This window comes from Rhodococcus sp. NPDC003382 (genome assembly GCF_053589135.1).
Window position 1 is genome coordinate 6,493 of the sequence record NZ_JBSFRH010000028.1, and the last position, 57,671, is coordinate 64,163.

A 57,671-nucleotide genomic window follows, 5' to 3' on the forward strand; every position below is an offset into this window, starting at 1 on the left:
ACCGGGGTGCCGTCCGCGGCGCCGCCCTGGGCGGGTGCGGGTGCGGCAGCGGCGGGGGCCTCGGCGGCCGGAGCCGGAGCGGCAGGTTCGGCCGCGGCCGGAGCCGGGGCGGCGGCAGGAGCAGAGGCCTCGCCGGCCTCACCGATGACGGCGAGCTCGCCACCGATCTCGACGGTGTCGTCCTCCTGGGCGACGATCCTCACCAGGACACCGGCAGCGGGGGACGGGATTTCGGTGTCGACCTTGTCCGTGGAGACTTCGAGCAGGGGCTCGTCGACTTCGACCGTGTCTCCTTCCTGCTTGAGCCATCGCGTGACAGTTCCCTCGGTGACGCTCTCACCAAGCGCTGGCATCTGGACGGAGAAGGCCATGTCTGTTGACTCCTCGACGGTTGTTTCGTGTGTGTTGAGTTGTACCGACTCGTGGTCGTCCGACCATTGTGTGGTCGTTGACTATTGTGCTCGAGCCCGAAGACTCGCGCGGGTACTTCGTTGGTGCGTACGGTCCACACCCGGCAGGCATGGCCTCGACCATCCTTGCACTGATCACTTCCGGGTGTACGGCGAGGGGCACGTCACGTTGCACCGGGCGCGCCTCCCGGGCACCCGAAGGCACCCGGAAGGCACGCCTGAGATCAGCCGTTGGCTGCGATGTCCTCGATGACCGCGAACATCGTGCGCACCGGCACACCGGTCCCGCCCTTGCCGATGTAGCCGAACGGACCGCCGGTGTTGAACGCCGGACCCGCCACGTCCAGATGCGCCCACTGCACACCCTCGGCGACGAATTCCTTCAGGAAGATCGCGGCCGCCAGCATCCCGCCCCACCGGTGCGGGGTGACGTTCGCCAGGTCCGCGACCCGCGAGTTGAGGTCGGCGCGCAGCTCCGCCGGCAGCGGCATGGCCCAGCCGTTCTCCCCGACGGACCGCGACAGCTCCGCGACCCGGTCACGGAACTCGTCGGTGCCCATCACACCCGGGGTGCGGGTGCCCAGCGCGACCATCTGCGCGCCGGTCAGCGTGGCGGTGTCGATCAGGTAATCGGGCTCGTCCTCGCAGGCACGCACGATCGCGTCGGCCAGGATCAGGCGGCCTTCCGCGTCGGTGTTGATCACCTCGACCGTCGTTCCGCCGTACTGGGTGAGCACGTCCCCGGGACGCTGCGCCGTCGACGACGGCATGTTCTCGGCCATCGGGACGGTCGCGGTGACGTCCGCGGCCACACCGAGCTTCGCGGCGAGCACGACGGTCGCGATCACCGCGGCCGCACCGCCCATGTCGGAGGTCATGTTCTCCATGCCCGCGGCGGGCTTGATGGAGATGCCACCTGTGTCGAACGTGATGCCCTTGCCGACCAGCGCGACCTTCGGGGCCTTGCGCTTCTTCGACGAGTAGCTCAGCCGCACCAGCCGTGGCGGACGCGACGAACCCTGCCCGACACCGACGATGCCGCCGAAGCCCTGCTTGGCCAGGGCCTTCTCGTCGAGCACCTCGACCTTCAGGCCCGCCGCAGTGCCGAGCGCCTTCGCGCGGTCGGCGAACTCCGCCGGGTACAGGTGACTCGGTGGGGTGTTGACGAATTCGCGGGCGGTGGCGACGGCCTCGGCGATCGCGGCCGACCGGGTCAGCGCGGCCTTGGTCTCGCGGGCACGGGGCGAGGCCACCAGGAACTCGATGCGGGCCGGCGGGCGCGCGTCGTCGCCCGGCGCGGACTTCGCGGAGCGGAACTCGGTGAACGTGTACGCGCCGAGGGCGAAGCCTTCGACGGCCGCACCGAGATCCACCTCGGACAGCGTCGTCGCGACGACCGCGGCACCGTTCAGGGCCCGCGCCGCGGAGCCGGCGGCGCGACGCACCTGCTCGGCGTCGATCTTGTCGGCGGCACCGAGACCGACTGCAAGCACGCTCGTCACCGAAAGCGCCGCCGGGGCGGGGACCCGGGTCAGTTCCTCGGACTTGCCGGTCGCGCCGACCGCGGTCACGGCGTCGAGCACCTCGCCGAGCACGGCTTCGTCGACGACGCCGCCGAGCAGCGCCTCGGGACCGTCGTCTCCGGACGTGAGTCCGATCACGAGAACATCGGCTCGTTTCGAGAGGGACCCGGCGAGAACGAGTTCCGGGAGGGTGGGAGCGGGGGCACTCACGGGCATCTCCTATGCAGAGGGTGGCGTTGTGTCGATGCTAGTGATCGTCGGGTTCGAAGCCGTGGAGGCGGTCCCGGCCCGGCACGTGGGATACCGTCATGCGACATGAGCGACCAGCAACTTCAGCAGGGCCCGATCCACGCCGTCCACGTCGAACTCGGTGCCACCTTCGCCCCGTTCGGCGGGTGGGAGATGCCCGTCTCCTATGCCGGCACGGTCGCCGAGCACACCGCGGTCCGGGAGAACGTCGGCCTGTTCGACGTCAGCCACCTCGGCAAGGCGCTGGTCGCCGGTCCGGATGCCGCGAAGTTCGTGAACTCGACGCTGACCAACGACCTGTCGAAGATCGGGCCGGGCAAGGCCCAGTACACGCTGTGCTGCACCGAATCCGGGGGAGTCGTCGACGACCTCATCGTGTACTACGTGTCGGACGACGAGCTGTTCCTCGTGCCGAACGCCGCGAACACCGCCGCGGTCGTGGCCGCGCTCGCGAAGGTCGCGCCGGCCGGTGTCACCGTGACGGATCAGCACCGCGACCACGCCGTCTTCGCCGTGCAGGGACCGAGGGCCGCCGACATCCTCACCGGTCTGGGACTGCCCACCGACATCGAGTACATGGCGTTCGTCGACGCCGAGTGGAACGGTGTGCCGGTTCGGGTGTGCCGCAGCGGCTACAGCGGTGAACGCGGCTTCGAGCTGCTGCCGCGCTGGGCCGACGCCGAGCCGCTGTTCCGCGCGCTCGTGTCCGCGGTGCAGGCCGCCGGCGGCCAGGTCGCCGGGCTCGGTGCCCGCGACACCCTGCGCACCGAGATGGGTTACCCGCTGCACGGACACGAACTGTCGACGTCGATCTCGCCACTGCAGGCCCGCTGCGGCTGGGCCGTCGGCTGGAAGAAGCCGGAGTTCTGGGGCCGGGAGGCGTTGCTCGCCGAGAAGGAGGCCGGACCCGCACGCCGGCTGTGGGGTCTGCGCGCTCTCGACCGCGGTGTCCTGCGCCAGGACCAGACGGTCCTGCGCGACGGCGAGCGTGTCGGCGTGACGACCTCCGGAACGTTCTCACCGACCCTCAAGGTCGGTATCGCGCTCGCGCTGATCGACAGCGCTGCCGGTCTGTCCGCCGGTGACGAGGTCGCCGTGGACGTCCGGGGCCGGTCGTTGCGCGCCGAGCTGGTCGTTCCACCGTTCGTCGAGGACCACACGAAGTAGGGGAGCAGGGGCGTTCGATAGGATCGGCTTTCATGACCGGTGTCCTGGAATTCGCCCACATCCCGCATCCTTCGCCGACGACCCCCGAGCGTCGGCAGGAGATTCTGTCGAATCCGGGCTTCGGGAACTTCTTCACCGACCACATGGTGACGATCACCTACACCGAGGGAACCGGCTGGCACGACGCGACGGTCGAGCCGTACGGACCGATCCAGCTCGATCCCGCGGCGATGGTGCTGCACTACGGGCAGGCCATCTTCGAGGGACTGAAGGCCTACCGGCAGGCGGACGGGTCCATCTCGTCGTTCCGCGCGAACGCGAACGCGGCACGGCTCAACCGGTCCGCGGAGCGGATCGCGATGCCGGCGTTGCCGGAGGAGTTGTTCCACCGCGCCATCGTCGAACTGCTCGAGGTCGACCACGAGTGGGTGCCCAAGGCCGGTGGTGAGGAGTCGCTGTACCTGCGGCCGTTCGTGTTCGCGACCGAACCGGCCCTCGGGGTGCGCCCGGCCCACGAGTACAAGTTCCTGCTCATCGCATCCCCGGCGGGCGCGTACTTCCCGCGCGGTGTCAAGCCGGTGAGCGTGTGGCTCTCGCGCGAATACGTGCGCGCCGCGCCGGGTGGCACCGGTGCCGCGAAGTTCGCCGGCAACTACGCCGCGTCCCTGGTCGCGCAGGCCCACGCCGCGGAGCAGGGCTGCGATCAGGTGGTGTGGCTCGACGCGATCGAACGCAAGTACGTCGAGGAAATGGGCGGCATGAACCTGTACTTCGTGTTCGGGTCCGGTGCCGATGCCCGGCTGGTCACCCCCGAACTGTCCGGCTCGTTGCTGCCCGGTATCACCCGCGAGTCGCTGCTGACCCTCGCGAAGGACTCCGGTCTGGTCGTCGAGGAGCGTCGTATCAGCACGGACGAGTGGCGCGAGAAGGCCGCATCCGGCGAGATCACCGAGGTGTTCGCGTGCGGTACCGCGGCGGTCATCACCCCGGTCGGCAGTGTGAAGGACGCCGACGGGGAGTTCTCGATCGCCGGCGGCGAGCCGGGCCCGATCACGATGGCGCTGCGCGACACGCTGACCGGTATCCAGCGTGGCACCTTCGCCGACACCCACGGCTGGATGACCACGCTGCGCGCCGCTCAGTAGCCGACACTGTACGAAGACGCCACGGGCGCGACCGTCACCGACGGTCGCGCCCGTTCCGTGTTCGTGGGTCTGCCGGGGAAGGTCGTCGGATCCGGGAGTCAGAGTCCGGCGCCGAGGGCGATCGCGACGGCGGCGACGGTGCCCTCGAGTGCCGCGCCGAGCACGTCGCCGTTCACCCCCTCGAAGCGGGCGACGCAGTGCCGCACGAAGAGTGCGGACAGCGCCAGCGCGACGAGAACCACGATCGGGCCGAGCCACGCGGTCCCCGGCACGCACCACACCGCGGCGACCGCGGCGAGCAGCGGCCAGCCGAACACGCTCGCCCACGACTGGGTTCCGGCGACGAGCGCACCGAACCCGCTCCCGGGGGACGCGACGATCCCGTTCCGGCACGCGAGGACCACTGCGATCCGTCCCGCCGCGACCGCGAGCACCACCGCCGGCCACGCGCGGGCCTCGGCGAGGATCCCGAACGACCACGCCTGCGCCCCGAGCACCACCACCAGGGTGGCGACGCCGAACGGTCCCGCACCCCCCGAGTGCATGACCTCACGGGCCCGCTCGGGCGGGCCGTAGCAACCCAGCCCGTCGGCGGTGTCGCTGAGACCGTCGATGTGCATGCCGCGCGTGGCGACCGCGAGGAACCCGACGCACAGCAATCCCGCGAGCGGGGGAGCGCACCCGGCGGCGAGCAGGAACCACAGCACCCCGGCCGCCGCGGCGCCGAGCAGTATCCCGGTGACCGGGGCGGCGCGGATCGCGCGAGCCGCCGCCGCCCGGTCGATGTCGGCGGGACCGCGCACCGGCAGCACCGTCAGCCACGACAGTGCGAGCGGCAGCCCGCCCATCACTCGTCGCGCGGATCGGGAACGGTGGCCTCGTCGGAAGCCGTGTCGCGTCCGCTGATGCCGGCCTCGTCGAACGTGGCCATCTGTGCGAGCACCGTCACTGCGCCCTGCAGCACCGGCAGCGCCGCGACCGCGCCGGATCCTTCCCCGAGCCGCATGCCCAGGTCGACGATCGGTTCGAGATTCAGGTGACGCAGTGCGATCGCGTGCGAGGGTTCCGCGGACCGGTGCCCGGCCGCCCACCAGTCGCGAGCTCCGGGGGCGAGTTCCTCGGCGACCATCGCAGCCGCGGTGACCACGACACCGTCGAGCAGCACGGGGGTGCGGCGCACCGACGCCTGCGCGAGATACCCGGCCATCGCAGCGAAGTCCGCGCCGCCGGCCGTGCGCAGCAGCGCGATCGGATTGCGGGTGTGCGGGCGGGCGCGGCGCATGGCGTCGCGGATCGCGGTCACCTTGCGCATCCAGCCGGCGTCGTCGATGCCGGTGCCGCGGCCGACCGCGGCGACCGGCTCGGTGTTGGTGAGCGTCGCGATGAGCACGGTCGCGGGAGTGGTGTTGCCGATGCCCATGTCACCGGCGATGAGCAGGTCGGCACCCTCGTCGATCTCCCGGTCCGCGATCGCCCGGCCCGCGGCGATCGCCCGGAGCGTCTCGTCCTCGGTGAGCGCGTCCTCGCGGTCGATGGAGCCGCTGGACCGGCGGATCTTGAACTCCGACACCGACGGGTCCGTGTCGGAGTCGACGGCGATGTCGACGACCCGCACCCCGGCCCCGGCGACGGTCGCGAGGATGTTCACGGCAGCGCCACCGGCCACGAAGTTCGCGACCATCTGCGCGGTGACCTCCGCCGGATACGCCGAGACGCCGTGGCGGGTGATGCCGTGGTCCCCGGCGAACACCACCACGCGCGGTCGCCGGAACGGGTGCGGCGGGACTTCACCCTGGCAGGAGGCGATCCAGCAGCCGAGGTCCTCGAGTCGGCCGAGCGAGCCGGCGGGCTTGGTGAGTGCGAGCTGGCGGGCGTCGGCGCGCCGACGGACCTCCCGGTCGGGGCTGACGACGGGAGGGAAGGTGGCGTCGAGGCCGGGAGAGTTCGGCGCGGGTTCGCTGCTCACAGTGCACCTTTCGAGAAGTGATCGGGGTAGACGCTACCAACAGCAGAATTGGCAGGAATTCGACGGGAGATGTCGTATCTGCCACTGTCGGCGGCAGTGGCGCGAGCGCAGGATCGGACCATGTTCGAATTCGCCGTGATCGTCGTGTTCATGCTCGTCGTGGCGTTCGGAACCGAACCGGCCGCCCGCAGCAACGGAGCCGCCCGATGGGCGCGCAAGGCCTGGTTGCGCCTCAACCACTTCCGGCCACAGGACCCCCGGAAATCGGAGGAACCTGTGGCCGGAGAAGAACGGTTCGTGATGGCGGCGCGCGGTGCGCCCCACCACTGAATCCCGAACGTCGGACCGTGTCGCCCGTCAGACCGCGTCGCCGGGCTTGACCCGCGGCAGGGGTGCACGCAGCTTGCGGATCTGCGAGGCGCGCACGAACGCGTACCACCCGAGACCGAAACCGCCCTCGGTCGCGTCGGGGAAGCGGGCCCGCACCTTCTTGTTGATCATCCGGCCGAGGTAGATGCCCTCGATGACCATCAGCAGCATCATTACGAACATCGCGAGCGTGACGTACTGCTGGATGACCGGGCCCAGGAACATTGTGGCGATGAGCACCAGCGCCAGCGGCATGAACATGCCCACGAGGTTGCGGCGGCTGTCGACGAGGTCGCGCACGTACGCGCGGACGGGACCGCGGTCGCGGGGGAGCAGGTACTTCTCCTCACCCGCAAGCATCCGGCTCCGTCGCTCGGAGGCGGCGGCGCGACGTTCGGCGGCCTGGGCCTTGCGCTCGTCCTTCGACATGGACTTGCGCGCGGCCTTCTTGCGTTCGCGCGCCTCCTTCGCCGTCAGCGGTGCGGGCGCCACCGGGCCGCGGCGACGGCCCTCGGCTTCGCGGCGCTTGGGCGTCGGCCGTCCCTTGCCCGCGGTCTCCTTGCCACCGGACACCGGGGTGCCGGACTGTGCAGGCGTGACCTCGGACGCGGCGACGTCGGCGCTGCCGGACGACGAAGAGTCGTGGCTGTCGGATTCGTCGGAACTCCCGCGGCGTAGCAACTTCACCTCTCCAGGCTATGGGATATCCGGACACGTGGGGAAATCACCCCAGGTCTCGATCGGTGGAGAGACCGGTGGCGAGACGGAGACAACGCCCGCAGTGGGTGAGGAATAGATGTACGCGCGGTACCGTTGACTCATCGGGGTCGTCTCGACACGACCTCCAGCAACGACTGCTTGACACGAACCACCAGGGAGCGCCCATGACTGTGCAGGACGAGACCGCCACTCACGGCGTCATCATGACCGAGGCCGCCTCCGCCAAGGCGAAGGCTCTTCTCGATCAGGAGGGCCGCGACGACCTCGCGCTGCGGATCGCAGTGCAGCCCGGCGGCTGCGCCGGACTCCGGTACCAGCTGTTCTTCGACGACCGGACTCTCGACGGTGATCTCACTGTGGACTTCGGCGGCGTCACGCTCGCAGTCGACCGCATGAGCGCCCCCTACGTCGAAGGTGCGTCGATCGACTTCGTCGACACCATCGAGAAGCAGGGCTTCACCATCGACAACCCGAACGCCACCGGCTCGTGCGCGTGCGGCGATTCGTTCAACTGAGTCCGCTCGACAGGGCCCCGGCACCATGAGGTGTCGGGGCCCTGTCGTCTGCGGGTAGCGTGTGAGCCCGGCTTTCCCGACCTCGCCGTGACCCCCGTGCCCTGGTGAGGCCCGCACTTCTGCACCCGTCGAAAGGCACAGCACCGTGACCATTGCCGTGACCGGCTCCATCGCCACCGACCACCTCATGCGATTCCCCGGTCGATTCGCCGAGCAACTCCTCGCAGACCAGCTCAACCACATCTCGCTGAGCTTCCTCGTCGACGATCTCGTCGTCCGCAGGGGCGGTGTCGGCGGGAACATCGCGTACGCCATGGGCGTGTTCGGCGGTGACCCGGTGCTCGTCGGCGCGGTCGGCGCGGATTTCGCCGAGTACCGGGCCTGGCTCGAGTCCAACGGCGTGAACTGCGACTCGGTGCTGGTGTCGACCACCGCGCACACCGCCCGTTTCGTGTGCACCACGGACGAGGACATGGCGCAGATCGCCTCGTTCTACCCGGGCGCGATGTCCGAAGCCCGCAACATCTCCCTCGCCGAGGTCGTCGAGACGCACGGCGTCGACCTGGTGCTGATCGGCGCCAACGATCCCGAGGCGATGGCCCGTCACACCGACGAGTGCCGGGAACTGGGCGTGGCGTTCGCGGCCGATCCCTCCCAGCAGCTCGCCCGCCTCAGCGGTGACGAGGCCGCCCGGCTGATCGACGGCGCGGCGTACCTGTTCACCAACCAGTACGAGTGGGGTCTGCTGCAGCAGAAGACCGGCCTCACCGAGGACGAGATCCGCGCACAGGTCGGGCTGCGGGTGACCACTCTCGGCGGCGACGGCGTCGAGATCGTCGATTCGGACGGCAACTGGGTCCGCGTGAGCGTCGTGCCCGAGCGTGCGAAGGTCGACCCCACCGGTGTCGGCGACGCCTTCCGCGCCGGCTTCCTGCTCGGTCACCGCGGCGGCCTGAGCCTCGAACGCGCCGCCCAGCTCGGCTGCCTCGTCGCCGTCTACGTGCTCGAGACCACCGGCACCCAGGAGTGGACGTTCGACCGCGCCGACGCCCTCAAGCGCCTGACCGACGCGTACGGCGAGGTCGCTGCCGAGGAGATCGGCGCGCTGCTGCCGTAGCGGTGCGGCTTCGTCGCCCGTGTGCCTTTCCGGCGGCTCCCACCGCCAGAAAGGCACACGGGCGCGTCAGCGCCTACAGGCTGACCGGGTAGACCGGCTCCTGGATCTCCGGCACGATCCGCTTCTCGACGAAGATGCCGTGCCACATCATGAAGCACAGGATCGTCCACAGTCGACGGCTGTGATCGGACACCCCGTCGCGGTGCTCGTTCAGCATCCGCGCGACCGCGGCCTTGTCGAAGATGTGGTCGGTGCCGGACTCGGCGATCTGCTGGTGCGCCCAGTCGAACAGCTCGGTGCCGGCCAGCCAGTGCCGCAGCGGCACCGGGAAGCCCAGCTTCGCGCGGTGCAGCACGTGCGGCGGAACGATTCCCTCGAGCGCCTGCCGCAGCGCGTACTTGCTCGTCTGCAGCGAAATTCCCCGTCGCTTCGCTCGCCTCGTCGTGATCTTCTGCTCGAGCGGAATCTGCGAGGCCACCCGGAACACCTCGGGATCGAGGAACGGGACGCGCAGCTCCAGCGAATTCGCCATCGTCATCTTGTCGGCCTTGACGAGGATGTCGCCGCGCAGCCATGTGAACAGGTCCAGGTGCTGCATGCGGGCCACAGGATCCCACCCGGCCGACCGCGCATAGATCGGTGCCGTGACGTCCTGATGGGTCCACTCGGGGCGGAAATCGCGCAGCACCGACCGCAGCTGCGCGTCGTTGAAGCTGCGTGCATTGCCGTAGTACCGCTCCTCGAGCGGCATCGAGCCGCGATGCAGCAGCGACTTGCCGCGCGTGCCCTCCGGGATCCGCTCGGACAGCTTGCCGACGGCACGCCGCAGTCCTGCCGGAAGGTACTCGAACGGCTCGAGCGAGATGGGCTCGCGGTAGATCGTGTAGCCGCCGAACAACTCGTCGGCGCCCTCACCGGACAGCACCACCTTGACGTGCTTGCGGGCCTCCTTGGCGATGAACCACAGCGGCACCAGCGCCGGATCGGCGACCGGGTCGTCGAGGTACCAGATGATCTCCGGGATCGCCGCGGCGAACTCGGCGGGGGAGACCACCCGCACGATGTGGCGTGCCCCGATCGCGGCGGCCGACTCGGCGGCCACGTCCACCTCGGAATAGCCCTCCCGCTCGAAACCGGCGGTGAACGTGATGAGGTCGGGGTTGTGCCGCTTGGCCAGCGCCGCGATCGCCGTCGAGTCGATGCCGCCGGACAGGAACGACCCGACGGTCACGTCGGCACGCATGTGCTTGGCGACCGAATCCTCGAGCGCCTCGGCGATCTCGCGGTACCGATCCTGTTCGCGGCCGGCGGCGAACGGCCGAACCGGGAAGCGCGGCTCGAAGTACCGGGTGATCTCCGGTTCGCTACCGGGCCGGACCCGCGCGTAGCAGCCGGACTCGAGGCGACGGATCTGCCGGTGCAGCGTCTCCGGTTCGGGAACGTACTGCAACACGGTGTAGTGCTCGATCGCCCGCGGATCGAGGTCGGTGCCGATGCCGATCGCGCCGGCCAGCTCGAGCAGGCTCTTCTTCTCGCTGCCGAACGCGGTCCCTCCCGAACCGGTCGCCAGGAACAGCGGCTTGATGCCGAACGGGTCGCGGGCCAGGAACAGCTCCCGTGTGTGGGTGTCCCAGACGGCGAACGCGAACATGCCGCGCAAGCGACGCACCGCGTCCGCACCCCAGTGATGGAACGCCGCGACGATCGTCTCGCTGTCACCCTCCGTCGCGAAGACGGCGCCGTGTTCCTCGGTGAGTTCCTTGCGCAGCTCCAGGTAGTTGTAGATCTCGCCGTTGAAGGTCAGGGCGTACCGGTCGGGCTGGTCCTGCGGCCCCCAGCGCAGCGGCTGATGCGAATGCGCGATGTCGATGATCGACAGGCGGTTGAATCCGAAGATCAGGTCGTCGTCGTGCCAGGTGCCGTGCTCGTCCGGTCCGCGATGCCGCAGACAGTGCATGGCGGAGTCGACCAGTGCGACGGCGTCGTCGCTGGTGCCGTCAGTGGTCAATAGCCCGAGCAATCCGCACACGGCGTCCGTTACCTCGATTCCAGTAGGGGAGTGCCGGACCCATCGGGAACTTTCCCTCGAGGGCCGACGTTCGTCATGTGGAGTATGCCGCAGTGCGGGAAATCGAGCGGAGCGCGCATACCCGGAAAGTCGCTGTGACGTCGCCTGTCACCCGGCGACACGGCGTCCTGCGACGAGGCAATGTCTCAGGATCGACACGTTGTGCGCGCCCCGAGGGTGGATAGCGCGCCGGTTTGGTCTACGCTGCGTAGTAATTGGGCCTGCCCTCCGGGGTTGCCCTAATGGAATTGCGGCGATCAGGAAGGCGTGAACGTGGCGCAAGGTCGGATCCTTCGGCGGTTCGGACTCGCAGCATCTCTTGGCATTGCAGCCATGATGTTGACCGGGTGCTCCAGCGAAGAAGTCCTTCGTTTCGGCTGGCCGGAGGGCGTGACTCCCGAGGCCGAGCGTATGCGTGAGCTGTGGACGTGGTCGGTTATCGCCGCCCTCGTCATGGGCATTTTGGTGTGGGGTCTGACCTTCTGGGTGGTCCTCTTCCACCGCAAGAAGAAGAACTCCCCCGAGTTCCCGCGGCAGACCGCGTACAACGTGCCCCTCGAGCTGGTCTACACGGCAGCTCCGTTCGTGGCCGTGTGTGTGCTCTTCTACTTCACCGTCGTGGTCCAGAACTACGTCCTGGAGAAGGAAGACAACCCGAACGTCGTGGTCGACGTGACCGGCTACCAGTGGAACTGGAAGTTCGGTTACCGCACCGTCGATCTCGGTGACGGCACCGCCAAGTACGACGGCACCGATTACGAGGCGCAGGAGGCCGTGGCTCAGCCCGAGCACGTTGCCGCCGAGGGTGACGAGCACGCGGTGGTTCCGCCGATCCACGGAAAGCCGGTCGAGGACCTCTCGTACCTGCACTACGACAAGATCGAGACGGTCGGCACCAGCAACGAGATCCCGGTCCTGGTTCTCCCGACCGGCAAGCGCATCGAGTTCGAGCTCGCCTCGTCCGACGTCATCCACGCCTTCTGGGTCCCCGAGTTCCTCTTCAAGCGCGACGTGAACCCGAACCCGCGCGAGAACAACTCCGATCCGGTCTTCCAGATCACCGAGATCGAGCGTGAAGGCGCGTTCGTCGGCCGCTGCGCCGAGATGTGCGGTACGTACCACGCGATGATGAACTTCGAGGTCCGCGCGGTGTCGCCGGAGAAGTTCGCGCAGTACATCGAGCTTCGCAAGCCGGCTGCCGAGGGCGGTCAGGGCCTGAGCAACGCCGAGGCCCTCGAAGCCATCGGCGAGTCGCCCGTCGCGACCACCACGTCCCCGTTCAAGACCGACCGCACCGACCGTTCGGCCAGCGGCGTCGCCGGCGAGTGACCGAACCCACCATCGACAAGGACAAGTGCTGATATGAAGATCGAAGCCAAGCTCTTCGAGGTCGTGACGGTGTTCTTCGTGCTCGTCGCCATCGTGTACGGAACATTCACCGGCCTGTCCCGCACGGGCATCGAGTGGGCGGGCCTCACCGCGATCGTGCTCTCGGCAGGCCTGACCCTGATCGTTGGCACCTACTTCCGGTTCGTGGCGCGTCGCCTCGACACCCGCCCGGAGGACTACGAGGACGCCGAGATCAGTGACGGTGCCGGCGACCTCGGCTTCTTCAGCGCCGGTAGCTACTGGCCGATCCTGCTCGCGGGTGCCGCGGCCTTCGCCGCCATCGCCTTGGCGTTCTTCCACCCGTGGATGATCGTCGTGGCGGTCTTCCTGATCCTCGCGGCAGCGGCGGGCCTGGTGTTCGAGTACCACATCGGACCCGAGAAGCACTGACGCAGAACGATTCCGCGCGACGGGCGCCGCACCTTCGGGTGCGGCGCCCGTCGCCGTTTCGGGTGTTCCTGCGCTCTGTCCGTCCACCCGGGGAATCGATGCGAGTGTGATCGGCAGCGGTTCCGGAAAGATCCGTTCCACCGCGTCACCGGGCCTCCGACCGGTGAGGGCAGGACGGTCGCCAGGAACTCTTCGGCGCAACCGGGCCCCGTCGTGTGCCAACCCCGCTCCAGGACGCCCTCAGCGGGCCCGTGCGGCCCGTTCTCCTCGTCGTCGTGGTGGGGTCGGGGTGCCGCCCGCTGAAACCCTCGGGCATGCCGGCGTCGCGCGGTGATCGCGTCCCGAACGGCCTCGCCGCCATCTCCGCGGGTGCGACACTGGACGAACACATCCGGTGCAGCCCTCAAGAGGAGTCCTGCGATGAGCAGCCACCCGGAACACACCGATCACGGCCACGTCCACGGTGAAGGCTGTGGGCACGTTGCGGTCCCGCACGGCGACCACGTCGACTACGTGCACGACGGACACCTGCATCGCGAACACGACGGGCATTTCGACGAGTGCGAAAACCCCGGGCACGTCCCACACGAGGGTCACGATCACGTTCACGGACAGGGATGCGGACACGTTGCGGTCCCGCACGGCGATCACGTGGATTATCTGCACGACGGGCACCGCCACGCCGCGCACGGGGATCACTACGACGATCACTGACCTGTGCCGGAATCCGGACGGGGGAGGACCCGATCCGCCGAGCTGGCAGACAACCGCGCGCTGCCGACAACGCGCGGCTGTCTGCTGGCTCTGCGGGAGCGGATCAGCGCGGCTGCTACGGGGAGAAGGGGCCTACAGAAACGGGTGTGGCCCCGAACCTCGTCGGTTCGGGGCCACACCCGTGTGTCTCGGAACTGCTGGCGTCAGTGCGCCTGGCCGTCGCCGTCGCCGCTGCCCGCCTCGAGGCTGTGCACGCGGTTCTGGTAGTCCCGCAGGACCGTCCGCTGCTCGATCTCGGCCTCGTGGTGGGCCGCTTCGAGCGCTGCCGCCTCGTCCGCCGGGTCGGGGGAGAGGAAGCTGCCGGCGCCGGGCTTGCCGGCGAGGCCGAGGCGGTTCATGCGCTTCGGCACCGGGGCACCCTGGTATTCCAGCGGAATCGGGTGGCCGTGCTCGTCCACCGGGCCGAGCGGCTGGTGGATCTCGATGTACTCACCGTGCGGCAGGCGACGGACGATGCCCGTCTCGATGCCGTGCTCGAGCACCTGGCGGTCGCTGCGCTGCAGGCCCAGGCAGAACCGGTACGCGATGTAGTAGGCGAGCGGCGGCAGGATCACCATGCCGATGCGGCCCATCCACGTCGTCGCGTTGATCGAGATGTCGAACTTGTACGCGATGAGGTCGTTGATGCACATCAGGGTGAGCACCAGGTAGAACGTGATCGCCATTGCGCCGATACCGGTACGAACCGGAACGTCGCGCGGACGCTGCAGCAGGTTGTGGTGCGCGTCGTCCTTGGTGAGACGCTTCTCGATCCACGGGTAGACCGTCATCAGGACGAAGACCAGACCCATGATCACCGCGACCCAGAACACGGCAGGAATCGTGTAGCGGCCGAACAGGTAGATCTCCCAGGCCGGCCACGTACGGGCCAGACCGTCGGTCCACATCATGTAGAAGTCGGGCTGCGAACCTGCCGACACCTGCGACGGGTTGTACGGGCCGATGTTCCAGATCGGGTTGATCTGGAAGAGACCACTCATCAGAGCCAGCACCGCGAACGTCATCGCGAAGAACGCACCGGACTTGACCGCGAAGACGGGCAGGATGCGAACGCCGACGACGTTCTGCTCGGTGCGGGCCGGGCCGGGGAACTGCGTGTGCTTCTGGTACCAGACCAGCGCGAGGTGCGCTGCGATCAGGGCCAGGATGACGGCCGGGATGAGCAGCACGTGCAGGACGTAGAAGCGCGGGATGATCAGGTCGCCGGGGAAGTCACCGCCGAAGATCGCCCAGTGCATCCACGTACCGATGATCGGGATGCTCAGCGTGATGCCGGAGAACGCGGCGCGGAGGCCGGTGCCGGACAGCAGGTCGTCGGGCAGGGAGTACCCGAAGAAGCCTTCGAACATCGCCAGGATGAGCAGCAGCGAGCCGATCACCCAGTTCGCCTCACGCGGGCGACGGAACGCACCGGTGAAGAAGATGCGCGCCATGTGGACGATGATCGACGCCGCGAACATCAGCGCTGCCCAGTGATGGACCTGCCGGACGAACAGACCGCCGCGCACCTCGAAGGAGATGTTCAGGGCAGTCTCGTAGGCCCGGGACATGCCCACGCCACGCAACGGGGTGTACGCGCCGTCGTAGGTCACGTGGGCCATCGACGGGTCGAAGAACAGGGTGAGGAAGACACCCGAGATCAACAGGATGACGAAGCTGTACAGCGCGATCTCGCCCAGCAGGAAGGACCAATGCGTGGGGAAGACCTTGTTGATCTGGCGACGGATACCGGCCGACAGGTGGTAGCGAGAGTCGAGATTCTCGCCGATCTCTGCGGCGCGGGTCGGGGTTGCGGTACTCACGGGCGACGCTCCCAAAATGCCGGGCCGAGGGCTTCGATGAAGTCACCGTTGGCGACGAGAAAACCCTCTTCGTTCACTGTAATGGGCAGCTGCGGCAGAGCGCGAGCGGCAGGTCCGAACACCGGCTTTCCGTACTCCAGGGCATTGAACTGCGACTGGTGGCACGGGCACAGAATGCGGTTGGTCTGCTGCTCGTAGAGCGACGTCGGGCAGCCGAGGTGGGTGCAGATCTTCGAGAAGGCGAAGTAGTCGCCGTAGTTGAAGCTCTCCTGACCCTTGCGCTTGATGGCGCGCTCGGCGTCCTCCGTGCGCAGACGGATCAGCATGACGGCGTTGCGGATGCCGCGCAGGCCGTCGAGCAGCGCGTGCTCGTCGCCACGATCCGACTCACGGAACGGGAAGACCGTCTCCATGCCGCCGGCGTCGAGGTCCTCGGGACGCACCAGCACGATGTCGTTGGGGCGACCGGTGTCGCGACGCAGGTAGATGGTCTCGCCCTCGTAGCGGGGGGTCCAACCCGACACCCACAGCGGGGACTCGTCACCCTGCGCCCACGGGTTCTTGATCAGGCCACCGAGCGGCATGATCAGGCCCACGCCCAGGGCGCCACCACCGAAGATCGCCGTGCGCTTGATCAGCTTGCGGCGGGGCAGCGTCGACGTATCCAGGGAGTCGGCCAGCTCGGCGACGATCGTCTTGCGATCGACCTCCTTCGACGGGCCGTCGTGCCGATCCTGGATCGATACCTCCTCGGGGATGAACTTCTTGGTGAACTGCACCGCGCCCACGCCCACACCGAGGATCGCCAGACCGAGGGTCAGGCCGAGCAGCGGCGTGTACAGGTTGAAGAAGGTGTAGTTCTCCTCGCCCGGGCTCTGGTACTCCCACGGCCAGAAGAGGTAGATGGCGATGAACGCGAGGGCCGACAGGCCGGCGAGGGCGAACCAGAACGCGACGTTGCGCTCGGCGCGCTTCTCCGCGCGGGTGCCTTCGACGGGCCACCGCTCCTTGCGGAACGCGACATCGACACCGTCGAGGTTCGTTCCCAGTGCGACGAGGTCGTCGCGGCTCATCTGATCGAGGTTCTCGATCGAGTGCTTGTTGGGCGTTTCGTCGCCACTCATGACCTTGCTCCGATCCACAGTGCAGCGCCGACGACCGCGACGATGCCGACAATCCACATGGCCGGGCCCTCGGTACCGGGGCCGAACCCGCCCAGTCCGTAGCCGCCGGGGCTCGCCGTCTCGGAGGACGCCTTGACGTACGCGATGATGTCCTGCTTCTCGTCGAGCGTGAGCTGACGATCCGAGAACTTCGGCATGTTCTGCGGGCCGGTGAGCATCGCGGTGTAGATCTGCTGCTCGCTCGCCGGATCGAGCGGCGGCGCGAACTTGCCGGACGACAGTGCGCCACCGCGACCGGTGAAGTTGTGGCACGAAGCGCAGTTCTGGCGGAACAGCTCACTACCGCGGGCCACGTCGTCGCCGCGCAGCGAGGACTGGGCGATCTCGCCGTTCTCGTCGCGGATGACGGTCGGGCCGCCGCCGTTGGCCTGAATGTACGCACCGATCGCGTCGGTCTGCGCGGCGTCGAACTTCGGTTCCTTGCGCAGGACCTGGGCCTCGTTACGCGATGCCGGCATGCGGCCGGAGGAAACCTGGAAGTAGACGGCGGCCTCACCGACGCCGATCAGCGACGGACCGCGGTCCTCGACACCCTGCAGGTTGACGCCGTGGCATGTGACGCAGGAGGTCTCGTAGAGCTGCTGGCCCTTGCGGATCAACGCGACCTGGTCCTCGTTCGCCGTCGCCACCTGCGGGGCAGGGGTCAGCGCGGAGGCGATGAAGCCGGCGCTGAGCAGGCCGAGCGCGAGCACCAGCGCGCCTGTGAGGCGACGACGGAACTTCCGCTGACGACGGGACCGGGCAGCGGACGCTGCCTCGGACTGACCGGGCATGTCACCCTCGGGTGTGAGAGGTGGGGATGAACTCATCTGTATCCCTTTTTGTATGTCGGGACGGACTGGACGTCAGGGGGCTGCCTGGGCGTACAGCTGGCTAACGGATGAAATAAATCGTGGCAAACAGGGCGATCCACACGATGTCGACGAAGTGCCAGTAGTAGGACACGACGATCGCCGCGGTGGCCTGCGCCGGAGTGAACTTGCTGACCCGGGTGCGGACCAGGAGGAACACGAAGGCCACCAGGCCGCCGATCACGTGCAGGCCGTGGAAACCGGTGGTCATGTAGAACACCGAGCCGTACACGCTGCTCGAGATGGAGGTGCCTTCGCGAACCAGGTTGATGTACTCGTAGCCCTGGCCGAGCACGAAGAACGTGCCCATCGCGAGGGTCACGACGTACCACCGGCGGAGCCCGAACACGTCACCGCGCTCGGCGGCGAACACACCCAGCTGACACGTGAAGGAAGACGCGATCAGCACCAGCGTCACCGGCACCGCCAGCAACAGGTTCAAGTGGGTGGGGGCCGGCGGCCAATCACCGTGGGCCTGAGCCCGTGCCACGAAGTACATGGCGAAGAGCCCTGCGAAAAACATGAGCTCACTGGACAACCACACAATGGTGCCGACGCTGACCAGGTTGGGCCGGTTCAGCGAGTGCACGCGCTGGGTGATTGCAGTTCCTGAAGTCCCTACTGCGCTCGTCACGCTGGCTAGTATGACCCGTCGTAGTAAGTCTTGGGCAATCGGGGCGGAATTCGGCGCGTCTTTGCAGGTAATCGCCTGGTCCTGGCCGTGCAGCGACCGGGATGTGCCCCCGGCCACCGACCGTGCGATCGTGGTGTGCATGAGCGGTGTCACAGGGATCTGGGAACGTCTCCGGCAAGCGCTGAGAGGGGGCCGCCGACCGCCCCTGGATCCGGCGCGGACGGACCTGGTCGTGGTGGTGTCGTCCTTCGACGACGCCGAGTCGTGTTCCGGTGCCCTCGAGCGAGGAGCCGCGACCGCGCCGCGCTGGGTCGATGGCGACGAAGCCGTGCTCCGGCACCATCTCGAACTCCCCGCCGACGCCGTGGACCGTGCCGTCGAGCTCGCCGGCCAGGAGGGGTACGTGAAGGCAGCCCCCGTGCACACCCCCACGAACGGCCGTACCGGGTTCGTCCTGCAGCGGGTGCAGATCCTCGACGCGATGCACTGCGCCCAGGAGAAGTCGCGGATGGCGGGGCTGGCACAGCGCCTCGGCGGAACGGCCACGGGATGGGACGCACTGCAGCCCGATTCCGCAGCTGACTAAGCTCCCAGCGGAAGGGGCGCGGACGGTGCCCGGTAACGGAGCGAGGTGCGGCGAAGGTGGGTGCGATGAACGCGGGACGACCGGCGGACGAGGTGGCGCAGAGCTGGCCCGCGGTGCTCGGCGCATTGACCTCCGGCCGTGACCTGACCAGGTCCGAGGCGCAGTGGGCGATGGACGAGATCATGTCCGACAATGCGACCTCCGCGCAGATCGCCGCGTTCGGTGTCGCTCTGAAGATGAAGGGGGAGACACCCGAGGAAGTTCTCGGGCTCTCCGACTCGATGCTCGGGCACGCGCGACTCGTGCCGGTCGACGACGACGCCGTCGACATCGTCGGCACAGGCGGCGACCGGGCGAACACGGTGAACATCTCGACGATGGCGTCGCTGGTCGTCGCGGCGACCGGTATCCGCGTGGTGAAGCACGGCAACCGCGCGGCATCGTCGAAGAGCGGTGGCGCCGATGTGCTCGAGGCGCTCGGTGTGCACATCACGCTCGGCCCGGAGCAGGTCGCGCAGTCGCTCGCCGAGGCGGGGATCGGGTTCTGCTTCGCGCCGGTGTTCCACCCCGCGCTGCGTTTCGCCGGTCCGACCCGCAAGGAGATCGGTATTCCGACGGTGTTCAACGTCCTCGGCCCGCTGACCAATCCGGCGCGGCCCCGGGCAGGGCTGATCGGGTGCGCGTTCCCGGGCCTGCTCGACACGATCGCCGGGGTGCTCGCGGCACGCGGGAATTCGGCGCTCGTGGTGCGCGGCGACGACGGGCTCGACGAACTGACCCTCTCGACGACCTCGACCGTGCGGATCGTGCACGAGGGCGCGGTACGCACGCAGACCTTCGATCCGACGGTGCTGGGCATCGCCCGGGTTCCCCTCGAGGCGTTGCGCGGTGGCGACGCCGTCGAGAACGCGGCGATCGCCCGTGCGATGCTCGCCGGGAAGACCGGGCCGGTCCGCGACGCGGTCCTGCTCAACGCGGCGGGGGCGATCGCGGCCTACCGCGGAGTGGAAGGTTCGCTCGAGGATGCGCTCGCGGCAGGCCTCGAAGAGGCCGCTGCCGCCGTCGACAGCGGCGGTGCCGAGCGCGTGCTGGCGACGTGGGCGGAAACCACGACCCGGCTCGGCGCCGCCGGCTGATCCGCGGCTATTCGCCGATCGAGAATCCGGCTTCGACGTCGGAACTCGAGTACGACCGGAACGCGATGTGCGTGACGGTCCGGGAGACGCCCTCGACCTTGTTGATACGGCCGGTGACGACCTCCGCGATCTGCTCGTGGTCGCGGACCCGCACCATGGCGATCAGATCGACGTCGCCGGCGCAGGAATACACCTTGTCGACCCCGTCCAGGTCGGCGACCGCCTGCGCGGCTTCCTGGATCCGGTCGGCCTCGGCGTCGATCAGGACGATGGCGTTGATCATGAGCGCTCCTCACTCTTGCTCGCGGGTGTGCTCAGCCTAGAAGGTGCCGCACCCCGGCGGCGGTGGCCCTGTCGGCGGTGTCCGACCGGGCGACTACGTCGACCGAGTCCGACCGGGCCTCCCGCGCCTTGTCCACCCAGTGCATCCATGCCCCCGCCCCGCGGGCCGGTTCCGTCCAGCCGTGCGTGGCCCGGACGATCCGGATGCCGTCCTCGTCGAGCCAGCGGGCCACCAGCCCGATCTCTTCCACCGGAGCGCCACGCAGCGGCGCCGCGGTCGGTCGCACCGTTTCGGCCGCGGCCGCGATCGCCTCGACCACCGGCATCGGTGGCACGTGCCGCGCCGCGACCCCGGCCGACGCGAGTCTTCCGGAGCGGATCACGGCGAACTCCCACCCGCCCTCCGGACGCGGTTTCGCCGCGATCAACTCGTCGACGGCGGCGAGCGCGGCCAGTCGCTGCGTTCTCCGCAGTGCCCGCACGACGTCGGCGGCGCGGTCGCGCAGCCGGGCGGCGTTCTCGAACAGTTCGGCGCCGGCGAGGTCGGTGATGCGGTCGCGCAGCCGGACCAGGGCGGTGTCGTCGCTGCCGCGCAGCAGCTCGCGTGCCACCGCGACCTGCGCGGCGTACTGCTCGGCGCTCTGGAGGCCGTACGGGGCGGCACTGCAGGCTCCCACGGCCTCGGGCGGGCACCGGTCGCCGTGCCGGCCGCTGCGCGCGATCCGGCGCGTGCACGTGCGCAGTCCGCACACCTCGGCGAGTGTCGCCGCGACCTCGGCGGCGGACGCGCGCGCGGAGAACGGTCCGAGCGCGTCGACGCCGGGCGTGCGGCCCACCACGAGCCGGGGGAACGCGTCGTCGGACAGGTTGATCCACCAGCCGCGGGTCGGGTACTTCGACCGGCGGTTGTACGGGGGAGTGTGAGCGGCGAGCAGCCGCAGTTCCCGGACCCCGGCCTCGAGCCCGTGTGCGCATTCGACGTGGTCGATGCGTGTGGTCAGTGCGACCATCTCGCGCATCCTCGGGCGCGTCTCGGACCCGGTGAAGTAGTTGCGGACGCGGCGGTGCAGGTTCACCGCCGTGCCGACGTAGAGCACTTCGTCGGACGGTCCGCGGAACATGTAGACGCCCGGCCGGTGGGGCAGGTGGGCGGCGAGCGTCCGTTTGGCCCGCTGTTCCGCACTGATCGCGGGGATGTAGTCGCGCAGCTCGGTGAGACTGTGCACGCCCTGGTTCCCGACGCGTTCGATCAATGCGTGCAGGACGTCGACGGTCGCGCGGGCGTCGTCGAGGGCGCGGTGCGTCGGGCGGGTCGAGACGTGGAAGAGGTCGGCGAGTGCGGACAGACGCACCGACGGTGCCTCGTCGCGCCCGAGGACCCGGCGCGCGAGTTTCACGGTGCACACCACCGGGAACCGCGGCCAGGCCGTGTCGTTGCGCGCGGCGGCCGCGCGGAGGAAGCCGACGTCGAATCCCGCGTTGTGCGCCACCAGCACGGAACCCGCGGCGAATTCGAGGAAGGACGGCAGCACCTGTTCCATCCGCGGCGCGGCCCGCACCATCGCCGTGGTGATCCCGGTCAGTTCGACGATCGCCGGCGGAATGTCGCGACCGGGATCGACGAGGGTGGCGAATTCGCCGAGGACCTCGCCGCCGCGGACCTTGACCGCCCCGATCTCGGTGACGGCGTCGTTCTCGGCGCTGCCGCCGGTGGTCTCGAGGTCCACGACGACGAACGTGGTGCCCCGCAGCGGGGTGTCCAGTTCGTCGAAGGCGAGTTGGACGCCGGTCGGAGGTATGGGACCGGACCGGAGCGGGGACGTCATGGACGTCAGGTTAAGAAGCGGCACCGACAGCCTCGGGAACCGGGCTGTGAGCGCTGCCGAAAGCACTGAGTGGCGAGGATCACACCGGTTTTTCGCACGGGGATTCGACGGTCCTCTGCGGGTCGTCGAATCCGGCTCCGTTGTTCCGTCTCGCGAAGCCCCTGGAGGTTCGGGGTGGAGGGCGGCTCGCGGTCGGCGGCCTCGCTGCGAAAATGCGTCCCGGCCTGCGGAGACGGCGTCGCGGCGGCGGGTGCGACCGTGCTGTGGGCCCCGAGCCGGGGTGGCGTGCCGCGGGCCCTACGACAGCCCGTCGTTATCGGTTCGTGATCAAGCGTGACCCGGTGTGACTTCCGGTCCGCGCCGAGCGGGCCCAACGGTCAATTCGGACGCGGGCCGGTCGACATCCGTCGATGCCGTTTCGTAATCTTCTCGAGACCAAGCGGAGAGTTTGCCGGCCCACCGGACCGGAGCCGCTAGGCCACCGCCTAATCGGCGCACCCGAGATCGGGTGCCCGTGCCGGGGACCCACTTGTTACTTGGGGTGAATCTCCTCCGGTCGCGTCAGCGGCCGAGGGGTAGGGCTGATCTTCCCGGCCCGAACCCGTCAGCTAACTCGGTCGGCGGATGACGGAAGAAGGAGCAACACCCCCGTGGCGTCTCACAAGTCCACGCGCAACATTCGTCGCGCTGTCGTCGCCGGAGCCCTCGCGCTCGGCTCTCTGACCCTCTCGGCCGCCCCCGCTATGGCCGCCCCGATCAACATCCCCGGCATCGGCGACGTCGAACTGCCCGCAAACCTGCCGCCGGAGGTCACGAACCTCATCCCGCCGGCCCCCGCGGCTCCCGCGGCCCCGCAGGCTGCCCCGGCTCAGTTCACCGCGCCCTACACCTCGGTCGGCCAGCGTGCCGCCGACGCCGCGCAGTCCAAGCTGGGTGCGCCCTACGTCTACGGCGCTGCCGGCCCGAACTCGTTCGACTGCTCCGGTCTGGTGCAGTGGGCCTACAAGCAGGCCGGTCTGAACGTGCCGCGTACCAGCTACGAGCAGGCCGGTGCGGGTCGCGCCGTGTCCATCGCCGAGCTGCTGCCCGGTGACGTCGTCTCCTTCTACGGCGGCAGCCACACCGGCCTCTACATCGGTGGCGGCAACATCGTGCACGCCTCCACCTCGGGTCAGCCGGTGAAGATCGCGCCGCTGAACTCGATGCCTGTGGACGGCGCTCGCCGCTTCTGATCACACAGGGAATCCGCCCGCGAGGGTGGTATCGGCCCACGAGCCGATACCACCCTCGCGGCGTTTCTGCACTCGGGTGACGGCGGCTACTGCCGGGTAGACACAAACCTATGCCATTCCGTAACCTTATCGAGATCTTTGGGGAAAGGACGTCGCTCTCGTGGTTTTCGACAGGACGAAGCGGACGCTGCGTGCCGGGCTCGTGGCCGGGGTGCTCCTGGCGGCGGGTCTGACCGTTCCCGCGGTCGCCGATCCCGCCGCCGACAATCCGACGGCCGCGCTCGAACACCTCGCCGACCTGTCCCGCAGGTCCGAGCAGACCAACGAGGCACTCCACAACGCCGTCATCGACCTCGAGGCCAAGCAGAACGCCCAGCGCGACGCCGAGGCTCGCCTCGCTGCCGACCGCGGCGTCCTGGCGCAGGCGCAGGCCGAGGTGGACCGCTTCCGCCCCACGATCGACAAGCTCGCCGCCGCGAACTACCGCGGTGCCCGCACCAACCGCCTGTACTCGGTGCTCGTCAGCGATTCCCCGCAGCAGCTGCTCGATCAGATGTCCACGCTCGGCGTGATCGCCCAGCAGACCGCCGACGACGTCGAGGGCTACCGCGTTGCGAACAATGCGGCGGCCGAGGCGGCCGCGGCCTCCGAACGTTCCGCCGACGCCGCCCGGGTCGCCGCCGAGCAGGCCGAGACGCTGCGCGACGACCTCGAGCGGCAGCAGACCGACCTCCGGAATCAGATCGAAGGGGTGTACGACGCGTTCTCGAAACTGAGCGACGACGAGAAGGCCGTGCTTGCGGGCACCCCGTTCCCACCCGGCCTGGACGCCGCGACGATCCTGTCCAAGCTCGCGCCCGGCACCGGATCCGCAGCTCTTCGGGCCGCGATGACCCGCATCGGCGACCCCTACGTGTGGGGCGCCACCGGCCCCGACCAGTTCGACTGCTCCGGGCTCATGGTGTGGGCGTACAAGCAGGTCGGAAAGACCCTGCCGCGGTCGAGCCAGGCCCAGGCGCAGGGCGGCACCCCGGTCTCGCGCGACCAGCTGCAGCCCGGCGACCTGGTGATCTTCTACGACGACGCGTCCCACGTCGGCATGTATGCCGGTGACGGCAACATCGTGCACGCGTCGACGTTCGGTGTTCCGGTGAAGGTCCAATCGATGGACAGCTTCCCGTTCCACAGCGCCCGCCGCTACTGACCCTGCTGCCGGACCGAGGCCCGGCCCACCATTCCGGTGCTCGGTGGGGCGCGGTCTTAGACTGTCCGCCGTGCCCGATTCCTCGCCCTCTCCGCGACCGCGCGCGCCGCGACGCTGGGAGCGGTTCGCGGTCGTCGGGCTCGCCGCTGTGGTGGCCGCCGTCGCGCTGCTGGTGTTGTTCACCCCGGACGACACGAGCCCCCGATCCGGGCCCGTCGACAGGGCGCCTGAGGAGATCCAGGCGTCGGAGGAGATCCAGGCGCTGCTCGACACCTGGGCGGCCGCGGTCCGGGCCGCCGACGCGGACACGTTGCGCACGCTCGTCGACGACCGGGCCCGGCCCGGTTTCCTCGACGCGGAACTGCGCAGGGCCGCCGCGGTGGCGCAGGTCCCGCTCTCGGACTGGGGATACGAGCTCGGCAACGCGGAACCCGCCCCGGTGCCCGCCGACGTCGCCGCTCGGCTCGGCGACGCGAAGGCGCAGACACGCACCGTGTACCTGCGCTACGCGATCGAGGGAATCGACGCCGAACCCACCCGCAAGCCCGTCACCGTCGTCGTCGTGCGGCGCGACGACGGCTGGCGTCTCGTCGACGACGAACCCGGACCCGGCCGGGTCACGTGGCGTGGCCCGTGGGACTTCGGGCCGCTCGTCGTCGAACCCGTGCCGCAACGCTCCGGCGGGAGGTCGCTGGTGATCGGCCACCCGGAGCAGGAAGAGCTCGTGGATGCGATCGCCCGGGAGATGGAGCCCGCCGTCGGCGCCGTCGACCGGATCTGGGGAACGGACTGGTCGCGCCGGGCCGTGGTCCTCGTCACCTCGTCCCACGACGAGTTCACCCATCAGGTCGGCGACCGGCACAACGGCGCCGGGATCGCCGCGGTCGCGGTGTCCGATGCCGTGGATCCCCGCGCGGGCAGCGCCACCGGACAGCGCATCGTGTTCAGCCCGGCCGCCGCCGACAGGCTCGACGCCGAGGGCCTGCGGACCGTGCTGCGGCACGAACTCACCCACATCGCCGCCCGCGCTGACACCGTCGACGGCTCCCCGCTGTGGATGCTCGAGGGCTACGCCGACTACATCGGATATCTCGGTGCGGACGAGGAGTTCGACGCGACGGCGCCGACGCTCACCGCGGCCGTCACCCGGAACGGCACCCCGGCCGCGCTGCCCGAGGACGCCGAGTTCACCGACGAACGGTCGCTGCTCGCCTACGAGACGGCATGGTCGCTCGCCGCCTACACCGCCGACGACTACGGGCCCGCGCGGCTGACCGAACTGTATCGGCGGCTCGCCCGCGGGCCGATCGACGGAGCGCAGCTCGATGCCGTGCTGACCGACGTGCTCGGCACCGACACCGGCACGTTCGTCGCGGCGTGGGGGAGCTGGGTCGACGACCGCCTGGCCGCGTCCACCCGGTGACCCGCCCACCCGGCGGTCGAACCCGCACCGATACGGTGAACGTCATGCCTCGAACACTGTTGGTGACGAACGATTTTCCGCCTCGCCCGGGCGGCATACAGTCGTACCTGCAGTCGTTCGCGGCGCAATTGCCGGCCGAGGACCTCGTCGTCTACGCACCCCGGTGGCGCGGCGACAGTCACACGAAGTTCGACGCCCGGCAGCCGTTCGAGGTGGTCCGCCACCCCACGACCCTGATGCTGCCCACCCCGGTGGTGGCGCGCCGCGCGACCCGGTTGCTCACCGAGCACGACTGCGAAACCGTCTGGTTCGGGGCGGCCGCACCGCTGGCGCTGCTGGCCCCGGTGCTCCGGCGCGCGGGGGCGCGGAAGATCGTCGCCAGCACACACGGGCACGAGGTCGGCTGGTCGATGCTGCCGGGAGCACGCGGTGCGCTGCGGCGCATCGGCGACGGCACCGACACCGTCACCTTCGTCAGCCGCTACACCCGTGGCCGGTTCGCCTCCGCCTTCGGGCCGAACGCCGGTCTCGAGCACCTGCCCTCGGGTGTGGACACGGAGGTGTTCCGGCCCGATCCGGCCGCACGCGCCGAATTGCGCGCCCGGTACGGGCTGGGGGACCGGCCCACGGTGCTGTGCCTGTCGCGGCTGGTACCCCGCAAGGGCCAGGACATGCTGATCCGCGCGCTGCCGCAGATCCGGCGCCGCATCGACGGGGCGGTGCTCGTGATCGTCGGTGGAGGCCCCTACGAGGGACGGCTGCGCGAGCTGGTCCGGCAGGTCGGCGTCGAGGAACACGTCGTGATCACCGGAGGGGTCCCCGCCGCGGAACTCGCCGCGCACCACACGATCGCCGACGTCTTCGCGATGCCCTGCCGGACCCGCGGTGCCGGTCTCGACGTCGAAGGCCTCGGCATCGTCTACCTCGAGGCGTCCGCGACCGGCGTCCCGGTCGTGGCCGGACGATCCGGCGGCGCACCCGAGACCGTGCAGGAGGGAAAGACCGGGCGGGTCGTCGACGGCACGAACGTCGCGCAGATCGCGGACACCATCGCCGATGTGCTCGCCGACCGTGACCGCGCCGCCGCGATGGGCGCCGCGGGCCGCGCCTGGGTCGGCGCCGAATGGCGCTGGGACACCCTCGGCGCGAAGCTGCGCAAGATCCTGAGCTGACCCCGCATCGAGCCGACCACCGCCGTATGTGAAGCTGTCCCCCGTGAGCAGCATTCAGGTGTCGGACCAGACCTTCATCGCCGCGCCGCCCGAGCGCATCGCCGCGGCCGTCGCGCGGCGCGACCGATGGCGTGTGTGGTGGCCCGATCTGGCCCTCACGGTCCGGGAAGACCGCGGCGAGAAGGGAATTCGCTGGGCGGTCACCGGTCCGCTGAACGGGACCATGGAGGTGTGGCTCGAGGAGATGCTCGACGGCGCCGTCGTCCACTACTTCCTGCACTGCGAACCGACCGGTGTCGCGCCGGAACGGGTCGGCATGCTCGACCTCGCGAAGCTGAACCGGGAACGGCGGGTTGCGGGAAAGAAGATGACCTTCGAGATCAAGCAGCAGCTCGAGACCGGCCGGCCCGCGGGGGAGCCTCCGCAGTACTGACGATCGGCCGGTGACGGCAGCGACCGTTACGGTGTGGGGACAGACAACCGTCCCGGGGGATGTGGCCGGGCGGAACAGACGGAAAGGAAGCGTCATCGCATGGCCGAGAAGACCAAGCGGTCGATCACCATCGCTGCTCCGGCCGATCGGGTGATGTCCGTGATCGCGGATTTCGACGAGTACCCGACCTGGGTGGAGGCGGCGAAGTCGGTGGAGGTGCTCGACAGGTTTCCGGACGGTCGTGCCGAGCGTGTCCGGTTCGTGCTCGACGCGGGCATCGTGAAGGACACCTACGTGCTGCGCTACGTGTGGGCGGCGGACGGCCGTTCGGTCAGCTGGGAACTCGAATCCGGTGAGATCCAGAAGGCGCAGTCCGGGACGTACGCGCTGTCCGACGCTCCGGGCGGCGGCACCACCGTCGACTACGAACTGACCGTGGATCTGACGATCCCGATGATCGGCCTGTTCAAGCGCAAGGCCGAGAAGGTGATCACCGACACCGCGCTCAAGGAACTCAAGAAGCAGGTCGAGGGCTGAGCGAGAACGAGGGCACCGCCGAGACCCGCCTGCGGCTGTTCGTCGGCAAGGGCGGCGCCGGAACCAGCACGGTGGCCGCCGCCACCGCAGTCGCGGCCGCGAGCCCGCAGCACCCGGTGCTGCTGGTGTCGCTGGATCAGGCGTCGTCGCTGTCCGACCTGTTCGGTCTCGACCGTGCGCCCGGCGTCGTCCGGTCCGTCGCCGACGGACTCGACATCCTCGAGATCGACTCGCTCGCCCTGCTCGAACAGCGCTTCGCGGCGTTGGCGAGGCTCCTCGCGGCCGCAGGAGGCGGACACGAGCACGCCGCGGGGTTCGCGCTGCCCGCGCCGGGGGAGATCACCGGTGTGCCCGGCCTGCAGGAGGTTTTCGCCCTCCACGAGATCGCCCGCCTGACCTCGGACGGCCGACGGCACGCGGTCGTCGTCGACTGCCCGTCGGGGGCCGCGGCGTTCGGCACGCTGGCCGCGCCCCGCACGGCCGCCGACTACGTCGAACGGATCTGGCCGCGGCACAGCCGGATCGAGGCCGCCACCGGACCGGACCTGCGGCTCGGATTCGTCGTGGCGCTGTTCGACCGGATGCTGGACCGGCTCGGGGAGATCGCGGATCTGCTCGCGGACCGGCGGCGCACGTCGGTGACCCTCGTCGGCACCGCCGACCGTGTCTCGGCCGCCGAACTGCGCCGGCTCCGCTCGTGGACGGCGCTGTCCGGGCTGCGCCTCGACGGTGTGATCGTCAACGGCCTCGTGCCCGACTTCGGTGCCGGCACCGGACCGGCCGCGGACTGGCTCGCCGCGCAGCGCAGGACGCAACGGTCGGTGCTCGACGACATCGTCTCCTCGGTCGGTGACGTGCCGGTCCTCGAATGTGAGCGGCAGGCCTCGGAACCGGTAGGGTTGGCGTCTCTGGGGGCGTTTGCCCGGGCGCTCTACCGGGACGATCGGGATGTTCGGGAGCCGGCGGCCGCCGACACGACCCCGATCCGGGTCCAACACGAATCGGGGACAGGGGTGGATTCGGTGTACACGATGCGGATGCATCTGCCGCTGGCAGATCCGGCGACCTTGACCCTGGGCCGGGTCGACGACGACCTCGTGGTCGGCGCGGACGGGATCCGCCGCCGCGTCCGGCTGGCGTCGGGTCTGCGGCGCTGCACGGTCTCCGGTGCCGAGTTCGACGGCGGCGACCTGGTGGTGCGATTCGTTCCGGATCCGGCGGTGTGGCCGCAGTGAGCTCCGAACACGACGCCCTCGTCGCCGAACTGCGGCTGCTCGCCGAGGCCGTTCTCGACCGTGTCGACCGTGCCGTCCAGCAGTACGCGGCCGCGCAGCCTCCCGCACCGGCGGATGCCGGGCCGGGGGACACACCGGCCGATGCCGCCCCTTCCGGCATGCCGACCCCCGCACCCTCCGCCGGCTGCTCGTGGTGCCCGGTGTGTGCCGCCGCCGCCCTGCTGCGCGGCGAACCCCACGAACTGCTCACCCGGCTGGCCACCCAGATCGCCGCGCTCATCGCGCTGATCCGCGAACTGCTCGCCCGCTACCTCCCGCCGCCGACCGGCCCCGCGGGTTCCGGCGGTCCGGAGCCGACTCCGCCGCCGGAACCGACCGACCGGAACGGTGGGTTCGTGTCCATTCCGGTCACGATCCGGCCCTGATCCGCGCGGGAACCGACATGGCTGACCCGGAAGGGCTGACGATCGGCATCGACGTCGGCGGCACCAGCATCCGCGCCGCGGTAGTCGACGGCACGGGAACGATCGTCGATTCGGTGCGCGCGGCGACCCCGGCGTCGGCCGGCGCCCTCGAAGACGCGCTCGAGGAGACCGTCCGGTACCTGTCCGAACGCAACGATGTCGCCGCGGTGGGCCTGGCCGTCGCCGGATTCCTCGCGGTCGACCGTCGCACCGTGCTGTTCGCGCCCCACCTGGCCTGGGTGGACGCGCCGGTCGCGCAGCGGCTCACCGACCGGTTCGCGATGCCCGTCGTCCTCGAACACGACGCGAACGCCGCAGCGTGGGCCGAATATCGGTTCGGGGCCGCCGCCGGTGCGCACACCGTGGTCCTCGTCGCGCTGGGCACCGGCATCGGCGCAGCGTTGCTGCTCGACGGCCGCATCTACCGGGGCGCTCACGGTGTCGCCCCGGAACTCGGGCACCTGCAGATGGTTCCGGCCGGCCGGGTCTGCGCGTGCGGCAAACGCGGATGCTGGGAGCGGTACTGCAGCGGCACGGCACTCGTGGACACGCCGTCGACCTGCTGCCCACGGTCCGGGGCCGCTCGCTGCTCGCCCGTGACGCCGCGGCCGATCCCGGGTCGCTCACCGGCCGCCGGATCGCGGCTGCGGCCCAGGACGGGGACGTGCTCGCGGTCGCCGCGATGGCCGAGTTCGCGCGCTGGCTCGGAGTCGGCCTGGCGGCCGTCGCGGACATCTACGATCCCGAACTCGTCGTGATCGCCGGGGGTGTGTCGGGCTCGGCCTCGCTGTTCCTCGACGACGCCCGCGACCACTACGCCGCTGCCCTCACCGGTACCGGACATCGCCCGCTCGCGCGGATCCGCGCCGCGCATCTGGGGGACGCGGCGGGACTGATCGGCGCCGCGGATCTCGCCCGCGGCCCGGCGCACCCCGGCAGGATCGGTCCGTCCGACTGAGATGCTGGTCACGTCCGCCGGTGTGACCTCGCGTGCACGCGGGTCGCGGTGTGCACGCCGACACCGCGTGGACGTAGAGTCGATCGTCGAGCGCGCGTGGTGGTGCGGGCGGGGTTCAGGAGGGATGCCATGTGGTACTGGCTGTTCAAATACGTTCTGCTGGGGCCGCTGCTGTATCTCATGGGACGCCCGAAAATCGAAGGCGGAGAGAACATTCCGTCGGACGGCCCGGCGATCCTCGCGAGTAACCACCAGGCGGTCCTCGATTCGTTCTTCCTGCCGCTGATGGTGCGCCGGCGAATCACCTTCCTCGCGAAGAGCGAGTACTTCACCGGAACCGGCCTCAAGGGCGGATTCCAGCGCTGGTTCTTCTCCGCCGTCGGCCAGGTGCCCATCGACCGCACCGGCGCCGACGCCGCGCAGGACGCCCTCAACGCCGGCGTCCGCGTGCTCGGTCAGGGCAAACTGCTCGGCATCTACCCGGAGGGCACCCGGTCGCCGGACGGACGGCTCTACAAGGGCAAGACCGGCATGGCGCGCCTCGCCCTGGAAACCGGCGTCAAGGTCATCCCCGTGGCGATGATCGGTACCGACAAGATGAACCCGATCGGCTCGAAGATGTGGCGGCCGGCGAAGATCACCGTGAAGATCGGTGAGCCGATCGACTTCTCCCGCTTCGAAGGGATGGGCGGGAACCGCTTCGTCGAGCGCACCGTCACCGACGAGGTGATGTACGCGCTGATGCAGCTGTCCGGCCAGGAATACGTCGACATCTACGCCGCGACCCTGAAGAAGAAGGGTGCAGCCTCCGAGAAGGCAGGGGAGGACGCGGCTTCCGGGACGAATGCGCCGGCCGCAGCCGACGCCGACCGGTTGCCCGACACCCAGGCGGGCTGAATCGGGGCGACGCGAATCGTTGCCGCGCGACCCTATCGGGCATAATGTCCGCACGTGCGTTATTTCTACGACTGCGAGTTCATCGAGGATGGCCGAACCATCGAGCTCGTGTCGATCGGTGTTGCCTGCGAGGACGGCCGTGAGTTCTATGCGGTGTCCAACGAGTTCGATCCCGACCGGGCCGGTCCGTGGGTGCGTCGCAACGTGCTGCCGAAACTTCCCCCCGAAGCGCATCCCGCGTGGAAATCGCGGGCGCGCATCCGCGACGACCTGCTCGCCTTCCTGATCCCCCGGCCTGGGATCCAGCCCGAGCTGTGGGCCTGGATAGGGGCATACGACCATGTCGTCCTCGCGCAGTTGTGGGGCGCGATGCCCGAGCTGCCCGACGCCATTCCGCGTTTCACCCGGGAACTGCGCCAGCACTGGGAGCAGCACGGGCGTCCGTTGCTGCCGCCGGTGCCGGACGACAATCACGACGCGCTCGCCGACGCACGCCACAACCTCGCGAAGTTCGAGGCGATCGAAGCGGCCCGCCGCACCCGGTGAACCCGCCGGTTGCGGGGGTGCGTGACCTCCGGTGGTCAGGGGCAATATCCTGGTGAGCGTGAACTGGACTGTCGACGTGCCGATCGACCGCTTGCCCGAACTGCCCCCGCTGCCGGACGAGATGCGTGAGCAGCTCGACGCCGCGCTCGCCAAGCCGGCGCTGCAGCAGCCGAACTGGCCGGTGGATCAGGCGGCGGCGATGCGCACCGTACTCGAGAGCGTGCCGCCCATCACCGTGCCCCGCGAGGTCATCGAACTGCAGGACCATCTCGCCGCCGTCGCGCGCGGCGAGGCGTTCCTGCTGCAGGGCGGTGACTGCGCCGAGACGTTCGCCGACAACACCGAACCCCACATCAAGGGCAACATCCGGACGCTGCTGCAGATGGCCGTGGTGCTCACCTACGGTGCGTCGCTGCCGGTCGTGAAGGTCGCACGGATCGCCGGGCAGTACGCCAAGCCGCGGTCGTCGGACACCGACGCGCTCGGCCTGCCGTCCTACCGCGGCGACATGGTCAACTCGATCGTCGCCGACGCCGCGGTCCGGACCCACGACCCGTCACGGCTGGTCCGGGCGTACGCCAACGCCAGCGCGGCGATGAACCTGGTGCGCGCCATCACCGCCGGTGGCGAGGCCGACCTGCACCGCGTCCACGACTGGAACCGCGAGTTCGTGTCGAAGTCGCCGGCCGGGGCCCGCTACGAGGCACTCGCCTCGGAGATCGACCGTGGGCTGCGCTTCATGGACGCGTGCGGCGTCATCGACCCCAACCTGCGGTCCGCGACGATCTACGCCAGCCACGAGGCGCTCGTGCTGGACTACGAGCGCGCGATGCTGCGCCTCGACGACACCGACGGGCACCCGCGCCTGTACGACCTGTCCGCTCACTTCCTGTGGATCGGTGACCGCACCCGTCAGCTCGACGGTGCGCACATCGCGTTCGCCGAACTGCTCGCCAATCCGATCGGTCTCAAGATCGGCCCGAGCACCACCCCGGATCTGGCCGCCGAGTACGTCGAACGGCTCGACCCGACCAACAAGCCGGGCCGGCTGACCCTGATCTCGCGGATGGGGCACTCCAAGGTGCGCGACCTGCTGCCCGGGATCATCGAGAAGGTCGAGGCCACCGGCCACCAGGTGATCTGGCAGTGCGATCCGATGCACGGCAACACCCACGAGTCCTCGACCGGCTACAAGACCCGCCACTTCGATCGCATCGTCGACGAGGTGCAGGGCTTCTTCGAGGTGCACAACGCGCTCGGCACCCACCCGGGTGGCATCCACGTCGAGCTCACCGGTGAGAACGTCACCGAGTGCCTCGGCGGCGCCCAGGACATCTCGGACGTGGACCTGCACGGCCGCTACGAGACGGCGTGCGACCCGCGTCTGAACACCCAGCAGTCCATCGAGCTGGCGTTCCTCGTCGCCGAGATGCTGCGCGGCTGACACTGCCCTCGACGTCCGGCCCCGGTGCTCGCGCGCCGGGGCCGGACGCGTCTCCGGTGCTCGAGATCCTCGAGATCAGGGGAGGGCGGTCAGCGTGACGGTGCCGCCCGGCTCCACCCGATCACCCGCGCCGGGACTCTGACCGATCACCACCGACCGGTCCGTGTCCGCGACCTGGCGTACCTCGACCCCGAGACCGAGCCGCTCGAGTTCGTTGCGGGCCGCCGTGACCGATCGCCCCAGCAGCGACGGAACCTTCACCGCATTCGACACGAGCAGAGTGACGCTGCTGCCGGCCCCGACCTCGGTACCGGTCGCGGGATCCGTGCCCGCGACCCGGCCGGCGTCGACGTCCGGGTCGAACACTTCCCTCGACTCGACCACGGTCAAGCCCGCAGCCTCGAGCTGGGACCGGGCGGCGTCGGGCTTCTTGCCCGACACGTCGGGCATCTCCACCGGGGCCGCGCCTTTGCTGATGATCACCTTCACCGGTGAACCGACGGCCAGCTCCGTGCCGGGACCCGGATCCAGCGCGGCAACCCCACCCTCGGGGACCGTGTTGCTGAAGGCCGTGCCGCCGTCGACCGGCTCGAACGTGCGCCGCCGCAGCTCGTCCTCGACGGCCGCGCGGTCGCCCCCACCAGGCAGTTTCGGAACCGTCGGCCGGCCCAGCGACACCAGCAGCGCGACCGTCTCGCCGTCGCCGACACGTTCACCGGCGGCCGGGTCGGTACCGAGCACGGCGTCGACCGGGGCGTCGTCGGAATACTGCCCGCGAATCTCGTTCGACACCCCTGCGGCCTCGAGCGCCGACACCGCGGCCGCCCGATCCAGGCCGGCGATTGTGGGCACCGTGGCCAGCCGTCCCGCGCCGAGCCACCACCCGCCGTAGCCGAGGAGCAGCGCGACGACCAGGATCGCGACGATCCAGCCGAGCGTCCGGCGCCGCTGGGCGCGACGTTCGAGGGCGTAGTCGGGACGCGGCACCGGCGCCTGCGCCGGCGCGAACTCACGCGGCTGTTGCTGGGTGACGACCCGCGTGTGCCGCGTCGTCACCGGCGCAGCCGGACCGGCGGGGGCAGGGACGGACGGAATCACCGTGGTCGCGGGTGCATCCGAGTGCACGGCCGAGGCCGCCGACGATGATGCCGCCACCTCGACGGGCACGGGGGCCGGAGGCGCGGCGACAGCGGCGTCCGCGGCGGTCGGCCGGGGTGCGCGGCGCGGCGCGGGCACCCGGTACCGGGGCAACGCCAGGGTTTCGCACACCTCGGTCAGCGCCGCCGCCATCGCGCCGGCGTCGTCGAAGCGCTGACCGGGTTCGCGTTCGGTCGCGTGCCGGACCAGCTCGTCGAATTCCGGGGGCACCCCGTCGATGCAGGATCCCGGATCGGGCACGTCCTTCTCGACCCGCTGGTAGGCGACCGACAGCGACGTGTCGCCGGTGAACGGGGTGCGCCCGGTCAGCATCTCGAACAGGACGACGCCCGCCGAGTACACGTCGCTGCGCGCGTCGGCGTTGCCGACCGTCACCTGCTCCGGCGACAGGTACGCGGCGGTGCCGAGGATCACGCTGCGGGACGTCGTGGTGGCGGCGGCGACGGCCCGCACCAACCCGAAATCGGCGATCTTCACCTCGCCGCTCTCCGAGATCAGGATGTTCTCGGGTTTGACGTCGCGGTGCACCAGGCCCGCCCGATGCGCGACGGCGAGCGCCCCGAGCACCGGTGCCGCGACCGCGGCGGCGGCGTGCGGGGGCATCGGCCCGCGTTCGCGCAGCAGCTCACGCAGGGTGCCGCCCTCCACCAGCTCCATCACGAGGAACGCGTGCTCCCCGTCGTGCCCTTGGTCGTACACGGCGACGAGACCGGGATGGTTCAGCTTCGCGACCGCACGGGCCTCGAACTCGAACCGGGTGCGGAACTGGGGATCGGCGGCGAGCTGCGGATCCATCACCTTGACGGCGACGGGCCGGTCGAGCCGCAGGTCGGTGCCCCGGTACACCGTCGACATGCCGCCCCGAGCGATGGGCGCTTCGATCCGGTAGCGTCCATCGAGCACGATGCCGACCATGCGGTCGCCTCCAGCGGTCACGCGGTGTACCCCCGTGTTCTGCGACGCCGGTGCACGACGTCGGTCGGTTCCTGAGTGGGTGGGGCCTGCACACCCCAGTCGATCGTAGCCAGCGCCCCGGACGGGACGGTCTCGCGCGGACAGCGGATCGAACCCGATAACGTTACCCGGGTGAGTTCAATCCCGTTCTGCGACGACGTCCTCGACCCCTCGGTCCCGGTGCTGCAACTCGTCGATGTGTCGAAACAACTCGGTGTCGTCATCACCCGCGTCCACCAGATGCTGCGGGACCGCCAGATCCTGGCGATCAAGCGCGACGGCGTGCTCGCCGTGCCGGAAGCGTTCTTCGGCGAGGACGGGCACCTCCTCAAGAGCGTGCCGGGCCTGATCGCGGTTCTGCACGACGGCGGCTTCCGCGACGACGAGATCCTGACCTGGCTGTTCCGCGAGGACGACTCGCTCGAAGGTGGCAGCCCCGCGGCGGCCCTGCACACCCACTCGGCGCGCGAGGTCGTCCGCCGGGCCCAAGCCCTGGGCTTCTGAGCGACAATCTCGCCTTCTCACCGACAGCCTCGGGCTTCCGAGCCTCAGCGGCGGGTGGTGAGCTGCGTGAGCAGCACCGCCACCCGCTGCCGGCGCGGCACCACGACCCGCCGGTCGAACACCCGGTACCCGTGGTCCTCCACCTGGTCGAGGATCCGGCCGTAGAGCACGAACGCCGCCCGGATGCCCGGCCGGACACGGTCCGGGAGCAATGCCAGTCCCGGCTCGGCGCGCCGATATTCGGCACGCGCGAGCGCCACGAAATGTGCCAGCGCCCGGCGTACCCGCGGATCGGGTGTGCCGGTGCGCCGGCATTCGGCGAGCAGTTCGTCGTCCACCCCGAATGCGGCCCAGCCGTCGGCCGGGAGGTAGATCCGCCCGCGCGCCAGGTCCTCACCGACGTCCCGCACGAAGTTGGTCAGCTGGAACGCGGTGCCCAGCGCGGCCGCGTACGGGCCCGCCCGGTCGGGGTCCTCGACACCGAACACCGGTAGCAGCTGCAGGCCGATCACCACCGCCGACCCGTACATGTACTCCTGCAGCTCCGCCATGTCGCGGTACCGGTCGCGGAACTGGGCGGTCGCCGGGATGTCCATCCGCATCGACCGCACGAACGCCTCGAAATAGTCGACGGGGATCTCGTAGCGGTGAATGGTGTCCGCCGTGGCCCGGACCACGAGGCCGATGTCGTCGGCCGGGCCGGGATCACCGGCGAGCGCGGCGTGCAGACGCGCGTGCACCGCGTCGACCTGCCGGGACGCAGTGGCGGGATCGTCGACGGAGGTCACGTCGACGATGTCGTCGACGGTGCGGGCGAACCCGTAGAGGGCGTGCACACCGGCGCGACGGTCCGGGGGCAGCAGTCGTGCCGCCAGGTGGTAGGTGCGGCCGTGCGCGGCGGTCAGCCGCTCGCAGTACCGGAACGCCGCGCCCAGGTCGTCAGTCACCGGCGGAGGGCTCCGCGGATGCCGCCGGAACCCGATCGGCCGCCGGTGCGGGCGCCGGGCGCCGGGAACGCAGGTGCAGCGGATCGACGGTGCGCAGCGACAGCGCCGCGACCACCGACACGAAGATCGCGACGGCCACGTGTGCCGCGTTGTACATGCCGATCGAGCCGTCCGGGTTGAAGATCACCATCAACCAGGTGGACAGGCCCACGAGCACCATCAACGTCCGCGTCGACATCGCGAAGGCCGCGGCGACGGCGAGCGGCCACGAGTAGTACCAGGGCAGCGCGGCGGGGGAGAGGACGGTCACCGCGGTCAGCACGACCACGATGCCGAGGACGGCGTCGCGTTCGGTCCGCCGGAACCGCCACCACGCCCACACGAGGATCACCAGGAGCGCGACCATGCAGATCATGCGGGTCACGTCGAGCACCGGGCCGAGGCGCCACGGCGTGACCCACGTGACGACGTGCGCCATCATCGTCGGCAGCGACAGCCAGTTGATGATCTTCGACGATCCGGACAGCGCCGTGAGCCATCCGATGCCGACACCGGCCAGCGCGGACGCGGCACCGAACACGGCGGCGAAAACGACGACGCCGATACCCGCGGTCTTGACGAACAACCGGACCGGCGCGGCCGGATCGCGCCCCTCCTCACGGGCCCGGTCCCGTTCGTGCACCATCCACACCCAGACCAGGAACGGCAGGGCCAGGCCGGCGGTGGCCTTGATCGCCGCACCGAGCGACACGAGCGCGATCCCGCCGACGTGGCGGCGTTCGAGCACGAGCACGATGCCGGCCATCATGAGGCCGACCATGAGAAGTTCGTTGTGGACACCGCCGACGAGGTGGATCAGGACGAGCGGATTGAGTACGGCCAGCCACAGCGCGATGGTCGGATCGCCACCCATCCGGCGGGCGAGTTTCGGCACCGCCCACGCCATCAGGACCAGGCCCGGCAGCATCGTCAGCCGCCACAGCCACGTCCCCAGCACCACATTGTCCCCGGTCAGCGACGTGATTCCGGCGCCGAGCAGCAGGTGCACGGGTCCGTACGGAGTCGTCGTGGTCTTCCACACGTTGCTGACGTTGTCGAGCAGGATGCCCGGATTGACCACCGGACCGTCGACATACGGATCGAACCCGTCCCGCAGCATCGCGCCCTGGGCAAGATAGGAGTACGCGTCGCGGCTGAACAGCGGGGTCGCGATCAGCAACGGCACCACCCACACGGACAGCACCTTCCAGGTGTCGCGCAGGCTCACCAGACCGGCGCGGGCACTGCGGCCGAGCCGCACCCACGCCGCGATCATCAGCAGAACGCCCGCCCATACCAGGATCGTCGACAGCAGCAGCCCGTGACCGAACCGCAGCCACGACAGGAACATCTCCTCGAGCAGCGGATCCTGCCGTCGGACGCTCCCGGCACCGAAACTGCCGAACGCCAGCAGTGCCGCGCCGACCGCCCCGAGCAGCGCGGCGTTCCCGGCAGGGCTGCGCAGGAACGGGCCGATGCCCCGGCCGGACTGCCGCAGCTTCCCGTCCGCGGTCGGTGAGGCGTCCGGTGCGGCGTCGGAGGCAGCAGGGGACGACATGGTTACGGTTACCTCCCCCTGATGCACGCAATGACACGGTGCAGATGTGCACACGTGACACCGTGCAGATGATCTACGACGAACAGACAGTTTAGTTGAGTCCCGGAACCGCGCCGCCCACCGTGGGGGAAGGCGCGGTCGACCGGCGCCGGACCCCGAGCCGTTCGGCGGCCAGCCGACCCGAGAGCAGGACCGTCGGAACCCCCACTCCGGGGACCGTGCCGGACCCGGCCAGCACCACGTTCGGATAGCGCGGATCGAGATTGCGCCGCCGGAACGGGCCGGTCTGCCGGAACAGATGCGCCCCGCCGAACGGGCTGCCCGCCAGCATGCCCCGCTCGAGCCACGTCTGCGGCGTGTCCACGTGGTCGATCCGGAACCGGTCGGTGATCCCGTCGAACCCGCGCCGTTCGAGTTCCGCACACAGTTCGGCCGCATATGGCCCGGCGAGCGCCTGCCAGTCGTAGGGCGCGCTGTCCAGGTTCGGGCACGGCGCCAGCACCGACAGCGGTTCGTGCTCGACGCCGTCGCGGACGAACCGCAGTCCGGGGTCGCTGAGCGCGGGCCGGGTGATCAGCAGCGACGGATCGCGCATCAGCCGGCCGCGGCCCCGGCGCGCGGTGATCTCGGCGAACGTGCTCTCCCAGGCCGTACCGAACTCGATGGTGTGATGGTGGTGGGCCGCCCACCCCGCGCTGACGGCGGTCGGGATGCTGCCGTGCAGCACCACCGCGGACGGGGACGCCACCGTGCGCCGTCGCCGTGGCCGCGGCAGCAGCGCGTCCACCACCGGCAGGTCCGGTGTCAGCACGACCGCATCGCACGGGTACCGGTCGCCGCCGGGGGTGCGCACCGCGACCACCCGGCGGCCGTCGAACTCGAGGTCGCCGACCTCGGTGCCGAGCCGGAGCGTGCCGCCGGCCGCCACCAGGGCGTCGGCCATACCGCGCGCCACCGATCGCATGCCGCCCTCGACGGAGAACACCCCCAGGGAGGTGTCCATGTGGGCGATCGCCGCGTACACCGCCAGCGCCTTGGCCGGAGCCACCCCCGCGTACAGCGCCTGGAACGTGAAGATGCGCCGCAACCGCGGGTCGGTGACCTTCCGGTCCACCTGGGCGCCGAGCCGGCCGAAACCGCCGAGCCGGACGAGCCGCAGCAGGTCCCGCGCCGAGGCCGGGGAGCCGACCAGGTCGAGGGGGGAGTCGAAGTTCGCGTCCATGAAGTGGGCGAACTCGGCGTCGAAGATGTCCGCGAGCCAGCGTCGAAGCCGCAGGTAGCGACGCGCCTCGTCCGGGCCGCACACGCGAGTGACCTCGGCGGCCATCCGATCCGGATCCGAGTGCACGTCGATGCTGCTGCCGTCGGCGAACCGGGCGTGATAGGCGGGCGTCATCGGATGGATGCGCAGCGGTGGATCCACCGTCGTGAAATCCGCGCCGACCGCGGCGAGTGCGTCGGCGATCAGGTCCGGCATCGTCAGGACCGTGGCGCCGTTGTCGATCTCGTAGCCGGGCCCGACGTGGGTGCCGACCCGGCCGCCCACCGACCTCTCGCGTTCGAGGACGGTGACCTCGCGGCCGTTCCCGCGCAGGTGCAGCGCCGCGGCCAGGCCCGCGAGCCCGGCGCCGACCACGACGACGCGATCCGCTCCGGCGACGGTGCGCAGCGGGCTCATCACGCTGTGCGCCGCGTCGCGGCCAGGGCCCAGTCACGCAGCATGGTCTTGCCCTCGGCGGTGGCGTCGGACGCGTCGAGCGCGGCGAACGCCTCCTCGGTGAGCGCGGCGATCCGACGTTCGACCTGGTCGACGGCTCCGAGCTCGGTCATCACCGCCCGCATCCGCTCGACCTGCTCGTCGCTCAGATCCGTGCCGATCCCGTCGCGCAGCAGCTGCGCGGCGGCCGGGTCGGTCGCGTCGGCGGCGGCGAGAGCGAGCGCGAACAGCACGGTCCGCTTCCCGGCGCGCAGGTCGTCCCCGGACGGCTTGCCGGTGACCTCCGGGTCGCCGAACACCCCGAGCAGGTCGTCGCGCAACTGGAACGCGATGCCCACGTCCGTTCCGAATCGGCGGTACGCGTCCACCAGCGCGTCGTCCGCCCCGGCCAGGACCGCACCCAGATGCAGGGGGCGCTCGATGGTGTACGCCGCGGTCTTGAACCGGTTCACCCGCATCGCCGCCTCGACCGATTCGTCGCCGGCCGACTCCCCGGCGATGTCCAGGAACTGGCCGCCCAGGACCTCGGTGCGCATCGCCGACCACACCGGCGTGACCCGCGCCGCCGTCGCAGCGTCCAGCCCGGCCTCGCGCAGCATGTCGTCGGCCCACACGAGCGCCAGGTCGCCGAGCAGGATCGCCGCGGCCTCACCGAACCGCTCGGGGACACCGAGCCACTGCGCGGCGCGGTGGTGTTCCGCGTACTCGACGTGCACCGTGGGATAACCGCGGCGGGTCGTGGAGGCATCGATGATGTCGTCGTGCACGAGCGCACCGGCCTGCACCAGTTCCAGCGCCGAGCACGCGCGCAGCACCGCTCCGGCGTCCGGTCCGGACGGGTCGCCGCCGGCGCCGATCCAGCCGGTCCACGCGAATACGGGCCGCATCCGCTTGCCGCCGCGCAGGACGAACGACTCGAGAGCCGTGACCGCTTCGGGGTAACCCCCACCGACCGCGGCGACGATCTCGGCGCGTGAGACGAAGAAGTCCCGCAGTGCGCCCTCGACGAGTTCGGGCAGCAGCGAGGGCGGAACGTGAGCAGATCCGGTGGACAGGGGATTCCTCCTGGTCGAATGGGCGGGCGCCGAGGCCGGGTGGTGCATGCACCGAGTCGGTGGGGACGTCGCGGCGCCGAAGACCACCCTATCGGGGGCACGAGGAACCCACCCCCTTCCGGCCACCTATGCTTGTCGGGTGACATGCGATTCCGTCAGCGGGGGCCAGGGCGGCGGGACCTCCCGCACACCGTCGATCGTGGACCGGCTGCGGGTACCGTCCCACCGCCGGATTCCCTTCTCCGTCGAGTTCTCCCCGCCCCGTGACGCCGACGCGGAGGCGCGGCTCTGGCGTGCCGTCCGGGAGTTCGAACGGCTCGGCCCGGCGTTCGTGTCCATGACCTACGGCGCCGGGGGTTCGACCCGGGACCGCACGGTCCGTGTGACCGGCCAGCTCGCCGAGGAGACGACCCTGCTGCCGGTCGCGCACCTGACCGCGGTCGGGCACAGCATCGACGAGTTGCGCGCGATGGTCGGGGCCTACGCGGACCGCGGAATCAGCAACATCCTGGCCCTGCGCGGCGACCCGCCCGGCGATCCGCTGGGCGAATGGGCCAAGCACCCGCAGGGCGTCGAGCACGCCGAGGAACTGGTCCGGCTCGTGCGCGAACTCGGCGACTTCCACGTCGGTGTGGCGTCCTTCCCCGAGGGGCACTACCGCTCCCCGGATCTCGACCACGACACCCGGTACCTGGTACAGAAGTTGCGGGCCGGCGCCGAGTACTCGATCACGCAGATGTTCTTCGACGTCGAGCACTACCTGCGGCTGCGGGACCGGGTCGCGGCGTGCGACGCGGAGCAGGCGCTCAAGCCGATCATTCCCGAGATCATGCCGATCACGTCGCTGCGGTCGGCGCGGCGCAGTCTCGAACTGTCGGGCTCCCGGCTCCCCGCGGCACTCGAGGAACGGCTCGTGCGGGCCGCAGGCGACGGCCCCGAGGAGAACCGTGCCGCGGTGCGCGAGGTCGGTATCGAGGTCGCGACCGAGATGTGTGAGCGGCTCATCGCCGAGGGCGCACCCGGATTGCACTTCATCACGCTGAACTTCGCGCGTGCGACCCGCGAGGTGCTGGCGCGGCTCGGGATCGAGGTCCCCACTCCGGTGGTCCAGCCCGCCTGACGAACGCTCAGGGCAGGGGCCGGTTCTTCCAGCCGGTCCGGCCCTCGCGCCGGGCGCGCAACGAGGCGACCGTCAGCGCACCGAACCCGGTGATCGCGGCGGGATGCCCGAGCGCCGCCACCGCATCCGATCCGGACGGGGCGGTCCCCCGCTCGGCGGACCGGGCCAGCGTGCGCGAGACGAGCGCCGCGGCAGTGCCGGCCAGACCCCAGCGCCGGACGGAACCGTGCCCGGCGACCGCGGCGACCGGGGGCAGCACGTAGGCCAGCGTGTACCCGGCGAGGACCGCGACCGCACCGGCGGTGGATCCGAACGCCGACCACAGCCAGCGGGTGTATCCGGCGGTGAGCTGCCGGCGATCGAGATACATCCGGCACGACGCGAGCGGCCCGGCCGCCGCGACCGCCGTGCGACGGCCCGCGGCACGCAGGGTGCGGGCGAGATCGAGGTCCTCCGTGGGACTGGACGCGACCGCGGCGTGACCGCCGATCGCGGCGTACGCGCGGGCGTCGAAGACGAGGAACTGCCCGCACGCCACCGCCATCGACGGCCGGGTCGTACGATCGGCCACCGCGACCGGCAGCGACGAGAACCAGGACCAGCACAACAGCGGCTGCAGCAGGTGCTCCGCCGGTGATCCGGCCACCTGGAACGGCCAGGGCGAGAGCAGGTCGGCGCCCATCCGCCGCAGGGACGTCACCGCCGCGCGCAGCGCCTGCGGTGCCAGACGCACGTCCGCGTCGACGAACACGATCACGCCGGTGTCCGCGGCCGGTGCTGCGACCCGGTAGGCGTGCGCGCACGCGGCAGCTTTACCCGTCCAGCCCGCCGGTGGCCGCTCCGTGCTGCGTACCACCTCGATGCGGTCGTCCCCGGCGGCGGCCCGGCGCGCGGCGTCGGCGGTGCCGTCGGACGAGTCGTCGTCGAGAACGATCACCCGCATCCCCGGTACGCCGTGCTGGGCACGCAGGTCCGCGACGAGATCCGGCACCCGGTGCGCTTCGTCGCGGGCGGGGACCAGCACGGTGACCGGTTCGGTGATCGCGGTGCCGGGTTCGAGCCGTGGGAGCGTGAGGCGGTTGGCGACGGCGGTGACCGCGCCGAACAGTGCTACCGCCGCGCCGGCCCGGGTGACCGCGGTGATCACGCTACGAATCGTCGGAGTCCGGGGCCGGGCCGGAGCCGGCGTCGGGATCCGGCCCGGTCGCCGACGTGCGGACAGGTGCCGGGTTGCGATTGAGCCAGGCCAGGCCACCGATGATCAGTGCCACCCCGAGCGTGACCCCGGCGACGATGCCGGCCCACCCGGCGAAGCCGCGGGTGTTGGGATCGGAGTAGCGGACCTCGGCGCGCAGGTTCGTCACGTCCCCGGCGGGCAGCTTCCACGTGACGACCGAGTCGGACTCGCGGGTGCCGTTGGTGGTGGCGATCCGGGCCGGGAACGCGATCGTGAACTGCACGTCCGTGCCCTGCGCGGGCACCGATTCGAGGTCGACCTTGCCGGTGAGGGACACGAGATCACCGGCCCGCTGCAACGAGATCTGGAACGAGCCCGCGCTCTGGTCTGTCATCGCGCCCAGTTGCTGCACGTCGCCGAACGACAGGTCGCTGAAGAACACCTGGCTGCCGACGTAGCCGTCCTGCTTGTACTCCTGTACCCGGACGCGTCCGGCCAGCGATTCCGGGACGACGAGCTGCGGTCCCTTGTCGTTCTCGTCGACCGGGATCGTCGCGGCGACGATCTGACCGGACACCCGGTCGTCGGCCGAGACACCCATCGTCACCTGGGCACGCAGGCAGCCCGCGAGCAGCGGAAGCAACAGGAGAAGGAGGACCGCCTGCCGGATCGGGCGGCGACGGGGAGCAGGGATGAGGGACGGCTGCACAGCGGATATCGTGCCAGCATCCTGCGGGGGTGTCAGAGGTCCGGGGGTGTTCCGGCGAGTCGCCGCAGGTTCGGGTGCGCTCGGCGAGCGTGGACCAGCGACACCAGCAGCGGGACGCCGAGCAGCCCCATCACGACGAATCCGTACATCGCCGACCAGCGCAGCTCCGGTGCGTCGAGGAAGACGGTGTGGGCGAGTGCCGACCCGAGCCACGTCCACAGGAACAGGGCGACCGGCACCGCGTCGCTCCGGGTCGTCCGGGGCCATCGTGTCGCGCCGCCCGTGGGCTGCCGGGTCACCCGGTCGAGCACGGTGAGTGCGGTGGCCATGACGGCCGCGACGACCACCCAGCCGGCGTAGTTGGTGAGCGGGATGTGGGCGAGCCCGGGGAGCCCCGGTCCGTGACACCACGTCCACTGCCCGTCCGCGACCATCTGCGGATCCAGGTACAGGTCCCATCCGACCATGCCGACGGTGGCCGCGGCGATCCGCGGTGCGGGCCGGCGGGTCAGCCGCGTCGCCACGCACCACACGGGGTACAAGCCGGCGGTCCATGCCAGCGGTACCACGAGCGGGACGTCGAACAGCGCGGGACCGAGCCGGTCGGTGGCGTAGGCGTAGCACCCGTACGGGTATCCGGTGGCGGTACCGACGACCTCGGAGGCGAATCCGAGCCCGGCCGAGATCGCGAACAGCCCGGCCGCCCACAAGCCGCCCCGGTGCGACGTGGCGTGTGCCGTACAGGCCGCGGCCAGCAGTGCCACCACGAGAACGGTGACGACGTCCCGAGCGGATCCGTGCGTGAGCGGATATGCGATCTGAGCGGCCACGGCGGCGACCGCGAGTGCCACCGCCGCGGTGGGGCGCTCGATCATCCGCTCGTCAGCCGGCGGACGATGCGGCGCGCGGGTCCGCCGGCGGTGTCGGTCAGCGCGGCCCGGGCGGCGCTGCGTCCGCTGGCGCCCGACACACCTCCGCCGGGATGTGTCGACGCACCGGTCAGATACAGCCCGGGCGCGTCGGGCACCCGATGCCGGGAGAGTTCCGGCAGCGGCCGCCACATGAACATCTGGTCCAGGGACATTTCCACGTGCATGACGTTGCCGCCGATCATGCCCAGTTCCTGCTCGATGTTCTCGGGGGTCTGGATGTGCCGGTGCCGGATCGACGCGGTGAACCCGGGCGCACGCGACTCCACCTGGGCGACGATCCGGTCCGCCTCGGTTTCGGCGAGGTCGGTCCAGCGGCGACCACCGGACAGCCGGTGCGGATGCCACTGGGACCACAACGTCACCTGGTGCTCACCCGCCGGCGCGATGGACGGATCCAACGCGGTGAAACTCATCCCGAGGACCGCTGGGCGCGGCGGCAGTTCGCCGGCGAGCGCGGCACCGTGCGCAAGCCGCAGGTGGGCCCGGTCGTCGACCAGCAGTTGCAGTCCGCGCGTGGTGTCGGCGGCGGACTCGGCCCCCGCGTACGCGGGAAGCGCGTCGGTGGCCAGGCGCAGCACCATCCCGATGCCCGGCCCGACGCGGATGCGGCGCCGCCAGTCGGTCAGCCGCGCGCGGTCGTAGCCGCCGCGTTCGAGCAGGTCCAGCGTGGTCAGGATGTGGCATCCGGCGACCACCGTGCGCGCGCTGACGGTGCGGCCCGATTCGGTCCGGACCACCCACCCGCCGCCCGAGCGGCGCAGTTCGGTGACGCCGTCGCCGAGGGTGACGGTGCCGCCGTCCGCGGCGAGCCGGGCAGCGAGAGCGCGGGTGAGGGCACCACTGCCGCCGACCGCCCGGCCCGGGGGCAGCGTGTGCATCAGTGCCGCGAACCCGACCATGGGCGCGGTTCCCGGTTCGGACATCGGGGGCCCCGACTGCGCGCCGAACCACGCGAGCGCGGCCTTCAGTGGCTCGTCGTCGAAGTACTCGTCGAGCAGCGCGTCGCCGGAGGCCAGGAACTGCCGCGACAGGTCGCTGCCGCCGCTGCCGGTGTCCAGACCCCAGAACGACGAGAGGAGGTGCCGTCCGGTGGGCGGCGCGGAGAACGAGCGCATCACGGCGGCACTGCGGGGACCCCACACGTCGACGAAACGCCGATAGGCGTCGGCTTCGCGTGGGCCGCATGCGGTTTCGATCGATCGGCAGGTGCGATCGAGGTCGCGATGGAAGACGATGCCCGGACGGTCGCTGCCCGGTGGCGCGGGCGCGAACGCCCACGGGTCGCAGTCGAGGTAGCGCAACCCGAAACCGTCGAGCTCCAGTTCCTCGAGGATGCCGGTGTGCCGGATCATGATGTGCGCGGACGAACCGCGGTCGACGGCGTGGCCCGGGAACCGTTCGACGGTGGAGACGGCGCCGCCGAGCACGGTGTCGCGTTCGAGCACCTCCACCGAGCGGCCGGCGCGTGCGAGATAGCACGCGGAGACGAGGGCGTTGTGCCCGGAACCCACCACGACTGCGTCGATCACGGGCTCAGGCTATCGCCGCGGTCCGGTCTCGAGCGGCGGCCGGGTCTCGATCGTGAGGGGGAGTTCGCGCCCGAGCACCGCGAACGGTCGCGCATCACCGGTGAAGACGAACCCGCGCACCACGTCGCGGAAGCCGAGGCGGCGGTACAGCCGCCACGCGCGGTTGTCCTCGTCCGGTACCTCGGGGGTGGACAGGAGCACCGCGCGTTCCGGCCGGTCGCCGAGCAGTCGCAGCAGGAGGGCTTCGCCGATGCGGTGTCCCTGCGCGTCGGGATGAACGTGCAGTTCGGTGAGTTCGAAGTAGTCGCCGAGTGTGGCGTCGATCTGTTCGACGGAATATCCCGCGTGCCGCATCCCGGTGCGGACCTGCTGGTTCCACCACTGCTGCGGAGCGCCGCGGTAGCCGTACGCGATCGCGACGAGGGTCGACGGGTCGTGCGGGAGGGCGGCGGCCACGGCACGCCACCCGGGACGGCCGGCGTGTTCGGACCACATCGGGGCGCGGTGGTACTCGGTTCCGCGGGGATATTTCATGGCGGCGACGTAGATGGGCAGCATCTCGGGCAGGCGCGCGCGGAATTCCGCGGGGGACAGGTCGAGAAGAATCGGCGCCGCGTCGTGCGGGATCGGGTCCGTGCTCATGCGGGGAGGAGTCCGCCTTCCCTTGACGATATGTCGGTGGGTCCAGCTATATTGAATACGTCGAACGCATGTTCGACAACGGTGATCCGGTGATGTTCGAGGGAAGCGAACATCCCCGGATCACCCACCCGAGTCACGGGGAGGTGAGTGATGGTCGTGCCACAGGTTGCCGACGGCGGAGCAGGGTTCGGACGTCGAGGCTGCGTAACGCGTCCGGTGTCCTCGCGGGCGGCGACGATGCTGCGCCGGGCCGACGAGTTGCTGTCCGAGGCCGCCGGGGCCCGCGACGCCGCGGAACGCTTCCAGCTCGCCTACCTCGCCGCGTTGCGGGGAGCAGGGGCCGTGCTCGCGGTCGCCGAGGTTCGCGCCGGTCAGGTGGTCCGGCGGGCCCGGACCCGAAACGCGTGGGTGCTCATGGCGAAGGCGGATCCGGGATTCGCGCGCTGGGCGGACTTCTTCGCCGACCGTTCCGAGACCCGGGCTGCGATCGAGTCCGGCATCACACGGACGCTGCCGGCCGACGAGGCCGACAGGTTCTACGGCGAGGTCGGGTCGTTTCTCCACGAGGTGGAGGATTGTCTCTCCGATCGGGTGACCGTTCCCGAGTGAGCGCGGGACCTTCGGCGCCGGGCCGCGGGGACGTTCGGAAGCCCGTGCGGGACTCCGTGTCGGAGTTGGTGGTCCAGCGCATGATGTACTCGTATTATGAGATCAGGCGGCCGTCCAAAGTCGGCCCCCCGTCGTTTCCACCGGAGGAATCGGCGGCCACCGTTTTAGTGCCGGGGGAGGTACCGTGCCACTCTCCGAGCACGAGCAGCGCATGCTCGATCAGATCGAGAGCGCGCTCTATGCTGAGGATCCCAAGTTCGCCTCGACCGTCCGAGGCAGTCGGTTGGGCATGGCAGGCAGCCGTCGACGGCTGCAGGCCGGTGCGCTGTTCGTAGTGGGTCTGGCGTTGTTGATCGCGGGTGTCGCCCTGCCGGTGAAGCCGGGTGGGTTCCCGATCATCAGCCTGCTCGGCTTTCTTGTGATGTTCGGCGCGGGCGTTCTGCTCCTCGTCGGAGGTCGGCGCGGAAAGCCGCTCGGTGATGCTCCTCGCGGGGGCGGATCCGGTTCCGGGCAGGGAACCCGGGCCCGAGGGAACCGCAAATCCACCGGTGGGTTCACCCATCGGATGGAGGAACGCTTCCGGCGGCGTTTCGAACAGGAATAGCCGCGAGTTCGCCCACGAGTAGAAGGCAGTCCGCGAAACGGCGCGACCCCATGTAAAGGGGTCGCGCCGTTCGTCGTCTCGGGGATGTCGCGACGTGCGTCACGTGCGTGCCGGGAGCGGTGCGCGCATCGCCCCGTATTTACCCCTCGGATTCACCCCTCGCCCGACTCCTCCCACATCGCCCCACCGAGCTGCGGGACGCCTCCGAGTCGTCCGGTGCGGTCGCATCGACCTGGGGTTTTCCGGTGTCGATCGGAGCCGGCCCGGGACGTGCACGGCCGGTGGCTGCCGCGGAAACCCACCGACCCGAAAACGCCCCACTCCACCCCACCTTCGTTGAGCAGCGATTTCGGGTGAAACGCCCGGCGATTCGGGCCCGTAATTGGTTGAACGTGGGGCAAAGTGGGGTACTGTGGGTCGCGGCGGAGCGGCTCGGGTTGCCCCGCCGGAGACGAATGGTCCGGCCGACTAAGGCGGGGGGTGGCGAGTGTTTCTCGGCACCCATACCCCGAAGTTGGATGACAAGGGTCGGCTCACGTTGCCGGCGAAGTATCGAGACGAACTGGCGGGAGGGCTGATGATCACCAAAGGGCAAGACCACAGCCTGACCGTGTTTCCGCGCGACGAGTTCGCGGCGCTGGCGGAGCGGGCCGCTGCCGCGTCGCGCAGCAATCCGCAGGCGCGCGCATTTCTGCGCAGCCTCGCGTCCGGCACCGACGAACAGCGACCCGACGCGCAGGGCCGGATCACGCTCTCCGCGGCACACCGCAAGTACGCCGGGCTCACCAAGGACTGCGTCGTGATCGGGGCGATCAAGCACCTCGAGATCTGGGACGCGACGGCGTGGGAGACCTACCTCGCCGAACACGAGGAAGAGTTTTCGGAGGCGAGGGACGAGGCGCTGCAAGACATCCTGTAAACCGCTGCTTCGGTCGCGCGGCGAGTGCCGCGAGGCCTCTGCCCGAGGCCGACCCTGACGCACTTCCCCAGCGCCAGGTTCGGCAACGGAGCCCTGACGCACTTCCCCAGCGCCAGGTCCCCGAATCGGACAGAGACCTCGATGCATTCGCCGCCCGCGTATCGGCACTCCGACGACCGTCCACCGATCGAACCCCACGTCTCGATTCGTTTCCCGAATCGACCGAACAGGAAGCGCAGGAAACATGGTGGACGGCGAGGACGACGCGAAACCCGGTGCAGCCGGTGACGTCCCCGCCGAAGGTTTCGCGCATGTTCCCGTGCTGCTCGAACGCGCCGACGAGCTGCTCGGTCCGGCGATCGAGGCGAAGGGCCCCGGTGGTGAGGGTGCCGTGTACGTCGACGCGACCCTCGGTCTCGGCGGGCACTCGGAGCACTTCCTGCGTACCTACCCGGGATTGCGTCTGATCGGTCTCGACCGCGATCCTGACGCCTTGGCCATCGCGAAGGCGCGGCTCGCGCCGTTCGCGGACCGGACCGATTTCGTCCATACCCGCTACGACGGGATCGCCGACGCGCTCGAAGAGTGCGGACTCGATCGGATCGGGTCGGTCCACGCGATCCTGTTCGATCTCGGGGTGTCCTCGATGCAGCTGGACGAGGCCGGCCGGGGCTTCGCGTACTCGCAGGACGCGCCGCTCGACATGCGGATGGACCCGACCGTCGGCATCACCGCCGCCGACGTGCTCAACACGTACAGCCACGGCGACCTCGCCCGCATCCTCAGCACCTACGGGGAGGAGCGGTTCGCGGGGAAGATCGCCTCCGAGATCGTGCGGACGCGCGAGAAGACGCCGTTCCGGACCAGCGGGCAGCTCGTCGAACTGCTCTATCGGACGATCCCGGCCGCGTCGCGCCGCACCGGCGGTCATCCCGCCAAACGCACGTTCCAGGCGCTGCGGGTGGAGGTCAACGCCGAACTCGACTCGCTCCGGGCCGCTGTGCCGGCGGCTCTCGACGCGCTCGCCGTCGGCGGGCGCGTGGTGTTCATGTCGTACCAGTCCCTCGAGGATCGGGTGGTCAAGGCGGAGCTCGCTCCGCGCTCGAAGTCCCGGAGCCCCGAGGGGCTGCCCGTGGAACTGCCCGGGATGGGACCGGAACTGAGAATCCTCACCCGGGGTGCGGAGAAGGCCTCCCCGCAGGAGGTGGAGCGCAATCCACGCTCGGCGCCCGTACGCCTGCGTGCCGCAGAACGAATCGCCAGGAGGTAACCGATGACCGTTCAGGTGGCATCCCCGCTCCGTCGTTCGGCGCGATCCACGGCGGCGCAGCGCGCGTACCAGCGGCGGAACCAGCGCGCCGCCCACCTCGGTGTGACCGGCGAGTCGCGGGGCGCGACCACGGCGACGCAGCAGCCCACGGTGGCGACCCGGATCCCGTTCGTCGCAACGATCCTCGCGCTGCTCGGCGTCGGCATGGCCGTCACGCTGCTGCTGACGACCCGCGCGGCGGAAGACTCCTACCAGCTCAGCGCCGCCCGGGCGCACAACGAGACCCTGCGGCAGGAACGCGCGGTTCTGCAGCGCGACGTGGAAGCCGGGAACTCGGCGCCCGTGCTCGCGGTGAAGGCCGCCGAACTCGGCATGATTCCGACCGGGGAGGTCGCGCGCCTGGTCGTCGGTGAAGACGGCTCGGTCCGGGTCGTGGGGACGCCGACCGCGGCGAACGGCGCACCGGCGGCGCCGTTGAACGCCCCGACCGCGGCCGACCGCACCGGGCCCGCGCCGCTGGCCGGCAGTGCGGGAACCGAGAATCCGCGGCCGCTGTCGCTGGGTGGTGACCGATCGGAGAACCCGGCCCCGGTGCCGGCCCCGGCACGGGCGGAAGCCCCCGCGCCCGCGGTGGCACCCGCACCTGCACCGGCAGCCGCACCTGCGCCGACGGAGCCCGCCGCCACGCCGGAGACCGGTAATGCGGCCGTCGCGCCGCCGCAGGCGGAACAATTGATGCCCGTGAACCCGACGACGCAGTCCGAGGACGGGCGCCGGTGAGCCGAGGCGCTCAACCTCGCAGGCCCTCGAGCAGCCGCAAACCCGCACCCCGCCGCCCGGCCCAGGCCGGACGTGCGGGGTCTCGCCGGACTGCGGCCGCGACGTACACGACCGAATTCGGATTCCGGAACAGGATCGGGCGCGCCGCCATGTTCGGCGCCCTCGGGCTCACCGCCGCGATGCTGCTGTGGGTTCAGGTCGTGCAGGCCCCGAGTCTCACCGCGGAAGCGGCGAACCAGCGCACGACGCGTCTGGTCGAACCCGCCACCCGGGGGACCATCGCCGATCGCAACGGGGCGCCTCTGGCCTACACGATGGAAGCGAAGGCACTCACCTTCCAGCCGCAGCGCGTGCGCGCCGAACTCGAAGAAGCACACGCGAAGGACCCGTCGAAACCGGAAACCGGCGAATACCTGAAGGGCGTCGCGAAGACGGTGCACGAAGCCCTGGGCGACGCCGCACCCGAGAAGGACGTGCTGGCAAAGCTCGAGAGCGACGAAACATTCGTCTACCTCGCGCGCGGCGTCGATCCCGGGGTGGCCGCGGCGATCGTCGACGAGTACGACAAGGTCGGCCTCGAACGCCAGGACATCCGCCTGTATCCGGGTGGGTCCCTCGGCGCGAACATCGTCGGTGCGACCGGCTGGGACGGTCACGGCCTGCTCGGCCTCGAATCGTCGATGGATTCGGTCCTGGCCGGCACCGACGGTTCGTCGACCTACGACCGGGGATCCGACGGAGCCGTGATCCCCGGCAGCTGGCGCGACCGTCAGGCCGCCGTCGACGGGTCGGCGGTCGAACTGACCATCGACGCCGACATCCAGTACTACGTCCAGCAGCAGGTACAGCGTGCGAAGGAACTGTCGGAGGCGAAGAACGCGTCCGCGGTCGTCCTGGACGCGCAGACCGGCGAAGTGCTCGCGATGGCCAACGACGGCACGTTCAATCCGGCCGTCGGCATCGACAAGCAGCCCGACGCGCAGCTCGGCAACCTCGCGGTGAGCTCGCCGTTCGAACCCGGCTCGGTCAACAAGATCATCACCGCCGCGGCCGCCATCGAGGACGGGGCGACCACGCCCGACGAGGTGCTGCAGGTACCCGGCTCGATTACGATGGCCGGCGTCAGCGTCAAGGACGCGTGGGACCACGGGGTGGTGCCCTACACGACCACCGGAGTCTTCGGGAAGTCCTCGAACGTGGGCACGCTGATGCTCGCCCAGCGGATCGGGGAGGACCGTTTCGCGCAGATGCTCGAGCTGTTCGGGCTCGGTCAGCGCACCGACGTCGGATTGCCGGGCGAGTCCGACGGCCTCGTCCCCAGCCGGGAACAGTGGTCCGGCGGTACCTTCGCGAACCTGCCGATCGGGCAGGGCCTGTCGATGACGCTGCTGCAGATGGCCGGGATCTATCAGACCATCGCCAACGACGGCGAACGCATCGCACCGCGCATCGTCCGCGCGACGATCGCCCCCGACGGCACCCGAACCGAGACACCCCGACCCGAACCGGTCCGGGTCATCGGGGCGCAGACCGCCGCCACCGTCCGGGACATGTTCCGCTCCGTCGTGCAGGACGACACCGGCAACCAGCGCGGCACCGGCACACCCGCGGCGATCGAGGGCTACCAGATCAGCGGCAAGACCGGCACCGCCCAGCAGATCGACCAGAACTGCAAGTGCTATTCGAACTCCGAATACTGGATCACCTTCGCCGGGATCGCCCCGGCCGACGACCCGCGGTTCGTGATCGGGATCATGCTAGACGCACCGAAGCGCAGCGCCGACGGCAGCGGTGGTCAGTCCGCGGCACCGTTGTTCCACAACATCGCCGCGTGGATGTTGCAGCGTGAGAACGTGCCGCTGTCGCCCGACCCGGGCAGCAAGCTGATCCTGCAGGTCGACTGAGCGGTGACCCTGTTCGAACGGCGGTGCCGGTGTCGGTAACGTGTCACGGCGGGAAGCGTCCCGTCACCGCGGACGAACAGCGACCGGCAGGCCGCTGCGGCAGAGCGAGAGGAACCTGGTGCCTGTGCCCCCGAGTCCGGATCCGTCCCCTCCCACGGAGGGGCTGAGACCCGAACATCCACCGGCGACTCGGCTCCGGGAGCTGGCAGACGCGGTCGGCGCCCACCACACGATCGTGGTCCCGGACGATTACGCGGGCACCGCAGATCCGGCGGACACCGTCACCGGCATCGACCTGCGCGCCCAGGCCGTGCAACCCGGCGACCTGTTCGCGGCGCTTCCCGGCGCCCACGCGCACGGCGCCCAGTTCGCCGCGACCGCACTCGAACGCGGCGCGGTCGCGGTGCTCACCGATTCGGCGGGACGCGACCTCGTCGCCGCGACGGTCACCGCCCCCACGCCCGTCCTCGTGCACGACGACCCGCGGTCGGTGCTCGGTGCGGTCTCCGCCGCCGTCTACGGCCACCCCTCGCGCCGGATGCAGGTCATCGGCATCACCGGCACCTCCGGCAAGACCACCACCGCGTACCTCGTCGAAGCCGGGCTGGTCGCCGCCGGCCGGTCCACCGGGCTCGTCGGGACGGTCGAGACCCGCATCGCGGGCCGTCGCGTCCCCAGCGCGCTCACCACCCCCGAGGCACCGCAACTGCACGCGCTGTTCGCCGCGATGCTCGAACGCGGCATCGACACCGTCGTGATGGAGGTGTCGAGCCACGCCCTGGCTCTCGGCCGGGTCGGCGGCGTCGGATTCGCGATCGGCGCGTTCACCAACCTGTCGCAGGACCACCTGGACTTCCACAAGGACCTCGACGACTACTTCGCCGCGAAGGCCCTGCTGTTCGCCGCGGGGTCGCCGCACAGCGCGGCACGGGCCGTGGTGTGCGTCGACGACGAGTGGGGTGTCCGGATGGCCGAGATCGCTCGCGCCGCCCACCCGGGCCCTGCCGACCCGAGCGCTGTCGCCACCGTCGCCACGTCCCCGACCGCACCGGCCGCGGACTGGACCGCGACCGCTGCGACCGCCGAGACCGACGGCTCCCAGTGCTTCACCCTGACCGGACCCGACGGCACCGCGCACCGGGTACGGGTTCGGCTGCCCGGCCACTACAACATCGCCAACGCCGCGCTGGCCACCGCGGTGTGCGCCGCCGCCGGTGTCGACCCGGACACCGCCGCCGAGGGCATCGCGTCGGTGTCGGTCCCCGGCCGGGTCGAACTCGTCGACCGTGGCCAGGACTTCCTGGCCGTCGTCGACTACGCGCACAAACCGGCCGCGCTGGAAGCGGTGGTCGCCACCCTGCGGGGCCGCAGCAGCGGACGCATCGCGGTGGTCGTCGGTGCCGGGGGCGACCGCGACCGCGGCAAACGCGCCCTCATGGGCGCCGCCGCGGCCCGCGGCGCCGAACTCGTCGTCGTCACCGACGACAACCCGCGCACCGAGGATCCCGCGACCATCCGCGCGGCGTTGCTCGACGGAGCCCGTTCGGTGCCGGACGCCGAACGCGGCGAGATCCTCGAGATCGGCGACCGCGCCGCCGCGATCGAAACGGCGGTCCGCTGGGCCAGCCCCGGCGACATCGTGCTCGTCGCCGGCAAGGGACACGAGCGCGGCCAGGAGATCAACGGGGTCAAGTACCCCTTCGACGACCGGGAGGTGCTGGCGGACGCTCTCGAGCGTCTCCGGGCCCTGCGCCCGGCACACGCAGCCGACGAATCCGGCCGGAACGGCACGGGCGTCACCCGAGATGGAGGAACAGCATGATCCCGATGACCCTGGCCCGCATCGCGGAGGTCGTCGGTGGGACCCTGCACGACGTGGACGACCCGTCGGCGGAGGTGACCGGCACCGTCGAGTTCGATTCGCGGCGGATCGGACCGGGTGGGCTGTTCCTCGCGCTACCCGGCGCCCGATCCGACGGACACGACCATGCTGCTGCGGCCGTCGCCGCAGGTGCGGTCGCCGTGCTGGCCGCCCGGCCGGTCGGCGTCCCGGCGATCGTGGTGCCCCCGGTTCCGCGGACCGAGACCAACTCGCTCGCCTTCGAACACGACACCGACGGCTCCGGCGCGGCGGTCCTCGCGGCCCTCGGCCGGCTCGCGCGGGCCGTCGTCGACGACCTGACCGCCACCGGCCTGACCGTCGTGGGCGTCACCGGGTCCGCCGGCAAGACGTCGACCAAGGATCTGCTGGCTGCGGTGCTGGCGCCACTCGGCGAGGTCGTCGCTCCACCCGGATCGTTCAACAACGAACTCGGCCATCCGTGGACAGCACTGCGCGCCACCCGCGACACCCGCTACCTGGTGCTCGAGATGTCGGCGCGCGGCCCCGGCCACATCGCGGCCCTGGCCGCGGTGGCACCCCCGCGCATCGGCGCCGTGCTCAACGTCGGCACCGCGCATCTCGGCGAATTCGGATCGCAGGAGGTCATCGCGCAGACCAAGGGCGAGCTCGTCGAGTCCCTGCCGTCGGTCGCCGACGGCGGTGTCGCGATCCTCAACGCCGACGACCCCCTGGTCGTGAAGATGGCCTCCCGCACGAACGCCCGCGTCGTCTTCGTCGGCAGCAGTCCCACGGCCACGGTGCGCGCCGAGAACGTGCACCTCGACGACTCGGCGCGCGCGTCGTTCACGCTCGTCGTCACCGATCCGGACGCCGAGGGTGGCCGGCGCAGCGCCGACGTCACGCTGGCCGTGCACGGCGAGCACCACGTCGGCAACGCGCTGACCGCCGCTGCGACCGCCCTCGAATGCGGCGCGACCCTCGAACAGATCGCGGCCGCGCTCGGCGGTGCCGCGCCCGTGTCGGCGCACCGCATGGCGGTGCGGACCCGCGCCGACGGTGTCACCGTCATCGACGACGCCTACAACGCGAACCCCGATTCGATGCGGGCCGCGCTCAAGGCGCTGGTGACCATGGCACGTGCCGGGGACACGCCACGGCGGACGTTCGCGGTGCTCGGCGAGATGGGGGAGCTGGGCGACGACTCGGTCGTGGAACACGACCGCATCGGCCGCCTCGCGGTGCGCCTCGACGTCACCCGGATCATCGCCGTCGGCGCGACGCGCCCGGTCCGCGGCCTCTTCCAGGGCGCGGTGATGGAAGGATCCTGGGGCGAGGAAGCCAGCCACGTACCGGATGCGGACGCGGCGATCGCACTTCTCGAAGACGAACTCGAACCGGGCGACGTCGTCCTGGTGAAGGCGTCGCAGTCGGTCGGCCTGTGGTCGGTCGCGGACGCGGTTCTCGGTGCCGGAACCGGGAACACTGATTCTGCTGTGGAAACGGAGGCTGCACGGTGAGACAGATCCTTTTCGCTGCCGGCATCGCGCTGGCGGTGTCGATCCTGCTCACGCCGGTGCTGATCAAGGCGTTCACGCGGCAGGGCTTCGGCCAGGAGATCCGCGTCGAGGGGCCGCAGAGCCATCAGGCCAAGCGCGGCACCCCCACGATGGGTGGCGTCGCGATCCTCGCCGGCCTGTGGGCCGGGTACTGGGGATCGCATCTGATCGGTCTCGGATACGACGCGGAGGGCCCGACCGCGTCCGGTCTGCTGGTGCTGGGCCTGACCACCGCGCTCGGCGGCGTCGGATTCCTCGACGACTTCATCAAGATCCGCAAGCAGCGCAACCTCGGACTGAACAAGACCGCCAAGCTGGTCGGCCAGCTCATCGCCGCGGTCGCGTTCGGCATCCTCGCGCTGCAGTTCCGCAACGACAGCGGCCTGACCCCCGGCAGCACGCACCTGTCCTACGTCCGCGACATCGCCACGGTGTCGATGGGCTCGGTCGTCTTCATCCTGTTCGTGTACCTGCTGGTCAGCGCCTGGTCGAACGCG

Annotated in this window: 54 protein-coding genes, 1 pseudogene and 1 riboswitch (1 of these 56 running past the window's edge); of the genes and pseudogenes, 33 read left to right on the top strand and 22 right to left on the bottom strand. The window is 70.3% G+C overall.

Annotated elements, in window-relative coordinates; all coding sequences use genetic code 11:
• Window positions 1-371: biotin/lipoyl-containing protein (locus ACWDUD_RS18925; RefSeq protein WP_450110271.1), on the bottom strand; the 371-nt coding region annotated here is incomplete at its 3' end.
• 263 nt (window positions 372-634) lie between these two features.
• Entirely contained in the window at window positions 635-2,149 is a 1,515-nt protein-coding gene (locus tag ACWDUD_RS18930; protein WP_450110272.1) for a leucyl aminopeptidase, read from the bottom strand.
• 99 nt (window positions 2,150-2,248) lie between these two features.
• Between ACWDUD_RS18930 and gcvT the strand changes: the two genes are divergently transcribed.
• Both gcvT and ACWDUD_RS18940 read left to right on the top strand, forming a co-directional pair.
• Entirely contained in the window at window positions 2,249-3,349 is a 1,101-nt protein-coding gene (gene gcvT / locus ACWDUD_RS18935; protein ID WP_450110273.1) for a glycine cleavage system aminomethyltransferase GcvT, read from the top strand.
• Window positions 3,350-3,381: 32 nt separating this feature from the next.
• Window positions 3,382-4,494 (top strand): branched-chain amino acid aminotransferase, encoded by a 1,113-nt coding sequence (locus ACWDUD_RS18940; protein ID WP_450110274.1) that lies wholly within the window; start codon window positions 3,382-3,384, stop codon window positions 4,492-4,494.
• A 98-nt stretch (window positions 4,495-4,592) separates the two neighbouring features.
• Here ACWDUD_RS18940 and ACWDUD_RS18945 read toward each other — a convergent pair whose 3' ends face one another.
• Window positions 4,593-5,342 carry an adenosylcobinamide-GDP ribazoletransferase gene (locus ACWDUD_RS18945; RefSeq protein WP_450110275.1) on the bottom strand — a complete coding sequence of 250 codons (750 nt, stop codon included), beginning with the start codon at window positions 5,340-5,342 and terminating at the stop codon, window positions 4,593-4,595.
• The gene (gene cobT, locus ACWDUD_RS18950) at window positions 5,342-6,460 is read right to left on the bottom strand and encodes a nicotinate-nucleotide--dimethylbenzimidazole phosphoribosyltransferase (RefSeq protein WP_450110276.1); all 1,119 of its coding nucleotides are present in this window, start codon (window positions 6,458-6,460) and stop codon (window positions 5,342-5,344) included. The genes ACWDUD_RS18945 and cobT overlap by 1 nt, the downstream gene beginning before the upstream one ends.
• Window positions 6,461-6,580: 120 nt before the next feature.
• Here cobT and ACWDUD_RS18955 point away from each other — a divergent pair, with 120 nt between their 5' ends.
• Window positions 6,581-6,790, top strand: a complete 210-nt coding sequence (locus ACWDUD_RS18955) for a hypothetical protein (protein ID WP_197254059.1) — start codon at window positions 6,581-6,583, stop codon at window positions 6,788-6,790.
• A gap of 27 nt (window positions 6,791-6,817) precedes the next feature.
• Here ACWDUD_RS18955 and ACWDUD_RS18960 read toward each other — a convergent pair whose 3' ends face one another.
• On the bottom strand, window positions 6,818-7,516 hold the full coding sequence (locus ACWDUD_RS18960) for a DUF3043 domain-containing protein (protein WP_450110277.1): 699 nt from the start codon (window positions 7,514-7,516) through the stop codon (window positions 6,818-6,820).
• Between the two features lie 197 nt (window positions 7,517-7,713).
• On the opposite strand from ACWDUD_RS18960, the gene ACWDUD_RS18965 reads away from it, so the two are divergent.
• Both ACWDUD_RS18965 and ACWDUD_RS18970 read left to right on the top strand, forming a co-directional pair.
• Entirely contained in the window at window positions 7,714-8,064 is a 351-nt protein-coding gene (locus tag ACWDUD_RS18965; RefSeq protein ID WP_197254061.1) for a HesB/IscA family protein, read from the top strand.
• Window positions 8,065-8,209: 145 nt separating this feature from the next.
• On the top strand, window positions 8,210-9,181 hold the full coding sequence (locus ACWDUD_RS18970; protein WP_197254062.1) for a carbohydrate kinase family protein: 972 nt from the start codon (window positions 8,210-8,212) through the stop codon (window positions 9,179-9,181).
• Window positions 9,182-9,254: 73 nt separating this feature from the next.
• Here ACWDUD_RS18970 and asnB read toward each other — a convergent pair whose 3' ends face one another.
• A complete protein-coding gene (gene asnB / locus ACWDUD_RS18975; RefSeq protein WP_450110278.1) occupies window positions 9,255-11,210 on the bottom strand; it encodes an asparagine synthase (glutamine-hydrolyzing) in 1,956 nt (651 codons plus the stop codon).
• Between the two features lie 306 nt (window positions 11,211-11,516).
• Here asnB and ctaC point away from each other — a divergent pair, with 306 nt between their 5' ends.
• From ctaC to ACWDUD_RS18990, 3 genes are all read left to right on the top strand, one after another.
• Window positions 11,517-12,578, top strand: a complete 1,062-nt coding sequence (ctaC, locus tag ACWDUD_RS18980; RefSeq protein WP_248673625.1) for an aa3-type cytochrome oxidase subunit II — start codon at window positions 11,517-11,519, stop codon at window positions 12,576-12,578.
• 33 nt (window positions 12,579-12,611) lie between these two features.
• Window positions 12,612-13,028: a cytochrome c oxidase subunit 4 gene (locus ACWDUD_RS18985; RefSeq protein WP_450110279.1), complete on the top strand. Its 417-nt coding sequence runs from the start codon at window positions 12,612-12,614 to the stop codon at window positions 13,026-13,028.
• Between the two features lie 420 nt (window positions 13,029-13,448).
• The gene (locus ACWDUD_RS18990) at window positions 13,449-13,742 is read left to right on the top strand and encodes a hypothetical protein (RefSeq protein ID WP_450110280.1); all 294 of its coding nucleotides are present in this window, start codon (window positions 13,449-13,451) and stop codon (window positions 13,740-13,742) included.
• Window positions 13,743-13,945: 203 nt separating this feature from the next.
• On the opposite strand, the gene qcrB is transcribed toward ACWDUD_RS18990, so the two are convergent.
• From qcrB to ctaE, 4 genes are all read right to left on the bottom strand, one after another.
• Window positions 13,946-15,604 (bottom strand): cytochrome bc1 complex cytochrome b subunit, encoded by a 1,659-nt coding sequence (qcrB, locus tag ACWDUD_RS18995; RefSeq protein ID WP_197254069.1) that lies wholly within the window; start codon window positions 15,602-15,604, stop codon window positions 13,946-13,948.
• The gene (gene qcrA / locus ACWDUD_RS19000; RefSeq protein ID WP_420753125.1) at window positions 15,601-16,728 is read right to left on the bottom strand and encodes a cytochrome bc1 complex Rieske iron-sulfur subunit; all 1,128 of its coding nucleotides are present in this window, start codon (window positions 16,726-16,728) and stop codon (window positions 15,601-15,603) included. The genes qcrB and qcrA overlap by 4 nt, the downstream gene beginning before the upstream one ends.
• Complete coding sequence (gene qcrC / locus ACWDUD_RS19005) at window positions 16,725-17,597, bottom strand: cytochrome bc1 complex diheme cytochrome c subunit (RefSeq protein ID WP_450110281.1); 873 nt, start codon at window positions 17,595-17,597, stop codon at window positions 16,725-16,727. The genes qcrA and qcrC overlap by 4 nt, the downstream gene beginning before the upstream one ends.
• Window positions 17,598-17,661: 64 nt before the next feature.
• Window positions 17,662-18,273, bottom strand: coding sequence for an aa3-type cytochrome oxidase subunit III (ctaE, locus tag ACWDUD_RS19010; RefSeq protein ID WP_450110324.1), 612 nt, complete (start codon window positions 18,271-18,273; stop codon window positions 17,662-17,664).
• A gap of 139 nt (window positions 18,274-18,412) precedes the next feature.
• Here ctaE and ACWDUD_RS19015 point away from each other — a divergent pair, with 139 nt between their 5' ends.
• Window positions 18,413-18,859 carry a hypothetical protein gene (locus ACWDUD_RS19015; protein WP_450110282.1) on the top strand — a complete coding sequence of 149 codons (447 nt, stop codon included), beginning with the start codon at window positions 18,413-18,415 and terminating at the stop codon, window positions 18,857-18,859.
• Window positions 18,860-18,924: 65 nt separating this feature from the next.
• On the top strand, window positions 18,925-19,995 hold the full coding sequence (trpD, locus tag ACWDUD_RS19020) for an anthranilate phosphoribosyltransferase (protein ID WP_450110283.1): 1,071 nt from the start codon (window positions 18,925-18,927) through the stop codon (window positions 19,993-19,995).
• A 7-nt stretch (window positions 19,996-20,002) separates the two neighbouring features.
• Here the strand turns inward: trpD and ACWDUD_RS19025 are convergent, their stop codons facing one another.
• Both ACWDUD_RS19025 and ACWDUD_RS19030 read right to left on the bottom strand, forming a co-directional pair.
• Window positions 20,003-20,278, bottom strand: a complete 276-nt coding sequence (locus ACWDUD_RS19025) for an Lrp/AsnC family transcriptional regulator (RefSeq protein WP_197254077.1) — start codon at window positions 20,276-20,278, stop codon at window positions 20,003-20,005.
• A gap of 31 nt (window positions 20,279-20,309) precedes the next feature.
• Complete coding sequence (locus ACWDUD_RS19030; RefSeq protein ID WP_450110284.1) at window positions 20,310-22,103, bottom strand: DEDD exonuclease domain-containing protein; 1,794 nt, start codon at window positions 22,101-22,103, stop codon at window positions 20,310-20,312.
• 472 nt (window positions 22,104-22,575) lie between these two features.
• Window positions 22,576-22,741: riboswitch (cyclic di-AMP (ydaO/yuaA leader) on the top strand.
• A 12-nt stretch (window positions 22,742-22,753) separates the two neighbouring features.
• On the opposite strand from ACWDUD_RS19030, the gene ACWDUD_RS19035 reads away from it, so the two are divergent.
• From ACWDUD_RS19035 to ACWDUD_RS19090, 12 genes and pseudogenes are all read left to right on the top strand, one after another.
• Window positions 22,754-23,335 carry a C40 family peptidase gene (locus ACWDUD_RS19035; RefSeq protein ID WP_197254081.1) on the top strand — a complete coding sequence of 194 codons (582 nt, stop codon included), beginning with the start codon at window positions 22,754-22,756 and terminating at the stop codon, window positions 23,333-23,335.
• Between the two features lie 160 nt (window positions 23,336-23,495).
• Window positions 23,496-24,539 (top strand): NlpC/P60 family protein, encoded by a 1,044-nt coding sequence (locus ACWDUD_RS19040; RefSeq protein ID WP_450110285.1) that lies wholly within the window; start codon window positions 23,496-23,498, stop codon window positions 24,537-24,539.
• 70 nt (window positions 24,540-24,609) lie between these two features.
• Window positions 24,610-25,962, top strand: a complete 1,353-nt coding sequence (locus ACWDUD_RS19045) for a hypothetical protein (protein WP_450110286.1) — start codon at window positions 24,610-24,612, stop codon at window positions 25,960-25,962.
• A 44-nt stretch (window positions 25,963-26,006) separates the two neighbouring features.
• Window positions 26,007-27,134, top strand: coding sequence for a glycosyltransferase family 4 protein (locus ACWDUD_RS19050; RefSeq protein WP_450110287.1), 1,128 nt, complete (start codon window positions 26,007-26,009; stop codon window positions 27,132-27,134).
• A 43-nt stretch (window positions 27,135-27,177) separates the two neighbouring features.
• The gene (locus tag ACWDUD_RS19055) at window positions 27,178-27,567 is read left to right on the top strand and encodes a polyketide cyclase / dehydrase and lipid transport (RefSeq protein WP_450110288.1); all 390 of its coding nucleotides are present in this window, start codon (window positions 27,178-27,180) and stop codon (window positions 27,565-27,567) included.
• A gap of 99 nt (window positions 27,568-27,666) precedes the next feature.
• Entirely contained in the window at window positions 27,667-28,104 is a 438-nt protein-coding gene (locus ACWDUD_RS19060; protein ID WP_197254087.1) for an SRPBCC family protein, read from the top strand.
• Between the two features lie 29 nt (window positions 28,105-28,133).
• On the top strand, window positions 28,134-29,339 hold the full coding sequence (locus tag ACWDUD_RS19065) for an ArsA family ATPase (RefSeq protein ID WP_450110325.1): 1,206 nt from the start codon (window positions 28,134-28,136) through the stop codon (window positions 29,337-29,339).
• Window positions 29,336-29,764: a hypothetical protein gene (locus ACWDUD_RS19070; protein ID WP_450110289.1), complete on the top strand. Its 429-nt coding sequence runs from the start codon at window positions 29,336-29,338 to the stop codon at window positions 29,762-29,764. The genes ACWDUD_RS19065 and ACWDUD_RS19070 overlap by 4 nt, the downstream gene beginning before the upstream one ends.
• Before the next feature lie 17 nt (window positions 29,765-29,781).
• Window positions 29,782-30,761 (top strand): annotated as a pseudogene (locus tag ACWDUD_RS19075) (ROK family protein).
• 129 nt (window positions 30,762-30,890) lie between these two features.
• On the top strand, window positions 30,891-31,658 hold the full coding sequence (locus ACWDUD_RS19080) for a lysophospholipid acyltransferase family protein (protein WP_450110290.1): 768 nt from the start codon (window positions 30,891-30,893) through the stop codon (window positions 31,656-31,658).
• A 54-nt stretch (window positions 31,659-31,712) separates the two neighbouring features.
• Entirely contained in the window at window positions 31,713-32,204 is a 492-nt protein-coding gene (locus ACWDUD_RS19085; RefSeq protein WP_450110291.1) for a polyadenylate-specific 3'-exoribonuclease AS, read from the top strand.
• A gap of 58 nt (window positions 32,205-32,262) precedes the next feature.
• A complete protein-coding gene (locus ACWDUD_RS19090; RefSeq protein ID WP_450110292.1) occupies window positions 32,263-33,648 on the top strand; it encodes a class II 3-deoxy-7-phosphoheptulonate synthase in 1,386 nt (461 codons plus the stop codon).
• A gap of 75 nt (window positions 33,649-33,723) precedes the next feature.
• On the opposite strand, the gene pknB is transcribed toward ACWDUD_RS19090, so the two are convergent.
• A complete protein-coding gene (pknB, locus tag ACWDUD_RS19095; protein WP_450110293.1) occupies window positions 33,724-35,742 on the bottom strand; it encodes a Stk1 family PASTA domain-containing Ser/Thr kinase in 2,019 nt (672 codons plus the stop codon).
• A gap of 150 nt (window positions 35,743-35,892) precedes the next feature.
• Here pknB and ACWDUD_RS19100 point away from each other — a divergent pair, with 150 nt between their 5' ends.
• A complete protein-coding gene (locus tag ACWDUD_RS19100) occupies window positions 35,893-36,264 on the top strand; it encodes an Rv2175c family DNA-binding protein (protein WP_307846373.1) in 372 nt (123 codons plus the stop codon).
• A 44-nt stretch (window positions 36,265-36,308) separates the two neighbouring features.
• Here ACWDUD_RS19100 and ACWDUD_RS19105 read toward each other — a convergent pair whose 3' ends face one another.
• From ACWDUD_RS19105 to ACWDUD_RS19120, 4 genes are all read right to left on the bottom strand, one after another.
• Entirely contained in the window at window positions 36,309-37,211 is a 903-nt protein-coding gene (locus tag ACWDUD_RS19105; RefSeq protein WP_450110294.1) for a phytoene/squalene synthase family protein, read from the bottom strand.
• Entirely contained in the window at window positions 37,204-38,808 is a 1,605-nt protein-coding gene (locus tag ACWDUD_RS19110) for an alpha-(1->6)-mannopyranosyltransferase A (protein WP_450110295.1), read from the bottom strand. Before ACWDUD_RS19110 ends, ACWDUD_RS19105 begins: the two co-directional genes overlap by 8 nt.
• A gap of 91 nt (window positions 38,809-38,899) precedes the next feature.
• On the bottom strand, window positions 38,900-40,486 hold the full coding sequence (crtI, locus tag ACWDUD_RS19115) for a phytoene desaturase family protein (protein WP_450110326.1): 1,587 nt from the start codon (window positions 40,484-40,486) through the stop codon (window positions 38,900-38,902).
• Entirely contained in the window at window positions 40,486-41,628 is a 1,143-nt protein-coding gene (locus ACWDUD_RS19120) for a polyprenyl synthetase family protein (protein WP_450110296.1), read from the bottom strand. The genes crtI and ACWDUD_RS19120 overlap by 1 nt, the downstream gene beginning before the upstream one ends.
• Before the next feature lie 91 nt (window positions 41,629-41,719).
• Here ACWDUD_RS19120 and metF point away from each other — a divergent pair, with 91 nt between their 5' ends.
• The gene (metF, locus tag ACWDUD_RS19125; protein WP_450110297.1) at window positions 41,720-42,700 is read left to right on the top strand and encodes a methylenetetrahydrofolate reductase [NAD(P)H]; all 981 of its coding nucleotides are present in this window, start codon (window positions 41,720-41,722) and stop codon (window positions 42,698-42,700) included.
• A 7-nt stretch (window positions 42,701-42,707) separates the two neighbouring features.
• On the opposite strand, the gene ACWDUD_RS19130 is transcribed toward metF, so the two are convergent.
• The 5 genes from ACWDUD_RS19130 to ACWDUD_RS19150 are packed head-to-tail and all read right to left on the bottom strand — an operon-like array spanning window position 42,708 to window position 47,689.
• Window positions 42,708-43,844: a glycosyltransferase gene (locus ACWDUD_RS19130; RefSeq protein ID WP_450110327.1), complete on the bottom strand. Its 1,137-nt coding sequence runs from the start codon at window positions 43,842-43,844 to the stop codon at window positions 42,708-42,710.
• 4 nt (window positions 43,845-43,848) lie between these two features.
• Window positions 43,849-44,586, bottom strand: a complete 738-nt coding sequence (locus ACWDUD_RS19135) for an LppM family (lipo)protein (protein WP_450110298.1) — start codon at window positions 44,584-44,586, stop codon at window positions 43,849-43,851.
• A 32-nt stretch (window positions 44,587-44,618) separates the two neighbouring features.
• Window positions 44,619-45,461, bottom strand: a complete 843-nt coding sequence (locus ACWDUD_RS19140; RefSeq protein ID WP_450110299.1) for a carotenoid biosynthesis protein — start codon at window positions 45,459-45,461, stop codon at window positions 44,619-44,621.
• Entirely contained in the window at window positions 45,458-47,047 is a 1,590-nt protein-coding gene (locus tag ACWDUD_RS19145) for a phytoene desaturase family protein (RefSeq protein WP_450110300.1), read from the bottom strand. The genes ACWDUD_RS19140 and ACWDUD_RS19145 overlap by 4 nt, the downstream gene beginning before the upstream one ends.
• Window positions 47,048-47,056: 9 nt before the next feature.
• Complete coding sequence (locus tag ACWDUD_RS19150) at window positions 47,057-47,689, bottom strand: GNAT family N-acetyltransferase (protein WP_450110301.1); 633 nt, start codon at window positions 47,687-47,689, stop codon at window positions 47,057-47,059.
• A 150-nt stretch (window positions 47,690-47,839) separates the two neighbouring features.
• Here ACWDUD_RS19150 and ACWDUD_RS19155 point away from each other — a divergent pair, with 150 nt between their 5' ends.
• From ACWDUD_RS19155 to mraY, 9 genes are all read left to right on the top strand, one after another.
• The gene (locus ACWDUD_RS19155; RefSeq protein ID WP_450110302.1) at window positions 47,840-48,298 is read left to right on the top strand and encodes an SAV_6107 family HEPN domain-containing protein; all 459 of its coding nucleotides are present in this window, start codon (window positions 47,840-47,842) and stop codon (window positions 48,296-48,298) included.
• Window positions 48,299-48,482: 184 nt separating this feature from the next.
• Window positions 48,483-48,902, top strand: a complete 420-nt coding sequence (locus ACWDUD_RS19160; RefSeq protein WP_197254121.1) for a DUF3040 domain-containing protein — start codon at window positions 48,483-48,485, stop codon at window positions 48,900-48,902.
• 487 nt (window positions 48,903-49,389) lie between these two features.
• Window positions 49,390-49,821 carry a division/cell wall cluster transcriptional repressor MraZ gene (gene mraZ / locus ACWDUD_RS19165; protein ID WP_068160088.1) on the top strand — a complete coding sequence of 144 codons (432 nt, stop codon included), beginning with the start codon at window positions 49,390-49,392 and terminating at the stop codon, window positions 49,819-49,821.
• A 244-nt stretch (window positions 49,822-50,065) separates the two neighbouring features.
• A complete protein-coding gene (gene rsmH / locus ACWDUD_RS19170; protein WP_450110303.1) occupies window positions 50,066-51,091 on the top strand; it encodes a 16S rRNA (cytosine(1402)-N(4))-methyltransferase RsmH in 1,026 nt (341 codons plus the stop codon).
• Window positions 51,092-51,094: 3 nt separating this feature from the next.
• On the top strand, window positions 51,095-51,871 hold the full coding sequence (locus ACWDUD_RS19175; protein ID WP_231611088.1) for a hypothetical protein: 777 nt from the start codon (window positions 51,095-51,097) through the stop codon (window positions 51,869-51,871).
• The gene (locus tag ACWDUD_RS19180; protein ID WP_450110304.1) at window positions 51,868-53,775 is read left to right on the top strand and encodes a peptidoglycan D,D-transpeptidase FtsI family protein; all 1,908 of its coding nucleotides are present in this window, start codon (window positions 51,868-51,870) and stop codon (window positions 53,773-53,775) included. Before ACWDUD_RS19175 ends, ACWDUD_RS19180 begins: the two co-directional genes overlap by 4 nt.
• Before the next feature lie 118 nt (window positions 53,776-53,893).
• On the top strand, window positions 53,894-55,597 hold the full coding sequence (locus tag ACWDUD_RS19185; protein ID WP_450110305.1) for a UDP-N-acetylmuramoyl-L-alanyl-D-glutamate--2,6-diaminopimelate ligase: 1,704 nt from the start codon (window positions 53,894-53,896) through the stop codon (window positions 55,595-55,597).
• Window positions 55,594-57,135 (top strand): UDP-N-acetylmuramoyl-tripeptide--D-alanyl-D-alanine ligase, encoded by a 1,542-nt coding sequence (locus tag ACWDUD_RS19190; protein ID WP_450110306.1) that lies wholly within the window; start codon window positions 55,594-55,596, stop codon window positions 57,133-57,135. Before ACWDUD_RS19185 ends, ACWDUD_RS19190 begins: the two co-directional genes overlap by 4 nt.
• A protein-coding gene (mraY, locus tag ACWDUD_RS19195) for a phospho-N-acetylmuramoyl-pentapeptide-transferase (RefSeq protein ID WP_197254128.1) crosses the window boundary here: on the top strand, window positions 57,132-57,671 show its start. Its footprint extends 540 nt past the window's final position; only the first 540 of its 1,080 coding nucleotides appear in the window; it begins with the start codon at window positions 57,132-57,134; its stop codon lies off the right edge, out of view. Before ACWDUD_RS19190 ends, mraY begins: the two co-directional genes overlap by 4 nt.

Excerpts from the sequence above, each read along its gene's own strand:
- ACWDUD_RS19015 (WP_450110282.1), top strand. The coding sequence starts at position 18,413 with ATGAGCGGTGTCACAGGGATCTGGGAACGTCTCCGGCAAGCGCTGAGA.
- ACWDUD_RS19120 (WP_450110296.1), bottom strand. The coding sequence starts at position 41,628 with ATGCACCACCCGGCCTCGGCGCCCGCCCATTCGACCAGGAGGAATCCC.
- ACWDUD_RS18985 (WP_450110279.1), top strand. The coding sequence starts at position 12,612 with ATGAAGATCGAAGCCAAGCTCTTCGAGGTCGTGACGGTGTTCTTCGTG.
- ACWDUD_RS19025 (WP_197254077.1), bottom strand. The coding sequence starts at position 20,278 with ATGATCAACGCCATCGTCCTGATCGACGCCGAGGCCGACCGGATCCAG.
- rsmH (WP_450110303.1), top strand. The coding sequence starts at position 50,066 with ATGGTGGACGGCGAGGACGACGCGAAACCCGGTGCAGCCGGTGACGTC.
- ACWDUD_RS18930 (WP_450110272.1), bottom strand. The coding sequence starts at position 2,149 with ATGCCCGTGAGTGCCCCCGCTCCCACCCTCCCGGAACTCGTTCTCGCC.
- ACWDUD_RS19150 (WP_450110301.1), bottom strand. The coding sequence starts at position 47,689 with ATGAGCACGGACCCGATCCCGCACGACGCGGCGCCGATTCTTCTCGAC.
- ACWDUD_RS18965 (WP_197254061.1), top strand. The coding sequence starts at position 7,714 with ATGACTGTGCAGGACGAGACCGCCACTCACGGCGTCATCATGACCGAG.
- ACWDUD_RS19155 (WP_450110302.1), top strand. The coding sequence starts at position 47,840 with ATGGTCGTGCCACAGGTTGCCGACGGCGGAGCAGGGTTCGGACGTCGA.
- ACWDUD_RS19175 (WP_231611088.1), top strand. The coding sequence starts at position 51,095 with ATGACCGTTCAGGTGGCATCCCCGCTCCGTCGTTCGGCGCGATCCACG.
- qcrA (WP_420753125.1), bottom strand. The coding sequence starts at position 16,728 with ATGAGTGGCGACGAAACGCCCAACAAGCACTCGATCGAGAACCTCGAT.
- trpD (WP_450110283.1), top strand. The coding sequence starts at position 18,925 with ATGAACGCGGGACGACCGGCGGACGAGGTGGCGCAGAGCTGGCCCGCG.
- ACWDUD_RS19140 (WP_450110299.1), bottom strand. The coding sequence starts at position 45,461 with ATGATCGAGCGCCCCACCGCGGCGGTGGCACTCGCGGTCGCCGCCGTG.
- ACWDUD_RS19060 (WP_197254087.1), top strand. The coding sequence starts at position 27,667 with ATGGCCGAGAAGACCAAGCGGTCGATCACCATCGCTGCTCCGGCCGAT.
- ACWDUD_RS19110 (WP_450110295.1), bottom strand. The coding sequence starts at position 38,808 with ATGTCGTCCCCTGCTGCCTCCGACGCCGCACCGGACGCCTCACCGACC.
- ACWDUD_RS18940 (WP_450110274.1), top strand. The coding sequence starts at position 3,382 with ATGACCGGTGTCCTGGAATTCGCCCACATCCCGCATCCTTCGCCGACG.
- ACWDUD_RS18945 (WP_450110275.1), bottom strand. The coding sequence starts at position 5,342 with ATGGGCGGGCTGCCGCTCGCACTGTCGTGGCTGACGGTGCTGCCGGTG.
- ACWDUD_RS18990 (WP_450110280.1), top strand. The coding sequence starts at position 13,449 with ATGAGCAGCCACCCGGAACACACCGATCACGGCCACGTCCACGGTGAA.
- crtI (WP_450110326.1), bottom strand. The coding sequence starts at position 40,486 with ATGAGCCCGCTGCGCACCGTCGCCGGAGCGGATCGCGTCGTCGTGGTC.
- ACWDUD_RS19190 (WP_450110306.1), top strand. The coding sequence starts at position 55,594 with ATGATCCCGATGACCCTGGCCCGCATCGCGGAGGTCGTCGGTGGGACC.
- qcrC (WP_450110281.1), bottom strand. The coding sequence starts at position 17,597 with ATGAGTTCATCCCCACCTCTCACACCCGAGGGTGACATGCCCGGTCAG.
- ACWDUD_RS19080 (WP_450110290.1), top strand. The coding sequence starts at position 30,891 with ATGTGGTACTGGCTGTTCAAATACGTTCTGCTGGGGCCGCTGCTGTAT.
- ACWDUD_RS19050 (WP_450110287.1), top strand. The coding sequence starts at position 26,007 with ATGCCTCGAACACTGTTGGTGACGAACGATTTTCCGCCTCGCCCGGGC.
- ACWDUD_RS18955 (WP_197254059.1), top strand. The coding sequence starts at position 6,581 with ATGTTCGAATTCGCCGTGATCGTCGTGTTCATGCTCGTCGTGGCGTTC.
- gcvT (WP_450110273.1), top strand. The coding sequence starts at position 2,249 with ATGAGCGACCAGCAACTTCAGCAGGGCCCGATCCACGCCGTCCACGTC.
- ACWDUD_RS19030 (WP_450110284.1), bottom strand. The coding sequence starts at position 22,103 with ATGACGTCCCCGCTCCGGTCCGGTCCCATACCTCCGACCGGCGTCCAA.